31 protein-coding genes, 1 tRNA gene and 1 pseudogene are annotated in these 45,814 nt (G+C 70.9%); 15 read left to right on the top strand and 18 right to left on the bottom strand.

The window, feature by feature from the left end; all coding sequences use genetic code 11:
• From ACWCRA_RS33150 to ACWCRA_RS33160, 3 genes are all read right to left on the bottom strand, one after another.
• Nucleotides 1-556, bottom strand: a 556-nt coding sequence (locus ACWCRA_RS33150; RefSeq protein ID WP_451069319.1) for a hypothetical protein, incomplete at its 3' end; no start/stop codon positions are given.
• Nucleotides 553-978 (bottom strand): hypothetical protein, encoded by a 426-nt coding sequence (locus tag ACWCRA_RS33155; protein WP_451069309.1) that lies wholly within the window; start codon nucleotides 976-978, stop codon nucleotides 553-555. The genes ACWCRA_RS33150 and ACWCRA_RS33155, both read right to left, overlap by 4 nt.
• A 139-nt stretch (nucleotides 979-1,117) precedes the next feature.
• Nucleotides 1,118-2,302 carry a spore photoproduct lyase family protein gene (locus tag ACWCRA_RS33160; RefSeq protein WP_451069310.1) on the bottom strand — a complete coding sequence of 395 codons (1,185 nt, stop codon included), beginning with the start codon at nucleotides 2,300-2,302 and terminating at the stop codon, nucleotides 1,118-1,120.
• Between the two features lie 526 nt (nucleotides 2,303-2,828).
• Between ACWCRA_RS33160 and ACWCRA_RS33165 the strand changes: the two genes are divergently transcribed.
• A complete protein-coding gene (locus tag ACWCRA_RS33165; RefSeq protein ID WP_451069311.1) occupies nucleotides 2,829-4,406 on the top strand; it encodes a cryptochrome/photolyase family protein in 1,578 nt (525 codons plus the stop codon).
• Between the two features lie 74 nt (nucleotides 4,407-4,480).
• On the opposite strand, the gene ACWCRA_RS33170 is transcribed toward ACWCRA_RS33165, so the two are convergent.
• Complete coding sequence (locus tag ACWCRA_RS33170) at nucleotides 4,481-5,323, bottom strand: endonuclease/exonuclease/phosphatase family protein (RefSeq protein ID WP_351549658.1); 843 nt, start codon at nucleotides 5,321-5,323, stop codon at nucleotides 4,481-4,483.
• A gap of 395 nt (nucleotides 5,324-5,718) precedes the next feature.
• On the opposite strand from ACWCRA_RS33170, the gene ACWCRA_RS33175 reads away from it, so the two are divergent.
• Together ACWCRA_RS33175 and ACWCRA_RS33180 are read left to right on the top strand one after the other, a co-directional pair.
• The gene (locus ACWCRA_RS33175) at nucleotides 5,719-7,311 is read left to right on the top strand and encodes an MFS transporter (RefSeq protein WP_451069312.1); all 1,593 of its coding nucleotides are present in this window, start codon (nucleotides 5,719-5,721) and stop codon (nucleotides 7,309-7,311) included.
• 217 nt (nucleotides 7,312-7,528) lie between these two features.
• Complete coding sequence (locus ACWCRA_RS33180) at nucleotides 7,529-10,780, top strand: BTAD domain-containing putative transcriptional regulator (protein ID WP_451069313.1); 3,252 nt, start codon at nucleotides 7,529-7,531, stop codon at nucleotides 10,778-10,780.
• 423 nt (nucleotides 10,781-11,203) lie between these two features.
• Here ACWCRA_RS33180 and ACWCRA_RS33185 read toward each other — a convergent pair whose 3' ends face one another.
• Together ACWCRA_RS33185 and ACWCRA_RS33190 are read right to left on the bottom strand one after the other, a co-directional pair.
• Nucleotides 11,204-11,767 (bottom strand): hypothetical protein, encoded by a 564-nt coding sequence (locus ACWCRA_RS33185; RefSeq protein WP_451069314.1) that lies wholly within the window; start codon nucleotides 11,765-11,767, stop codon nucleotides 11,204-11,206.
• Nucleotides 11,768-11,780: 13 nt separating this feature from the next.
• A pseudogene (locus ACWCRA_RS33190) lies at nucleotides 11,781-13,451 on the bottom strand (RHS repeat-associated core domain-containing protein); the annotation flags it as partial.
• 559 nt (nucleotides 13,452-14,010) lie between these two features.
• Here ACWCRA_RS33190 and ACWCRA_RS33195 point away from each other — a divergent pair.
• A complete protein-coding gene (locus tag ACWCRA_RS33195) occupies nucleotides 14,011-15,237 on the top strand; it encodes a DNA sulfur modification protein DndB (protein WP_451069315.1) in 1,227 nt (408 codons plus the stop codon).
• Nucleotides 15,238-16,214: 977 nt separating this feature from the next.
• On the opposite strand, the gene ACWCRA_RS33200 is transcribed toward ACWCRA_RS33195, so the two are convergent.
• The 5 genes from ACWCRA_RS33200 to ACWCRA_RS33220 form a co-directional block, all read right to left on the bottom strand.
• Complete coding sequence (locus ACWCRA_RS33200; protein ID WP_351549666.1) at nucleotides 16,215-16,970, bottom strand: hypothetical protein; 756 nt, start codon at nucleotides 16,968-16,970, stop codon at nucleotides 16,215-16,217.
• 12 nt (nucleotides 16,971-16,982) lie between these two features.
• The gene (locus ACWCRA_RS33205) at nucleotides 16,983-21,731 is read right to left on the bottom strand and encodes a putative T7SS-secreted protein (RefSeq protein WP_451069316.1); all 4,749 of its coding nucleotides are present in this window, start codon (nucleotides 21,729-21,731) and stop codon (nucleotides 16,983-16,985) included.
• A gap of 3 nt (nucleotides 21,732-21,734) precedes the next feature.
• Nucleotides 21,735-22,385, bottom strand: a complete 651-nt coding sequence (locus ACWCRA_RS33210; RefSeq protein ID WP_351549672.1) for a hypothetical protein — start codon at nucleotides 22,383-22,385, stop codon at nucleotides 21,735-21,737.
• Complete coding sequence (locus tag ACWCRA_RS33215; protein ID WP_392028081.1) at nucleotides 22,385-22,771, bottom strand: hypothetical protein; 387 nt, start codon at nucleotides 22,769-22,771, stop codon at nucleotides 22,385-22,387. The genes ACWCRA_RS33210 and ACWCRA_RS33215 overlap by 1 nt, the downstream gene beginning before the upstream one ends.
• A 242-nt stretch (nucleotides 22,772-23,013) precedes the next feature.
• Nucleotides 23,014-23,087: transfer RNA gene (locus ACWCRA_RS33220), tRNA-Gly, on the bottom strand.
• 495 nt (nucleotides 23,088-23,582) lie between these two features.
• On the opposite strand from ACWCRA_RS33220, the gene dcd reads away from it, so the two are divergent.
• The 3 genes from dcd (at nucleotide 23,583) to ACWCRA_RS33235 (ending at nucleotide 26,334) form a co-directional block, all read left to right on the top strand.
• Nucleotides 23,583-24,158 carry a dCTP deaminase gene (gene dcd / locus ACWCRA_RS33225; RefSeq protein WP_351549678.1) on the top strand — a complete coding sequence of 192 codons (576 nt, stop codon included), beginning with the start codon at nucleotides 23,583-23,585 and terminating at the stop codon, nucleotides 24,156-24,158.
• 2 nt (nucleotides 24,159-24,160) lie between these two features.
• Nucleotides 24,161-24,658, top strand: a complete 498-nt coding sequence (locus ACWCRA_RS33230; protein WP_451069317.1) for a phosphoribosyltransferase — start codon at nucleotides 24,161-24,163, stop codon at nucleotides 24,656-24,658.
• Nucleotides 24,659-24,798: 140 nt separating this feature from the next.
• Entirely contained in the window at nucleotides 24,799-26,334 is a 1,536-nt protein-coding gene (locus tag ACWCRA_RS33235) for an FG-GAP repeat protein (RefSeq protein ID WP_351549683.1), read from the top strand.
• A gap of 78 nt (nucleotides 26,335-26,412) precedes the next feature.
• Here ACWCRA_RS33235 and ACWCRA_RS33240 read toward each other — a convergent pair whose 3' ends face one another.
• The 3 genes from ACWCRA_RS33240 to ACWCRA_RS33250 all read right to left on the bottom strand — a co-directional run bounded on the left by ACWCRA_RS33240 (nucleotide 26,413) and on the right by ACWCRA_RS33250 (nucleotide 30,675).
• Nucleotides 26,413-27,351 carry a Yip1 family protein gene (locus ACWCRA_RS33240; RefSeq protein WP_351549686.1) on the bottom strand — a complete coding sequence of 313 codons (939 nt, stop codon included), beginning with the start codon at nucleotides 27,349-27,351 and terminating at the stop codon, nucleotides 26,413-26,415.
• Between the two features lie 199 nt (nucleotides 27,352-27,550).
• A complete protein-coding gene (locus tag ACWCRA_RS33245; RefSeq protein WP_351549689.1) occupies nucleotides 27,551-29,833 on the bottom strand; it encodes a (Fe-S)-binding protein in 2,283 nt (760 codons plus the stop codon).
• 128 nt (nucleotides 29,834-29,961) lie between these two features.
• Nucleotides 29,962-30,675, bottom strand: coding sequence for a sugar transferase (locus ACWCRA_RS33250; protein ID WP_451069318.1), 714 nt, complete (start codon nucleotides 30,673-30,675; stop codon nucleotides 29,962-29,964).
• Nucleotides 30,676-30,971: 296 nt separating this feature from the next.
• On the opposite strand from ACWCRA_RS33250, the gene dnaK reads away from it, so the two are divergent.
• From dnaK to ACWCRA_RS33270, 4 genes are read left to right on the top strand one after another with little or no spacing between them, the layout of a single operon-like run.
• Nucleotides 30,972-32,831: a molecular chaperone DnaK gene (gene dnaK / locus ACWCRA_RS33255; protein WP_351549695.1), complete on the top strand. Its 1,860-nt coding sequence runs from the start codon at nucleotides 30,972-30,974 to the stop codon at nucleotides 32,829-32,831.
• The gene (gene grpE / locus ACWCRA_RS33260; protein ID WP_351549698.1) at nucleotides 32,828-33,481 is read left to right on the top strand and encodes a nucleotide exchange factor GrpE; all 654 of its coding nucleotides are present in this window, start codon (nucleotides 32,828-32,830) and stop codon (nucleotides 33,479-33,481) included. The genes dnaK and grpE overlap by 4 nt, the downstream gene beginning before the upstream one ends.
• A 39-nt stretch (nucleotides 33,482-33,520) precedes the next feature.
• On the top strand, nucleotides 33,521-34,717 hold the full coding sequence (gene dnaJ / locus ACWCRA_RS33265; protein WP_351549701.1) for a molecular chaperone DnaJ: 1,197 nt from the start codon (nucleotides 33,521-33,523) through the stop codon (nucleotides 34,715-34,717).
• Between the two features lies 1 nt (nucleotide 34,718).
• The gene (locus ACWCRA_RS33270) at nucleotides 34,719-35,171 is read left to right on the top strand and encodes a heat shock protein transcriptional repressor HspR (protein WP_351549704.1); all 453 of its coding nucleotides are present in this window, start codon (nucleotides 34,719-34,721) and stop codon (nucleotides 35,169-35,171) included.
• A 386-nt stretch (nucleotides 35,172-35,557) separates the two neighbouring features.
• On the opposite strand, the gene ACWCRA_RS33275 is transcribed toward ACWCRA_RS33270, so the two are convergent.
• The gene (locus ACWCRA_RS33275) at nucleotides 35,558-36,541 is read right to left on the bottom strand and encodes a helix-turn-helix transcriptional regulator (protein WP_351549707.1); all 984 of its coding nucleotides are present in this window, start codon (nucleotides 36,539-36,541) and stop codon (nucleotides 35,558-35,560) included.
• A 395-nt stretch (nucleotides 36,542-36,936) separates the two neighbouring features.
• Here ACWCRA_RS33275 and ACWCRA_RS33280 point away from each other — a divergent pair, with 395 nt between their 5' ends.
• A complete protein-coding gene (locus ACWCRA_RS33280; RefSeq protein ID WP_351549710.1) occupies nucleotides 36,937-37,257 on the top strand; it encodes a (2Fe-2S)-binding protein in 321 nt (106 codons plus the stop codon).
• 170 nt (nucleotides 37,258-37,427) lie between these two features.
• Here ACWCRA_RS33280 and ACWCRA_RS33285 read toward each other — a convergent pair whose 3' ends face one another.
• The gene (locus ACWCRA_RS33285; protein ID WP_351549713.1) at nucleotides 37,428-37,853 is read right to left on the bottom strand and encodes a pyridoxamine 5'-phosphate oxidase family protein; all 426 of its coding nucleotides are present in this window, start codon (nucleotides 37,851-37,853) and stop codon (nucleotides 37,428-37,430) included.
• Nucleotides 37,854-38,175: 322 nt separating this feature from the next.
• Between ACWCRA_RS33285 and clpB the strand changes: the two genes are divergently transcribed.
• Together clpB and ACWCRA_RS33295 are read left to right on the top strand one after the other, a co-directional pair.
• Nucleotides 38,176-40,773: an ATP-dependent chaperone ClpB gene (gene clpB, locus ACWCRA_RS33290; protein WP_351549716.1), complete on the top strand. Its 2,598-nt coding sequence runs from the start codon at nucleotides 38,176-38,178 to the stop codon at nucleotides 40,771-40,773.
• A 118-nt stretch (nucleotides 40,774-40,891) separates the two neighbouring features.
• Nucleotides 40,892-41,428, top strand: a complete 537-nt coding sequence (locus tag ACWCRA_RS33295; protein WP_351549719.1) for a type III secretion system chaperone family protein — start codon at nucleotides 40,892-40,894, stop codon at nucleotides 41,426-41,428.
• Nucleotides 41,429-41,462: 34 nt separating this feature from the next.
• On the opposite strand, the gene ACWCRA_RS33300 is transcribed toward ACWCRA_RS33295, so the two are convergent.
• Both ACWCRA_RS33300 and ACWCRA_RS33305 read right to left on the bottom strand, forming a co-directional pair.
• Entirely contained in the window at nucleotides 41,463-42,680 is a 1,218-nt protein-coding gene (locus tag ACWCRA_RS33300) for a hypothetical protein (protein ID WP_351549722.1), read from the bottom strand.
• 152 nt (nucleotides 42,681-42,832) lie between these two features.
• Nucleotides 42,833-44,074, bottom strand: a complete 1,242-nt coding sequence (locus ACWCRA_RS33305; RefSeq protein ID WP_351549724.1) for a pyridoxal phosphate-dependent aminotransferase — start codon at nucleotides 44,072-44,074, stop codon at nucleotides 42,833-42,835.
• Nucleotides 44,075-44,955: 881 nt separating this feature from the next.
• On the opposite strand from ACWCRA_RS33305, the gene ACWCRA_RS33310 reads away from it, so the two are divergent.
• Nucleotides 44,956-45,504 carry a DUF2617 family protein gene (locus ACWCRA_RS33310; protein WP_351549729.1) on the top strand — a complete coding sequence of 183 codons (549 nt, stop codon included), beginning with the start codon at nucleotides 44,956-44,958 and terminating at the stop codon, nucleotides 45,502-45,504.
• Nucleotides 45,505-45,814 lie beyond the last annotated feature (310 nt).

Consider the following 45,814-nt stretch of genomic DNA (forward strand, 5'->3'; position numbering starts at 1 on the left):
CCACCCCGGCGAGATCGTTGAGCGCACTCGCGCGCTGCCCGCCGATGCCCTCGGTCACCAGGGCCCGCCCGGTGTCCTTCCACACCCGCCCCGCCTCGTCCGCAGCCCGCTCGAACGACTCCGGGCTGTAGTCCGGGTCCAGATGGTCCGGCCGCAGGACCTCGCCCCACCCCTGCCCGACGATCTCGTCCTCCGACGCGTGCGGATTGCCGACGGCGGCGTTCACCGCGACTTTCATCGTCCCCTCGACGTACCGGTCCTCCTCCCAGACGAGACCCGCCGCCAGCCCCAGCTTCGCCGCGATCGTGTTCGCGTCCTGGACCAGCGCCCGCACGCCCCACTCCCACCGCTCGCAGAAGTCCTCGAAGTCCGTCGACAGCCCGTGGTGACCGGTCTCCATCCCCGTCATCGACAGATCCGACAGCCCCTTGCCCATCAGCGACCCGGTACCGGTGCCGATCTCCCCCAGCTCCGCCACCGCCGACCGCAGCCCGGCGGTGATCCGCCGGACACTCTCGGGCGAGACCCCGAGATCCTCCGCCCCACCACCCATCAGCTCCCGCCCTCCCCGCCCACAACCGCCCCGTCCGGAACGATCCCCGACACCGGCGGAAAGAACATCGCCCCGTCCCCGTCGGCGACATTCACCGCCACCCCCGCCGGCACCCCCAGCGCCGGAACCACCTCATCCAGCAGCCGCGCCCCCCGCACCTCCGCGAACTCCCACGACCGCCCCGCCTCACCCCGCGCCGCCGCGAACCGCGCCAGCGCCTCCTCGTCCGTGAACCCGCACACCCACCGCACCCCGCCGAAGGACGCGGACCACAGCCCTCCCCGGTCCACCGGCACCAACACCAGCGAGCGCCGCAACTCACCCACCACCGCGCGGGGGTCCCCCACCCCCGCCCGCCGCTCGGCGATCCGCTCCGCCAACTCCGTACCCGTACCCGTCTCCGTACCCGTCTCCGTACCCGTCACGGAACCCCCTCCGGCTCTCGAACCCACCAGCACCGTAGGCCCCCGCCCGCGCCCCCCGCCAGGAAATCCGGCGGCGCGCGGGGGTCGCACAGGGGTCGGAATCGCTCCGGCCCGGGGAAACGCGAGCCGTGCGCCGCGCTCAGAACGCGTATCGCACGCGCAGCCACGGCGCGTGGGCCGCGATCAGCTTCCGCAGCCGGACGAGGGCCTCGTGCTTGACCTCGCGGGTGTAGCGGACGTTGAGGGCCCCGTTCTCCGAGCGCTTGGGCTCCTGGGCGGCCGGCTGCCACAGCAGCTCCTCGGCCCGTGGGTGCCAGCCGAGGTTGACCTCGTGGAGCGCCTTGTTGTGGGTGAGCATGATGATCTCGGCGGCGGCCTGCGCCTTCACCCGGCCGGGGAGGACGTCGTCGAGCTGGACGAGCAGCCCGGCCCAGTCGCGCTGCCAGCCGGGGCGCAGCACCACCGGCGAGAGGTTGAAGTGGACCTCGTACCCCGCGTCGAGGAAGTCGGCCGCGGCGGCGATGCGCTCCGCCACCGGGCTGGTGCGGATGTCCAGCAGACGGGAGTCGGCCGCGGGCATGACCGAGAAGCGCACCCGGGTGCGGCCCCGGGGGTCCAGCGCGAGCAGGTCGGGGTTGACGAACTTGGTGGCGAAGGAGGCCTTGGCGGTGGGCAGACCGCGGAACGCCGCGACGAGGTCGGCCGTGTTGTCGCAGACGAGGGCGTCGACGGAGCAGTCGCCGTTCTCCCCGATGTCGTACACCCAGGAGTGCGGATCGCACTGGTTCGGCTCCCGTTTCGGTCCCCGCGCCCGGACATGCCGCCGCACCTGGGCGACGATCGCCTCGATGTTGGTGAAGAGCGTGATCGGGTTGGCGTAGCCCTTGCGGCGCGGAACGTAGCAGTAGGCGCAGGCCATGGCGCAGCCGTTGGAGGCGCCGGGGGCGATCCAGTCGGCCGACCTGCCGTTGGGGCGGGTCGTGAGTGTCTGCCGTACGCCCAGGACCAGGGTCTCGGTCTTGACCCGGGTCCAGCGGGCGATGTTGCCGTCATTGCCGTGCAGGGACGGGATGCGCCAGTGCCCGGCCACCTCGGTGACGGGCACCCCCGGCAGCCTCGCCAGGATCTCGGCGCCGCGCGGGGAGGCGAGCGCGGCGGGCTCGGCGTACACCTCCCGGATGTCCAGCATCCGCCGCGCCTGGGGGCTGTCCCGGAATCCGCGTCCGCCGTGGTCCGGCGGGGCGGCGGGCAGGGTCTGGTCCCAGCCGAAGAGCGCCTGCTGCTCGGGCCCCTCCGGGGCGGACCCGGCCGCACGATGGTTCACGGCACCGCTCCTGTTCCGTTCGCGATCGGGGTGTCCGCCGCCGGCCGGGAGGCCCTCGGTGACGGCCCCCGGTCCGATCCGACCCTACGTGGAGGGGGCGGGGGGCGGGGCGGCCGTCCCGGGCGGGCGCGTCGGAGGGCGGGGGCAGCGCCATGGGCGGGACGACCGGCCGGCGGGCCGTTCCGGCGGAGTGTCGGCGCGGGGAAGCGGCGGGGGAGTGCCAGCATGGGCGGGTAACCGAGGCCCCGGTGGCCACCGGTCCACTGTCCACCAGTCCGGTCCGGTCCGGTCCACTGTCCACCAGTCCACCGCCCACCGGTCCGGTCCACCGCCGGGCGGCCCTCTCCCGGGAGCGGCCCGCGCGCCGCGCCGGGCGCACCGCGCCGGGCGCGGGGCGACCGGGTGCGGGGCGGTCACCGGGTACGAGGGGCCCCGAGCGCGGCAATGACCTGGTACGAGGGGCCCCGAGCGCGGCAATGACCTGGTACGAGGCCGCCGGGTGCGCGGCGCGGAGAGGCGGAACCCCATGGCAGCTCCACGCCCCCACTGGCTCTTCGGGGACCAGCTCGGACCGCATTTCACCGATCCGCGCCACGGCGGCCCCGACTCCCGCGCCCCGCTGATCATGATCGAGGCGCGCTCGGTGCTGCGCCGGCGCCGTTTCCACCGCGCCAAGGCCCATCTGGTGCTCTCCGCGATGCGCCACCGCGCGGACGAACTCGGCGACCGGGTCACCTATGTCCGGGCCGAGACCTACGCCGAGGGCCTGGAGCGGGCGGGGGCGCGCGGCGCGCTGACGGTCTGCCACCCCACCTCGCGCCGGGCGCGGGACTTCGCCGGCGCGCGGCAGGGCGTGGAGATCCTGCCGGCGAAGGGCTTCCTGGTGAGCCACGACGACTTCGCCGAGTGGGCCGCCCACGGCGATGGCCCCGGCTCCGGCTCCGGCCCCGGCTCCGGACCCGGGGGCGCCCACGGCAGTCCCCCGGGCGCCGGACACGCCATGCGGCTGGAGCGCTTCTACCGCTGGGTGCGCGAGCGCCACGACCTGCTCATGGACGGCGACGAGCCCCTCGGCGGCCGATGGAACCTCGACCACGACAACCGCGAGCCCCCGCCGCGCGGACAGGACACTCTCGGCGTCCCCGGCCCCTGGGAGCCGCGCGAGGACGCCATCGACGAGGAGGTCCGCCACGACCTCGACCGCTGGGAGCGCGACGGCGATGTCTCCTTCGTCGGCCGCGACGGCCCCAGACGCTTCGCCGCCACCCGGCGCGAGGCACTCGCCGCGCTGCGCCACTTCGTCACCCACCGGCTGCCGGACTTCGGGCGGTACGAGGACGCCGTGCTCGCGGCCGACCCGGTGATGAGCCACAGCCTGCTCTCCGCGCCCCTGAACCTCGGCCTGCTCGACCCCGCCGAGTGCGTGGGGCGCGCCGAGAGCGCCCACCGGGCGGGCGACGCGCCCCTGAACAGCGTGGAGGGCTTCGTCCGGCAGATCGCCGGCTGGCGCGAGTACGTCTGGCATCTGTACTGGTACTTCGGTGAGGAGTACCGCCACCGCAACGCACTGCGCCACACCGCGCCGCTGCCGCGCTGGTTCCTCGACCTGGACGCCGACGCGGTCACCGCCCGGTGCCTGTCGACGGTGCTCGCCCAGGTGCGGGACACCGGCTGGACCCACCACATCCCCCGCCTGATGGTGCTCGGCAGCCGCGCCCTCCAGGACGGCTGGGACCCGGCGGCCGTCACCGACTGGTTCCACCGCTGCTTCGTCGACGGCTACGACTGGGTCATGCTCCCCAATGTGGTGGGCATGTCCCAGTACGCCGACGGCGGTCTCATGACCACCAAGCCCTACACCTCCGGCGGCGCCTACCTCAACCGGATGAGCGACCTGTGCGGGCCGTGCGCCCACCACCCCGCCCATCGCACCGGCGACCGCGCCTGCCCCTACACCACCGGCTACTGGGCCTTCCTCCACCGCCACCGCGCCCGGCTCGCCGCCAACCACCGCACGGCGCGCGCGGTGAGCGGTCTCGACCGGCTCAAGGACCTGCCGGAACTCCTCGACACGGCCGCGCGGCGCGGCGACGCGCCGCCCTGACCTCGTCCGTACCGCCCCCGGGGGAGCCGCCCTGACCTCGTCCGTACCGCCCCCGGGGGAAGGGGCGGCGCGTCTCATGTCTGCGGGACCAGGTCGGCGCGGAGCAGATGGTGGTCCGAGTAGTCGGTGGGATGCACACCCTGCTCGCGCGGGGTGATGCCGCGCAGGAAGATGTAGTCGAACTTGCGGACCCAGTCGGTGGTCGGCTCGCAGGTGCCGGTGACCGAGGGCAGGCACTCGGTGTCGGTCTCCTTGGCCAGTTCCCATATCCGGCTGAGTTCGGGGGCCTCCGGGACGGCGTTGAAGTCCCCGAGGACGATCGCGCGTTCGTGCCGGGCGACATCCGCGCCGAGTACGCGGGTCTGGTCCGCCCGGACCTCCTCCTGGCGCCGGTGGGCGAGGTGGGTGTTGAAGACCCGGGCCGGCCGGCCCGCCACCGTGGTGGTGACGGCCATGTACCCGCGGTCCTCGGAACCGCCGTTCGGATACTCCACACTGACGCGGTCGGTCATCGGCGCCGCCGAGAGCACGGCCTGCCCGAAGGCCCCGGGGCTCCACGGCAGCCCGCCGCAGCGGCCCCGGTGCCGGAGCACCGCCCCGTACTCGACGTGGTAGTCCAGCCCGTAACGGCTCTCCAGATAGTCCCGGATCATCTCGACGTCCCGCACACAGGTCTCCTGCAAGCCGATGACCTGCGGCGCGTGCAGGGCGATCTCCGCCGCGCGGTCCGCGTTGCTCTCCTTGCAGGGGTTGCAGATGTTCCACGTCATGACCCGGTTCGGCACGACCTCCCGGACGGACTCGGGGGACGGTGACCCGGCGAGGTGGGCATCGCTCGGCGCGCTGGGGCCGATGAGCACCATGCAGGCCACGGTCAGAGCGCCCGCGAGCAGTCTTGTGGCCCTTCCGAGCACCATCGCCTCCCCAGAGTGAACACAGATCGCAACCGCCGTCTTCACGCACGAGGTTATGGGACAGCGCCCCCGGCACCCCCCGCGGTGCGCCGAATCCCCCTGCGGCCGGACGGAATCGCCGGTACGGAGAACGGACCACGGACGGCTGAGAACCGAGTGAGAGAAGAGTGAGAGCGGAGTGAGAGAGCACCGCGAGGGGCGCCGCGCACCGTGGGAGACGTGTGCACCCCGCACCAGCGGTGCGAGGCCCGCGCCGGGCGGCCGGCCGTACCCGCCGGGGCCCGGTCCCCGGTCCGGCGCCTCGGCGGGTACGCCTTCCGGCGCCTCGACGGGGGACGCCTTCCGGCGCCCCGGCGGGCACACCCGCGCACCCGCATCACCCACCAGGGAGGAACCCCATGTCATCGCACGCCCCCGAAGCCCCTGTCCCCGAGGCCCCCGTCCCCAAGGCCGGAACCCGGGAGTGGCTGGGCCTCGCGGTGCTGGCCCTGCCCACCCTGCTGATCTCTCTCGATCAGAGCGTGCTCTATCTGGCCCTGCCCCACCTCGCCGAGGCGCTGGAGCCGACCGGCGCGCAGACGCTGTGGATCATGGATATCTACGGCTTCCTGATCGCCGGATTCCTCATCACCATGGGCACGCTGGGCGACCGGATCGGCCGCCGCAAGCTGCTGATGATCGGTGCGGTGGCCGTCGGCGTCACCTCGGTGGCCGCCGCCTGCGCCACCAGCGCCGAGGCCCTGATCGTCACCCGCGCCCTGCTCGGCATCGCGGCGGCCACGCTGATGCCGTCCACCCTCGCCCTCATCGGCGACCTGTTCCGGGACCCGTACCAGCGGGGCCGTGCCATCGCGGTGTGGGCCGGCTGCTTCATGGGAGGCACCGCGCTGGGCCCGGTCGTCGGCGGCGTGATGCTGGAGTACTTCTGGTGGGGCTCGGTCTTCCTGCTCGGCGTGCCCGTCACGGTGCTGCTGCTGATCGCCGCGCCCGTACTGCTGCCGGAGCACAAGAACCCCCGCGCCGGCGGGATCGACCTGCTCAGCGTGGTGCTGTCGCTGGTGTCGATCCTGTCGGTCATCCACGGGCTGAAGGAGCTGGCGCGCCACGGCCTCGCGCCGGTGCCGGTCGCCGCGATCGCCGTCGGCGCGGCCGTCGGCGCGGTGTTCGTGTCGCGGCAGGGCAGGCTGGCCGATCCGCTGCTGGATCTGAGGCTCTTCAGGGTCGGCGCGTTCACCGCCGCGCTGCTGATCCTGATGGTCTCGATGCTCGGCACCGGCGGGGGCTATCTCTTCGTCACCGGCTTCGTCCAGATGGTCGAGGGGTACTCGCCGATGGAGGCGGGTCTGTGGATGGTGCCCGCGGCCGTCGCGTCGATCGCCGCCGCGCAGGTGGCGCCGGTCCTCGCGGGACGGTACGCGCTCAGCACCGTCATCGGCGCGAGTCTGCTCACCGGCGCCACCGGCTATCTGCTGCTCGTCCTCGTCGGCCCGGTCGGCGGGATGCCGCTGCTGATGACCGGGTTCGTGATCACATTCATCGCCGTGGGCACCTTCGGGGCGCTCGGCACCAACCTGGTCGTCGGCTCCGTACCGCCGGAGCGGGGCGGCTCGGCGGCGGCGCTCTCCTCCATCAGCGGTGACCTGGGCACCGCGCTCGGCATCGCCACGCTCGGCAGCCTGGGCACGGCCGTCTACCGGGACGCGATCGAGGTGCCCGACGGCATCCCGGCGTCCGCCGCCGACTCCGCCGGGGGAAGCATGGAGGGCGCGATCACGGCGGCCCGGGAGCTGCCAGCCGGGGCGTCCGACGCTCTGCTGACCGCCGCGGGGGAGGCGTACACCAGCGGGCTGAACGCGGTCGGCGCGACCTGCGCCGTGATCACCGTGATCAGCGCGGCCATCGCGTTCACGCTGCTGCGCGGGCGCCGGGGGGCGACCCCGAGCGGGGACGATCCGCGGGAGAGGGCCGGGGAACCGCTCTCGACGTCCTGACACTCCGGGGGCGGGCCCTGCCTCTCCCCCCGCTCCCGGGTCGGGGCCTCCCGGGTCGGGGCCTCCCGGGTCGGGGCCTCCCGGGCCGGGGCTTCCCGGATCGGAACCTCCGGATCGGAACCTCCGATCGGGATCGTTCGATCGGGATCGTTCGATCGGGATCGTTCGGATCGGCACATCCCGGCCAGGACCCGCCGCGCCGGGTTAGCGTGATCGCATGCACTTCGGGGTTCTCGGTTCGCTGGCGGTGTGGACGGCGGACGGCCGGACGGTCCGGCTCCCGGGGCTCAAAGTCCGTGCTCTGCTGGCCTGTCTCCTGGCGCACCGGGGACGGCCGGTCTCCGCGGACCGGCTGATCGACGACCTGTGGGGGACCGGGCCGCCCGGCAACCCGCTCGGTGTGCTGCACAGCAAGGTGTGGCAGTTGCGGCGGACGCTGGAGCGCGCCGAGCCGGGCGGCCGGGACCTCGTGGTCTCCCTCGCGCCGGGCTACGCGCTGCGGACCGGTCCGGACGCCGTGGACGCCGACCGCTTCCACGCCCTGGTGACGCGCGCGCGGGCGGCCGGCGGCCCCCGGCCGCGCGCCGCTCTCCTCGCGGACGCGCTGGCCCTCTGGCGCGGCCCCGCCTTCGCCGACTTCGCCGATGAGGAGTTCACCCGCGCCGCACGGGACCGGCTGGAGGAGCGGCGGCTGACGGCGCTGGAGGAGCAGGCCGAGGCGCGGCTCGACCTCGGTGAACACGCCCTGGTGGCCGACGAACTGGGCGACCTGGTCGCCCTGCACCCCCTCCGCGAGCGGCTGCGCGCCGCCCAGGTGCGGGCGCTCTATCTCGCCGGCCGGCAGAGCGCCGCGCTCAGCAGCTACGCCGATCTGCGCGGACGGCTGGCCGATTCCCTGGGCCTGGACCCCGGCCCCGAACTGGCCGCCCTGCACCAGGCGATCCTCACCCAGGACGCGGCACTGACCGCCGCCCCCTCCCCCGGCACGGCCGCCGCCCGCCCGCCGACGAACGTACCGACCTCCCTCACCGGACTGATCGGCAGGACGGAGGCGATCGGCGAACTGCGCGAGCTGCTGGCGGCGAACCGACTGGTGACGCTCATCGGCTCGGGCGGGGTCGGCAAGACGCAACTGGCGCTGGCGGCCGCCTCGCTGGTCACCGACGAGTTCCCGGGCGGCGTACGGCTCGTGGAGTTCGGCGCGCTCGACCCGTCACCGGACGGGGTGCGCACGACGCGCGAGCTGTACGAGGTGCTCGGCGCGGTTCTCCACGTACGGGACGACACGGCTTCGGGCCCGGGGTCCGGGGGCGCGCCGCCCTCGCCGGCCGAGCGGGTCGCCCAGGCGCTGGGCGAGCGGCCGGCCCTGCTGGTGTTCGACAACTGCGAGCATGTGGCCGCTCCGGTGGCCGAGCTGACCGAGCGGTTGCTCAGGGCCGTCCCCGCGCTGAGGATTCTGGCCACCAGCCAGGTCCCGCTGGGCGTCACCGGCGAGTACCTCCAGGAGGTGCCGCCGCTGCGGCGGCCCGGACCCGCGGCGGAGCTGAGCCCCGCGACCGTGCGCCGCTACAGCGCGGTGGAGCTGTTCGTGACGCGGGCGACCGCGGCGGCACCGCGCTTCGTGCTCGACGCGGCCAATGTCGGGGCGGTCGTGTCGATCTGCCGGCGGCTCGACGGGATTCCGCTCGCGCTGGAGATGGCGGCGACCCGGGTGCGGGTGCTGGGGGTGGCGGAGCTGGCGGCGCGGCTGGACGACCGCTTCCCTCTGCTGGCCTCCGGGGTGCGCGGCGCCCCGGCGCGCCAGCGGACCCTGCGGGCGGTCATCGACTGGAGCTGGGAGCTGCTCGGCGACCGGGAGCGGACGGTGCTGCGCCGTCTCGCGGTGCACGCCGACGGCTGCACCCTCGACGCCGCCGAGGAGGTCTGCGCCGGGGACGACCTGGACCGCACGGAGGTGCTCGACCTGGTCGCCCGGCTGGTGGACTGGTCCCTGGTGGTCATGACGGACGGCCCGGACGGGCCCCGGTACCAGCTCCTCGAATCGGTCACCGCCTACTGCGTCGAACGCCTCACCGACAGCGGCGAGTCCGACGGCGTCCGGCGCGCGCACCGCGACTACTACACGGCTCTGGCCGAACGGGCCGAGCCCCATCTGCGGGGTCACGGCCAGCGGCGGTGGCTGCACCGCCTGGACGCGGAGACCGCGAATCTGCGTACCGCGCTCGACTGCGCGGTGCGGTGCGGCGACGCCGATCGCGCGCTGCGTCTGACGAACGCGCTGAGCTGGTACTGGTATCTGCGCGGCCGGAGCAACGAGGCCAGGCGGTCCCTGACCGTGGCGCTGTCGCTCGGCGGCGCACCGCCGGCCGCGGTGGCCAGGGCCACGGCCCTGCTGGGCGGTTTCCGGCTGGTGCTCGGCGGGGTCGCCGACCCGGTGGCCGAGTACCGCGCCGCGCTGCTGCCGTACGAGGAGGTGGACGACCCGGGAGGGCGGGCCAGGGCCCAGTGGTTCCTCGGGTCGAGCCTCTACGGGATCGGTGATGTGGCGCCGAGCGAGGAGCTGGTCCAGCGGGCGCTGACGGCTTTCCGGTCGCTCGGTGACCGCTGGGGCACGGCTGCGGCCCTGGGCAGCCGGACGTACCACGCGAATCTGCGCGGAGACCTCGCCGCGCTGCGCCGGGACGGCGAACGGAGCCTGGAGCTCTTCCGTGAACTGGGCGACCAGTGGGGGCAGCTCCAGGCATCGGTGCCGCTCGGGACGCTGGCCGAGATCACCGGCGACTACCGGCGGGCCGGGCGCCTGTACCGGGAGGGGCTGCGCATGGCCGAGGACCTGGGGCTGTGGCCCCAGGTCTCCTTCCACCTCTCCGGCCTCGGCCGGGTCGCGCTGCTGACCGGGGACCTGCCCCGGGCCCGGGACCTCCACGAGCGCGCCGCCCGGCTCGCGGCGGGCCAGTCGGACAGCTTCGGCGAGCAGTACGCCGAGACCGGCCTCGCCCTCGGCGCCCGCCGGGCCGGTGACCCGGACGCGGCCGAACGCCATCTGCTCCGGGTGCTCGACCTGCACCGCCGCATGGGCTACGAGCCGGCCAGACCCTCGCTGATCCTGGTCGAACTGGGCTTCCTGGCGGAGGCCCGGGGCGACGCCCCGGCCGCGCTGACACTCCAGCGGAACGCCCACACGGCGGCCCGCGCCACCGGCGACCCCCGGGCGATAGCCCTGACCCTGGAGGGCCTGGCCGGAGCCCACTCCCTCTCCCCCCACCCCACCCAAGCGGCCCGCCTCCTGGGCGCGGCCACCACAACCCGCCACTCGGTCCACGCCCCCCTGCGCGGCGGCGAACGCTTCGACGTGGACCGCATCGCCACCCGCCTCATATCCGCCCTGGGCGAGGCCCGCTATGCCGCGGAGTTCGCCATGGGCGGGGCGACGGCCCCGGAGGAGTACTTGGCGGAGCCGCCTTCCTGATCCCCCGCGGAACGGGCACGCGACCCCTGAAGCGGTCCGGACAACACGAGAGCCCCGGGCCATCGGCCTGGGGCTTTTATGTGGAGCGGGTGACGAGAACCGAACTCGCGCTCTGAGCCCGGGAATCTGGAGCGTCACCGGATTGGGTGGGCTGCCGACCCGGGTGAAGAGCCGGTAGCTGTCCTTGGCGGGCCCGGCTGTCCTGACCGTGGCCCCCTCTGTTATCCGCCCGATCCGGTGCGCTTGTGGCGCAGGGCCAGGGGCACTGAATCGCGCGCCTGGCCGCCGTGATCCTCGTGAGCGTGGGGCCTGCGCGGTTGTCCTGTCACCGGCCGTCGTCGGTCCGGCGGCGGACGGGTCCCCGGCGCGGCCGGCGATCTTCCGAGCGGCGCCGTCACCAGGCACACCAGCGCCTGTCGCCGCTCAGTGTCGCTTTGGGCCCCGCTCTTCCGCCCACACGGTGCTTTTCTCGATCGCAGGGCCGTTGACCCGGACCGCGCCCGCCGTGTAGGCGACCCAGAGCAGATCCTGGCATCCGAAGAAGGATTCCCCCCAGCTGTCCACCCAGATGTGGACGCGGGACGGTCCGACCTGTGTGGCGTCCCACCACTCCCAGCCCCTGGAGTCCTCGTCGGGGTCGAAGCGGTACAGCCAGTCCTGTAGTTCCCATGGCCGGCCGCCGCCAGTGTGCTCTGCATACCCGTCTCGGCCGGCCTGTGCGAACTGCGGGGACTGCTCCTCATTCCTGGAACTCACAGCGGCGAACCAGTCCGGGACACCGTCGGCCGGTAGGCTTTCCTGATCGAAATCCGCAGTGCTGCCCAGTTGCACGGCGGGTGAGAGTGCCGACCGCAGGCGCCGTTCGTACTCCGCGGCGTTCCCGGACACATCGATGACGAAGAGGGAGAGGACGGGCGGTGCGGTATCGGCACTCGGGCGATCCCGGAGCCGCTGGAGCTCGGCGGTGAGGCTGTCGCTGGTGTGCATCATTGGAGGAGACTCACCCTTCTTGGACCACGCGTCCCGATCCGGGGACGATAGCATCCCGCAACCCGTCGAGCATTTTGTCGGGAATCCCGTACAAATGTGGCCCCTTGGTGGGGTCCGAGATCTCGGGATATTCCTTCAGGAGTGCCTTCCATTCCTGCCGTGTGAATGCGTCGCCATCCGGATGGTCGGCCTTGTTCTGTGGAAGCGCGTTCTCGTGAATGGAATCGCGATATGACTTGGATATTTCATAGGACACAATCTGTCCGCCGTCCGAACGGAATTCGACAGTGTGCTTGATGTCCCCGCTCATATTGAGGTAGAGCTTGCCGTGCCCGGTGATCGTCACCTCCCCGTTGTCGCCGATATGGACGCGCTGGCTCAGCGGATGGTCCGTCTGTTTGCGATAGACCGTCACCATCTCGTCCGGGCACCCGACAGGCGCCAGTCCGAGAGGGTCGGCCGAGGTGTGAGGGTTGTTGACGTAGGTCGCGGGGTTCGGGGCCGGTACGAGTCCGAGCGGGTCCGGCGTCAGATAGCGGGCCGTCTCCGGGTCGTAGTGGCGGAAGTAGTTGTAGTGCAGACCCGTTTCCGGATCGAAGTACTGACCGGGGAAGCGCAGCGGGGTGTAGGCGGTGGAGGCACGCGACCACGCGGTGGTGCCCCACAACGTGGTGCGAGTACGCCAGGCGATGTCGCCGGACTCGTCGACAAGTTCGGTGGGTGTTCCGACGAGGTCGGTGACGATGGCGAAGAAGCGCCGGTCGACCACGTCCTGGGAGGCATCGGCCGAGGTGATGCGTTCGGTCTGGGCGAGCGGACGCATTCCGGAATGGTCCCAGGTGAGGACCACCGGGTGGGGTAGACCGGTGGAGGTGGTGGTCTGTTCGCAAAGGGTGGTGCCGTCCCAGGTGAAGGTTGTCTGCTCGGCGACGGTGACGCCGTCGTCGGCGAGACGCTGCTTTGCTGTCCGGCGTCCGAGCGGGTCGTAGAGATAGCGCCACCGGGTGCCGTCCGGGGTGACGACGCCGGTGAGGCGGTCCTCGGCATCCCACTCATAGCGCCAGGTGTCGGGTTTGCGTGACAGCCGTGTCTTCTGGCGCAGGACGATGCGGCCGGCGGCGTCGTGCTCGTAACGGACCGCTCCAGCCCGGGTGATGCGGGTCCCGCTGTACGTGCGCGGGCCGGTCGCCTCTTGACCGGGCATGGACGCGGGCCACGAGGCCTCGGTCTGGTTGCCTGCCTCGTCGTAGGTATACGACTCGCGCCAGCCGTCCGCGTGGACCGCGGTGACACGGCCGGCCGGGTCGAGGTCGAAGCGCCGGGGCCCGGAGAGATCGTCATCAATGCCGGTCAGCATCCCGTCGGCTCGATAGCCGTACGTGCGGCGGCTGAGGCTGTGCCCACCGGAGGAAGTCTCCTGGCCGGTGACGCGTCCAGCCGAGTCCCACTCGGTCGTGAACGTCAGCATCTCCCCGAAACGGCGTACCAGTTCACGGCCGGCTGCATCGCGGTCGAAGTTCACCTCATGCCCACCACTGGTCTGCCGGACGAGCCGCCCGGCCGCGTCGTACGTATAGGTGGCGAGCTGCCCGGTGGGGGTCACCCGGCGGGTGCGCCGGCCCAGTGCGTCGTAGGCGTGCGTGGTGACCCGGCCGTCGGCCAGCTCTGTCCTGACCCGGCCACGTGTGGCGATCCGCTGCTGACCATTGTTCACCGCTGCGACTGGCGCGTTGTGGCACGGCAGGTCGGTTCCCGCCATGGGTTGGGGTCCGCGAGCCGTGTGTCCACCTGCAACGCACCTTCGCACTTGCGACAGCGCCACTGTGACGGCCATGTGTAGCCGTGATGAGTTCCGTTCGTCCCTGGAATGCGTCCCGAGTGCAGATGGCGCTACTGCTGGCTTGAACTGGGTGAATCGACCGAAAAGGTCCGTGGTGGACAGGTCGTCCGGCGGTTGCCCACGCAGTTGGATGCGCAAGCGCGACCGTCATGGTCTGAGTCGATCATGGTCTGCTTCTACGGTGATCCCTGTCGATTCCGCGGACGGCCGATGTGGCTCAAAGGGGACCACGGGAGTCTTATTTGCAAGGCTGTTAGTCCCGCCGCAGGTGGGAATCATCGACTGCGGTGTGGGTTATGGAGTATTGCCATGACCTCAGTTGCCCTCGCGATGATGCGTCCGCTAATGTCCAGCGACATGATGGTGCGTCAAAGATGCGCCCGTAGGGGGGACTCTGATCATGCTCACGCCTTCAAAGCCGGTGACCACTGGCCTGCCCACAGAGCTCAGGGAGATCCGCAAGGGGGTTATGGCAAACGGTGTCATCGACTGCGAGAGCCTGCTGGCTATCGTCAACGATGCCCAAGAGGTTGAGGATGCCAGCAAGCGCGCCCAGAAGGCTGGACAGCCGATCAGTGAGTATGCTCGAACGCGCGCCGAGATCCAGCGGCTCCTTGGCACTGCGAGCAGCAAAAAGGCTAAGAACGTCGGCGAGTATGCCGACTACATTGCGGCCGGTCTGCGAGGAGACCTCGATGACCACTGGTCGCTGCCGCAGATCACCTTGTGGTCGCCGCGACCGCTGGTCATCTCTGATGATGGGGCGTCGGCCCTGCCGATCAAAGACGGGCTCTACGTTCTCGACAGCGAGACTCAGGTTACTGCCTGGCACCGGATCAAGAAGCACCCGGCCGCGTACGGCCTGGGGGACTGTGATTTCGGTGCGATCCCTCTGTCATTCGAGATCTTCCACGGCATCAGCGTCATGGCCGCCCGCCAGATCTTCCATGACCGCAACCTGAAGGGCGTTCCGGTCGACAAGTCCTTGGCCATGTCCATGGACGGCCGTGACTTCGGCACCACCGTGACGCGCAAGCTGATGGAGTCGTTGAAGGTGCCGGCCGGTGAGACCACGGTTCCACTGTCCGACCTGATTCTCACCGGTAAGCGCCAGGTGGCGGACAAGGCCGTGGAGTGGATGACGATGTCGGTCCTGCGGACCCTTGTCGCCACGGCGATGCTCGGCAAGGCCGGCATCCACGCCGCGTCGACCGGCATCGAGCACGAGGATATTCCCGCCACCGAGAGCGGCGACCGTCCGGACAAGGCCGTTGTCCAGCGTGAGGTCATGGAGACGGTTGGCGCGTTTCTCCAGGAGAACGCCATGCTCTTCCACAACAAGACTGCCGTTACTGCCCCCGCCGTGGTGGCTGGCCTTGGCGCGACCATGAACCGCACCATGTCCTGGAGCTCTGACCCCATGCCCGAGGGTGTCACCCTTGAGCGCATGTTGGAGGGAATCGAGTGGGAGCGCGAGGCGAAGTACTGGGGTGGTGTCGCGGCCAAGGTAACCGACCGAGGAGCTGTCTCCTGGGCCGGCGGCGCCCGTGACTCCGGCCACAAGGTCTACGACGCGTTGAACCATCCGGAGAGCGACACGGGAAAGCAGATTCGCGGACGGTTCTAGTTTCGTCTCTTGCGACAGGCTTGAAATCTCTCAGCTAGGTCCGCCCGGGTTCGGATCCAGGAATCCGAGTACTGCCAAGCAGGTGGGAATCTGCCCCTGACCAGCAAGTTTGGCAGGGGCCGATTTTGCTGCGGTCTGCGGTTCGAAGCCGTGCCTCCACCAAGGTCCCCTTGTTCTGGCACAGCTCGGTGACCTTGATCCGGCGCAAGGAAGGTCTAGACGCGCCCTCATCTGTGAGAAGGCTGATGAGCTTTCTCACGGTCCACCTGGTGCCTAGGCGGTGTGCGGTACCTGAGAAGGTCTAGACAACATAAAAGCCCCGGGCCATCGGCCTGGGGCTTTTCTGTGGAGCGGGTGACGAGAACCGAACTCGCGCTCTGAGCTTGGGAATCATCCGGCACTTGGCGTGGGCCACCCTGCCGACCTGCGGGTATGCCCCTCTCGGGGCTGGTTCCGCAGAGTGGGTCGACCCGCTGCTGACCGTTGTTCACCCCTGTGACTGGCACGTTGTGGCACGGCTCCCGGGCTCCGGGCCGGATGGGTGGCTCCCATCAGTGGGCCCGCCCGCGCCCCTGTCCGATTGCCAGGCAGCGCTCGCCGCGACGGCGCTGTGCTGCCGTGGAAGGCGCCGTTCAGGCGCGGGCGTCCTGGCCACAAGGGCTCCTCATCGATCGGAACTCCCGCCCCGGCGGGTGGCGAGCCAGCAGAGTCATTCATCGGTGGCGTTGACCGATGCCTGTGCCCACTGCCGCCGCCCGGTGATTTCCTGCTCGTCGAGTCCGCAGGTGGCGCGTTTTCGTGTCGCCGATCCAGTCGGATCCGCCCTGTCGCGCTTGCAAGTCGCTCAGGTCGAAGGAGGCGCGGGCATGGCACCGTCCGAGCTCCTGGAGCCGGCATGGTACAAGCGGTTCGGGGCGGCCTGTACGTCGAGATGTCGGGGCGACCAGCGAGAGAGGTAAACCCAAGGCCCGCCCCACTCACCAGTTCTCGTAGTCCTCGATCAGGCGGGCCACGAGCCGGTGGAGCGCTGCTGCCCTGTTCAAGTCCTCCCGCTGTTCGCGCAGGGCCCGCTCGGTCGACCGGAGTCGGTGCCAGGCGTCTGGTTCCTTGTCCATCACATCGTCGACCAACGGCTGGGTGATCAGTGCGAGGCACTCGGCCAGTCGCAGCCTGGTGGATGGCGTCGGCGGCGCCGGATCGGCGGCGGCGTACCCAGTAGTCAGGTATCGGACAGGGTCGGCCAGGCTCCAGCCGACGACCGCCCCGGCCTGGACCAGGAACACCAGGTCGGGGGCGATACCGATCCGGGCATCCAGCGGAGTGTCGAGGACCGCGAGATCCCGAAGGCAGGCCAGTTCCGTCGCTTCGCGGTCGCAGCACAGCACCGTTGTCTGCGCGAGGGCGAAGTCGAGTGCCTCCTCCGCGCGGAGCCCGCCCCGGACGGCCCGGGGCTCGGTGGACAGGCGGGCCCCGGCCTCTGCCGGGGCGGATACGGCGGGCAGGTGGAGCCCCACGCCGACCAGCTCGCGGCTGCCGTTGTCGAACAGAAGGTCGTCGTTCTCCGACCCCAGCCACTCCTGGCTTCCGAAGGCACCGGGCAGTAGCCGCTCGAATCCTGCCCGGTTGGTGAACTCACCGACGATCAATTGAGGGATGTCGAGGGCGAGGCGCGGGACGGATGTCAGCGGAGTGCCCGTCACCACGGCGCGAAGGGTGTCCAGGGCGATATCCACAGGTGTCCCACCTCATCGGATTTGATCGGCGGGCGCCAACGTGCCGCCTCGGCTGTCCGGAATATTGCCGTTCACAATATCGTCATGGGTCACCGGCAGGCCGGGGTCGTCGGGCGACCCGCCGAATGCCTTCGCACCGCTTTCCCCTCGGGTCCCCGAAGGACCGTACGCGGTGATGACATCGCCCGCGCCGGCACCTGGCCCCTTGGTAATCACGACGTCTTCTCCTTGCCGGAAGGTGAGGTTCCCCCGCTGCCCCTGGGAGTGGTAGACCGCGTCGGGGTTCTTGAGGATCTCCAGAACCCGGTCGTCGCTGAACTGGTGTCGTGTGTCGGCGTGGTAGTTGCCGGACTTCCTCATCTTCCCTTCCTGGGCCCGTTCGATCACCTGGTCGGAAACCTTCCGGGCCCTCTCCTTGGGACACTTCGGCATGAGGCCCAGCGGATCGCACCATGTGAAGGGGTTGTCGACGTAGGCGACGGGATTGGGCCCGGGCGCCAGACCGAGAGGGTCGGGGGAGACGTAGCGGCCGGTTTCCGGATCGTAGTGGCGGAAGAGGTTGTAGTGGAGGCCGGTCTCCGGGTCGTAGTACTGGCCCGGAAAGCGCAGAGGGGTGTAGGCGGTACTCGTCCGGGCCCAGGCAGTGGTACCCCAGATGGTGGTGCGGGTGCGCCAGGCTATGTCGCCCGACTCGTCGACGAGTTCGGTGGGGGCACCGACGAGGTCGGTGGCGATAGCGAAGAATCGCCGGTCGATCTCGTCCTGACGGGTGTCCGCGGTCAGGATGCGTTCGGTCTGGGCGAGAGGGACTCCGGCGCGGTGATCCCAGGTGAGGACAACGGTGTTCGGGAGATCGGGCTCTCGCATGGTCTGTTCACAGAGGGTGAGGCCGTCCCAGGCGAACCTGACCTCTTCGACGACGGTCCCGCCGTCGGTGGACAGGCGCTGCTTGGCGGTGCGACGTCCCAGCGGATCATATCTGTAGCGCCAGCGGGTGCCGTCCGGGGTGATCACCGAAGTGAGACGGCTTTCGGCGTCCCATGTGTAACGCCAGATTTCGGGCTTGCGGGAGAGCCGGGCCCTTCGGCGGAGGGTGACGCGCCCCAGGTCGTCGTACTCGAAATGGCTGCCTCCGGCCCGAATGAGCTTCGTGCCGGTGTAGGACCTGGGTCCGGTGCCGTCGCTGCCCGGATGTGTGGCAGGCCAGACGGCCTCGGTCTGGTTGCCGTTGGCGTCGTAGGCGTAACGCTCTGTCCAGCCTCGCGCATGCACCGCGGTGACCCGGCCGACCGCGTCGAGGTCGAAGGTACGTGAGCCCGACAGCCGGTCGGACAGTTCAGCGAGATGACCGTCCGAGCGGTAGGCGTAACTCCGGCCGTTGAGTGCGCGGCCATCGGCGTTCAGTTCCTCGGCAGAGAGCCGTCCGGCCTCGTCCCAGGCCGAGGCGACGGTGAAGAAGCCGCCGAATACGCGGGCTGTTTCCCGCCCGGCGACATCGTGGGTGAAGCCGACCCGGCAGCCTCCTGCCGTCAGGTGTGCGGGTCGTCCACCGCTGTCGTAGGCGTACGTGGTCACTTGCCCGGTGGGTGTAGTGCGGCGAGTACGGCGCCCCGCAGCGTCGTACGCGTAGTCCATGGCGTATCCGTCCACCAGCTCGGTCTTGACCTGGCCTCGGCGGTCGTACCGGTAGAGGAGTTCGCTGTCCGGGCTCGACGCCTGCAGAAGGCGTCCGGCGTGGTCGTAGCTGTAGACGGTCACTCGCCCGTCGGCATCCTTCTCGATGACTCGACCGAGCCGGTCGCGCTTGAACGAGATGGTCTGGCCGAGGGCGTCGGTGCGGGAGCTGAGCTGTCCGTCGGCGTCGTAGTGGTAAGACACGGTGCGGCCGTCGAAGTCGGTCTCCGAGATCATGCGGCCGGCCGCGTCGTACGCGTAACCCCATGTCATCCCCAGGGGATTGACCACCTGGGTGAGCTGCAGATGGGCGTCGTAGCGGAATGAGTAGCGGGCTCCATCCGGATGGGTGCGGGCCGTCGGCAGGTCGAAGTGGGTGTAGTCGAAGGACGAGACGCCGCCGACCGGATCGGTGTGGGTGAGGCAGTTGCCCTCGCCGTCGTATGTCCACGATTCGGTGGCGCCGCCCGGGGCCACCCTGCGGGCCAGTCGGCCGTCCGCGTCCCACTCGAGACGGGTGGTGCCGCCGACGGGATCAGTGATGAGCACAGGGCGCCCCAGTGCGTCGCGCTTCACATGGGTGGTGCCACCCGTGGGATCCGTCACCTCCGTCGGCATACCGGCTGCGTCACAGCGGATCGTGGTGGTGGCCCCGAGCGCGTCGGTGACCGAGGTCGGCCGCCCCTGTGCGTCGAAGTTCCAACGGGTGGTGTGCCCGGCCGCGTCGGTGGCGGCTGTCAGGTTGCCCTGCTCGTCGAACTCCTGCAGACGGCGCGCGCCGTCCGGTCCTCGCGTTTCCATGTGGCTTCCCGACGGGTCGCGCTTCGTCGTGAGCCGACTGCCGTCGGGGCGGGTGACGGTGAGCAGGTGACCTTGTTCGTCGTACATGAAGTCGGTGACGCGGCCGAGCGGGTCGGTACGGGTGAGGTGTCTGCCGTGGCTGTCGTACGTGTACCGAGTGGTGTGGCCGAGCGGGTCGGTGGTGGCAAGGACCCGGCACCTGGCGTCGATCAGGTGCCGGGTGGTGTGGCCGTCGGCAGTGGTCAGGGTGGTCACGCGGTGGCCTGTGGCGGGGGAGGGGCGACTGTAGGAGAGCGCGAGTGCGACGTGCCCCGCCTCGCCTCCTGCCGCGATCACCCGGTCGTGCTCGTCGTACACATACGCGTACCGGCTCCGGTTGGAGTCGGTCCAGGCCGTGATCCGGCGGGCGTCGTCGTATTCGAGGCTGAGGGCTGACCCGGACGGTTGGGTGATGGCGGAGAGGTTGCCGGACTCGTAGCCGTAGGACCTCAGGGGATGGATCGTTCCCGTGCCGTCCATCAGACTCAGTCCGGTGACTCGGCCCTCGGCCACGGTCAGGACGAGGCGGTGGCCAGCCGAGTGGACGAGGGCCAGGGGCGTGCCGTCGTCAGCGCGGTCCAGGGTAATGGTGTTGTTGTTGCGGTCGGTGATCTGGACGAGCCAGGCGGTGCCGTCGTTCCCGGGCTCAGCCCAGGGAGGGCCGGTGAAGTGCTTGGTCAGCCGGGTCTCGGGGTCGGTGAGCGTGTAGTCGCCGGCGTCGTCGCGGCTCAGGGCGCTCCGTGAGGTCCCTGATTCCGGAAGCGTGCGCAGCCCCGGTACCGGGTGCGGGTAGGTGATCAGCAGCCCGTTGTCGGTGATGTGGATGACACCGGTGGCGTCGATCTGCAGGCGTTCGTCGACGGTGGAGGACCAGGAGGGGCCGAAGAACCGGCCCGCGGTGTAGCCCGACTCCGCCCGGCGGGTGAAGGAGAGCGGCAGCACGCCCGGGAGGACCACATCGGTCTGAGGCAGGAACATGCGGCCGGAGGCGAGATCGACCGGGTCGGTGCCCCCGGTCGTACGTTCACCGTCCGGGCGGTTGTGGGTGCCCTCGGGAGCGGCGCGTTCGAGCTTGCGGGCGTCGTTGGCCAGGTCGGCGGCCTCTTTTGCGACGCGGGCGCCTTTGACGCCGGCTCCGGCACCGCCGGTGGCGGCGGTGAGGAGGAGGTCGGGGACGAGTCGGCCGAAGCCTTCGGCGGGGTCCTTCATGAAGTTGCTGATCATCTGTTTGCCGGCGCCCGCGGGGTCGTTGGCGACCTGGACGAGGCCGGCGGCGGTGTTGTTGAGGGCGAGGGCGTACTCGGCGGGGTGGGTGAGGTTGTAGGGGTCGAGGGGGTTGAGGCTGCGGGCGAAGGTGACCAGCCCGGCCGTGCCCTTGACGATTCCCGCGCCGAAGTGGGTCCTGAGGACCTCGTACTCCGCCAGGCCGTCCGCGGCCTGCGCGGCGTACGAGGGTTTGGGCGGGGCCGCGTCCCGGGCCGCGGCCACCGCCGCGCGCGCCGTGGCCGCCGCGGTATTGCGCTGTTTGCGTGCCTCGGCGAGGAGTTCCTGCGCCTGCTCCATCCGCGCCCTGCCCGGGTCGGAGAACTCGCCCGGCTTCGGCGGCAGCGAGGAGGGGTCCCGCTGGTCTGCGGGCTTCGCGTTGTACTGGTCGGCCGCCTTGTTGTAGGACGCCACACTCGCGTTGTGCGCGTCCAGAGCGTCCGTGGACGCCTTCGTCCCCGCCTTCCACAAGCCGATCGCCGTCTGCGCCTGCCCCTGCGCCCACTCCACCGTCCCCGCGAACGCCTCCAGCGCCCCGGCGGCCTTCTCACACGCGTCAGCGGCCCTGAACCACTTCGGCGGCTCGATCTGCACCGTCGCCCGGAACGCGTCCGCCGCCTGCCCCTTCAACGACGCCGAATCCAGACCCCCCAGCCCCCTGCCGACACTGTCGAACGCCTTCTGGAGATCCTTCAGATGCGAGGCCGTCGACCGCAGCTTCGACGGCGACCCGTGGACCAGCTTGGTCTTGTCCTCGCTCTGCCCTAGGTCGAGTTCGTCGACTTCGGCGCCCATGCGGTTGGCCAGCGAGCGGGACTTGTCCCGGACCCAGTCCGACCCCGACTCCCAGCCGACGTCATCGAGCCGGTCTGCCGTCCAGTCCCCCGCATCCTCGACCCGCTCACCGACCCACTCGGTCCCCTTCTCAACCGCGTCCTCCACCACATCCGGCGTCAGATCACTGACAATGTCCCCGATACCCACGACTCAGCTCCCCCCGCCGCCACCCTGCCCCCGCTGCTCAGCAGCCCGATCCTCCGCGGACGGCCCGAACGTACGGTCAACAGCCCTGTCGAACTGCTCCTGGTCCACGCCGATGAGGTCATTGATCGCGCTGACCCGCTGCCCGCCCAGACCCTCGGTCAGCACCGCCCGCCCGGTGTCCTTCCACGTCTGACCGGCTTCCTCACGGGCCCGTTCGAACGACTCCGCGCTGTAGTCCGGGTCCAGATAGTCGGGTCGGAGGACCTCGCCCCACCCCTGTTCCACGATCTCGTCCTCCGAGGCGTGCGGATTGCCGACGGCGGCGTTCACCGCGACCTTCATCGTCCCCTCGATGTACCGGTCCTCCTCCCAGACCAGCCCTGCCGCCAGCCCCAGCTTCGCCGCGATCGTGTTCGCGTCCTGGACCAGCGCCCGCACCCCCCACTCCCACCGCTCGCAGAAGTCCTCGAAATCCGTCGACAGCCCGTGGTGCCCGGCCTCCATCCCGGTCATCGACAGCTCCGAGAGGCCCTTGCCCATCAGCGAACCGGTTCCGGTACCGATCTCACCCAGTTCCGCGACCGCCGACCGCAGCCCCGAGGTGATCCGCTGCACACTCTCCCGGGAAACGCCCAGATCCTCCGCGCCGCCCATCAGCGCACACCCCCCTGGCCCGCGTCCACGGCCACCGCGTCCGGCACGATCCCCACCACCGGCGGAAACAGCATCGACCCATCCCCATCGGCGATGTTCACCGCCACACCGGCCGGCGCGCCCAACGCGGGAACCACCTCGTCCAGCAACCGCGCGCCACGCATCTCGGCGAACTCCCACGACCGACCGGCCTCACCCCGCGCCGCCGCGAACCGCGCCAGCGCCCCCTCATCAGTGAAGCCGCACACCCACCGCACCCCACCGAACTCGGCCGTCCACAGCCCGCCGTCCGCCACCGGCACCAGCACCAGCGACCGCCGCAACTCCCCCACCAGCGCCCGGGGATCACCCACCCCGGCCCGCCCCTCAGCGATCCGCTCCGCCAACCCCGTACCCACCACGGAACCCCCTCCGGCTCTCGAACCCACCAGCACCGTAGGCCCCCGCCAAGCGAGACCGCCAGGAAACCCGTCGACGGGCGGGTCGCTTCCGCGGGCGCGACGAGACAGGGGCAGTCCGGAGTCCTCTGACACGATCATTTTTGCCATCGGCAGGCAAAGGGCACACTGCCCAAACAATTGGTCTAGACAACGCGAAAGCCCCGGGCCGCTGGCCTGGGGCTTCACTATGGAGCGGGTGACGAGAATCGAACTCGCGCTCTGAGCTTGGGAAGCTCATGTTCTACCATTAAACTACACCCGCGCAGCCATCCCGGTGATCCAGAACCGCAGCGCCGCTCACTCTACCCCATCCCCGCCCCGGCCGGTACAACGCGCGACGCGCCCGGCCCCCGGGCCCCGTCGACGCGGGTCTCGCGGGCGGCAGTTGGGGCGTACGGTGGGGAGGCGGAGTGCCGCTCGCGAGTCCGATTTGTTCATCCCCTAATGTGGGTGTTCGTCCGCATTTGTTGGGGAAGGGACTCGATGGACTTGTTGGAGCGCACCGTCGTCCGCTGTGCCGAAGGGCACGTTTTCGCCACCGCCTCGTTTCCGATGCAGCAGCTCGGGGCCGGACGGATCGGGCCCGCGCGGCTCGTTCGGTGTCCCCGGTGTGCGCGGTTGCGCAGTGTGGTGCCGGTGGAGGCGCGGCGGCGGTAGCGGTGGTGAGGAGTCGGCGGGGGAGTGGCGAACGCTGAGGAAGGGGCGCGCGGAGCCGTCCGGGTCGGGCGGGTCCGCGCGCTCTGCGTATCCTCGGGGGGTGCTTCTCTCAGACAAGGACATCCGGGCCGAGATCGACGCCGGACGCGTACGCATCGATCCCTACGATGAATCCATGGTGCAGCCATCGAGCATCGATGTGCGGCTCGACCGCTACTTCCGGGTGTTCGAGAATCACCGCTATCCCCATATCGACCCGGCCGTCGAGCAGGCCGATCTCACACGGACGGTCGAGCCGGAGGGCGATGAGGCCTTCATTCTCCACCCGGGGGAATTCGTCCTGGCGTCGACCTACGAGGTCATCAGCCTGCCGGACGACCTCGCCTCGCGGCTGGAGGGAAAGAGCTCCCTCGGCCGGCTCGGGCTCGTCACCCACTCGACCGCGGGGTTCATCGACCCCGGGTTCTCCGGTCACGTCACCCTCGAACTGTCGAATCTCGCGACGCTGCCCATCAAGCTCTGGCCCGGGATGAAGATCGGCCAGCTCTGTCTGTTCCGGCTGTCGTCGTCGGCGGAGTTCCCGTACGGCAGTGAGCGGTACGGCTCCCGTTACCAGGGGCAGCGCGGGCCCACGGCCTCCCGCTCGTTCAAGAACTTCCACCGGACGCAGGTGTGAGCATGAGTGGCGTACGGGAGAACCTGACGTACGACAGGTTCGGCGGCGCGATCCGGGAACTGGCGCAGACCATCGCCGACGACGGGTACGAGCCCGACGTCGTCCTGTCGATCGCGCGCGGCGGCGTCTTCGTGGCCGGCGGCCTGGCGTACGCGCTCGACTGCAAGAACATTCATTTGGTGAATGTTGAATTTTATACGGGAGTGAATGAGACTCTCGAAATGCCGGTCATGCTAGCCCCGGTGCCGAATGCGATTGATTTCTCCAATAAGCGAGTCCTGATCGCGGACGATGTCGCCGACACCGGGAAGACGCTGAAGCTGGTCCACGACTTCTGTGTCGACCATGTCGCCGAGGTGCGTTCCGCCGTCATCTACGAGAAGTCCCACTCCCTCGTGAAGTGCGAGTACGTCTGGAAGCGCACCGACGACTGGATCAACTTCCCCTGGTCGGTCGAGCCGCCCGTCGTCCGGCGCGAGGGCCAGATCCTCGACGCCTGAGCGGGTCCGGGAGCAGGCGCCCGGCCGCCCCCGGCCGGGACCCCGGTGCCCCGGGGTCCCGGCCGGGTGGCTGGGATTCCCCGTACAACCATCTCGCCGTCAGGCGGGTCCCAACGGTGTCGGCCGAAGGGGTCGCGACGATGGGAGATCCTTCCGTGGCATCGAGCTGTCGAACGTTTCTGGCCGCCTCCGTGGCGGCGGTTCTCACCGGGGGGCTGATCACGGTCACCGCCGGTACCGCCGTCGCGGCCCCGGCAGCCGCCGGGGTGAAGAGCGATTTCAACGGCGACGGCATCCGTGATGTCGCGGTCGCCTCGCCGGGAGCGCGGGTGGACCGGGTCGACGGAGCCGGCGCGGTCACCGCGTTCTACGGCTCGCCGGCGGGCGTATCCGCCGGCCGGCACACCAACATCAGCCAGAACACGGCGGGTGTCCCGGACGGCGCGGAGCCGCTCGACTTCTTCGGGGCGGCCACCACCGCCGGTGACTTCGACTCCGACGGCTTCTCGGACCTCGCGGTCTCCGCCGTCCGGGAGGATGTGGGCGGCGACGCCGACGCCGGTACGGTGCAGATCCTGTGGGGGTCCCCGCAGGGGCTCTCCGGCGGGTCCACGCTGACCGACCCGGCGCCGGATCGGCACGACCGGTTCGGCGCCTCCCTCGCCGCCGGCGACTTCGACGGCGACGGCACCGACGATCTGGCGGTGGGCACCACCTCGGCCACCCTCCATGTCTTCAGCCGGGGCATCTCCAGGGCCGGGAAGCCGGGAGCGGTGTCCGCGCGCCCCCTGCCCCTGCGCGCTGCGGCCGGTGCCGGGATCTTGAACCTCACCGCCGGTGACGTCAACAAGGACGGCCGCGACGACCTCATGGTGAACGGTCTGAACCCGGTCAAGTCGGCGACCGACGGCAAGTACCACAACGTCAACCACTACGTGCCCGGCTCGGCCTCGGGGCCCAGCGCCGCCGGCGGCAAGCGGATGCCGGGTGGTGACAGCGGGGCGATCGGGGATCTCGACGGCGACGGATACGGCGACATCGTCACCGGGGTGTGGTGGGGCCGGGGCACGCCGGACGGCCCGCCCGGCGGCAAGGTCGTCATCACCCACGGCTCCTCGCGCGGGCCCTCGGCGCGCACCCGGACCATCACGCAGGAGTCCGGCGCCATCCGCGGCGACTCCGAGGGCTGGGACAAGTTCGGCCGGGCGGTGGCGGTCGGGGACATCAATGGCGACGGGCGGCTCGACCTCGCGATCGGCGCCCCCGACGAGAACATGAGGCTCAGCCCCGGGGGAGGCGGCGTCTCCTACTACATGGGCACGGTCACGGTGCTGCGCGGCACCGCGCGGGGCGTCGACACCGAGGCGGGCACGCAGTACTTCCACCACGCCACCCCCGGCGTACCCGGAGCGGCCAACGGCGGTGAGGTGCTCGGCAGCGCGCTGATGCTCCAGGACCTCAACGGCGACAGGGCCGCCGACCTCGTCGCCGGCGCCCCCGGGGACAGCAACGGGGACGGTTCCGCCCTCGTCCTGTACTCCGACGGTGCCGCCATCGGCACCGAGGGGGCGAAGCTCCTCTGGGCCAAGCTGGTCGGTCTCGACCCGGTCGGGTTCCCGAACTTCGGGGCCGCCCTGGACACCTCCCGCACCCGCTACATCTGGCACGACCAGTAGGCCCCGGAACGTCTGTGGGCCCCGCCGTCACGGCGGGGCCCACAGACGTTCCTCCGGGGCGCGACGCGCGCCGGAGGCTCAGATCGTGCCCAGCTTGATGATCGACAGCAGGGCGATCAGCTGGATCGCTGAGGCCCCCAGCGCCTTCGGCCACGGCAGATCGTGCGACTTGCCCACCATCACCGTGAACAGCGCCCCCGCCGCCAGCCAGGTCATCCATCCCAGCACCTGCACCAGGGAGTTCTCGCCGCCCAGGAACATCGCGAAGACCAGCCGCGGCGCGTCCGTGATCGACATGATCAGCATGGACAGGCCGACGGTCGGCTGCCAGGCGCCCGTACCGCCGAGCTGGCGGGCCAGGGTGTGGGTGACCGCACCCATGATCAGGCCGCCGATCACAAAGGCGACACCGGTCGTCAGGACATAGGGGATCGCCGACGAGATCGTGGCGTTGATCGTCTCTTCGCGCGCCTTGTCGAAGCCGAAGATCGCGAGCATGCCGTAGATCAGGGTGACCACCACCGCGGGGCCCCACACCGGGTAGTCCCGCATCTGGAGGAAGGTCGGGCCCGGGCGGGTCACCATGCCGGTCAGCAATTGCTTCCACGGCAGCCGGGGGCCCGCCGGGGCCGCGGGGGCGTGGCCCGCCTGGTAGGTCTCGCCCTGGCCGTAGGGGTCGTCGACCCGGAACGCCTGGGTGTGGCCCGGGCTGTTCGCGTACGGGTCGTGGGGCGCGGCCGGGCCGCCGCCGTAGGGGGGTTGCTGCTGTTGGGCGTACGGGTCGCCGAAGTACTCCGGTTCGCCGTGCTGCGGATGCGGGGCCCCGCGCCGGCCGCCGGGAGACCGGGGCGGCTGAGGGGACTGGGGCCACTGCGGCGGTGGTGGGTGCGGTTGCTGCTGCTGCGCGTGCGGAGGGCGAGGCGCCGCACGGTCACCGCCGTACGGTGGCGGCGCCTGCCGCGGTTGCTGCTGCTGCGTGCGGTTGCTCCGGCCGCGTCCGATCCTGAATCCAGCCACGCCCTCGAACGTACCCGCTCCGGGCCCGCCGAGTACCGGCGGAACGGTCCACAGCGGTCCTTTGCTGCCGACCTGTGACATCCCCTAAGGGGTCCCCGGGGCCCGGGATCGGGGCCCCGGGGGACGCCGGCGGAGGGGACCGCCGTGCGGACCACCCTGCGGACCGCCGTGCCGACCACCCTGCGGACCGCCGTGCCGACTACCGTGCCGGTTCCGGCTCCGGCGCGTCCTCGGGCTCCGCCGGCGGAGCCGGGTCCTGGGGCGGCGTCCGGACCGAGTCCAGGAGCAACTGGGCCACGTCCACGACCTGGAGGCTCTCCTTCGCCGAGCCGTCGTTCTTCTTCCCGTTGACCGAGTCGGTGAGCATCACCAGACAGAACGGGCAGGCCGTGGAGACGATGTCCGGGTTCAGCGACAGCGCCTCGTCCACCCGCTCGGTGTTGACGCGCTTGCCGATCCGCTCCTCCATCCACATCCGGGCGCCGCCCGCGCCGCAGCAGAAGCCGCGCTCCTTGTGGCGGTGCATCTCCTGCTGGCGCAGGCCGGGGACGGCCGACATGATCTCGCGCGGCGGCGTGTAGACCTTGTTGTGGCGGCCCAGGTAGCAGGGGTCGTGGTAGGTGATGAGGCCGTCGACCGGGGTCACCGGGGTCAGCCGGCCCTCGTCGATCAGGTGCTGGAGCAGCTGGGTGTGGTGGATCACCTCGAACTCGCCGCCCAGCTGCGGGTACTCGTTGGCGATGGTGTTGAAGCAGTGCGGGCAGGTGGCGACGATCCGCTTGGCGGTCTTCGGCTTCCTGGTCGACTCGTCCTCGTCGTCCTCGCCGAACGCCATGTTCAGCATCGCCACGTTCTCCTGGCCGAGCTGCTGGAAGAGCGGCTCGTTGCCCAGCCGGCGCGGCGAGTCACCGGTGCACTTCTCCTCGCCGCCCATGATCGCGAACTTCACTCCCGCGATGTGCAGCAGCTCGGCGAAGGCCTTCGTCGTCTTCTTGGCCCGGTCCTCCAGGGCGCCGGCGCAGCCGACCCAGTAGAGGTAGTCGACCTCGGAGAGGTCCTCGATGTCCCTGCCGACGATCGGCACCTCGAAGTCGACCTCCTTGGTCCACTCGACGCGCTGCTTCTTCGCCAGGCCCCAGGGGTTGCCCTTCTTCTCCAGGTTCTTGAGCATGGTCCCCGCCTCGGACGGGAACGCCGACTCGATCATGACCTGGTAGCGGCGCATGTCGACGATGTGGTCGATGTGCTCGATGTCGACCGGGCACTGCTCGACACACGCCCCGCAGGTGGTGCAGGACCAGAGGACGTCCGGGTCGATGACCCCGTTCTCCTCCAGGGTGCCGATCAGCGGGCGCTCGGCCTCGGCCAGCGCGGCGGCGGGCACGTCCTTGAGGGCCTCGGCGGACGCCTTCTCCTCGCCCTCCATGGTCTTTCCGCCGCCGGCCAGCAGATAGGGGGCCTTGGCGTGCGCGTGGTCGCGCAGGGACATGATCAGGAGCTTGGGGGAGAGCGGCTTCCCGGTGTTCCAGGCCGGGCACTGCGACTGGCACCGTCCGCACTCCGTGCAGGTGGAGAAGTCGAGGATGCCCTTCCAGGAGAAGTGCTCGACCTGGGAGGCGCCGAAGACCGCCTCCTCCGCGCCGTCGTCGAAGACCGTCTCGAAGTCGATCTCGGTGCCGCCGGAGGTCATCGGCCGCAGGGCGCCGAGGGCCGGCGCGCCGTCCGCGTTCCGCTTGAACCAGATGTTGGGGAAGCCGAGGAAGCGGTGCCAGGCGACACCCATGTTGGTGTTGAGCGAGACCGTGATCATCCAGATCAGCGAGGTGCCGATCTTCACCATGGCGGTGAAGTAGATCCAGGTCTGGAGGGTGCCGGTGGCCAGTCCGTCGAAGAGCAGGACGAGGGGGTACGAGACGAAGTACGCGGCCTCGTAGCCGTCGACGTGGTGGATCGCGCCCTCCAGTCCGCGCAGGACGAGGATGGCGAGGCCGATGGTGAGGATGATGTACTCGACGAAGTACGCCTGCCAGGCCTTGGAGCCGGCGAAGCGGGACTTGCGGCCCGCCCGGGAGGGCAGGTTCAGCAGCCGGATCGCGATCAGCACCACAATGCCCACCACGGTCATCAGGCCGATGAACTCGGTGTACATCTCGAAGGGGACGAAGCCGCCGATGACCGGCAGCACCCAGTCGGCGCGGAAGAGCTGTCCGTACGCCTGGACCAGCGTCGGCGGGAGGGTGAGGAAGCCGATCGCGACGAACCAGTGCGCGAAGCCCACGATGCCCCACCGGTTCATCCGGGTGTGGCCGAGGAACTCCTTGGCGAGGGTGATCGTCCGGAGGCGTGGGCTGTCGGTGCGGCTGCCCGACGGCACCGGCTGGCCGAGCTTCACGAACCGGTAGATCTGGGCGACGGCTCGGGCGATGAGCGCAACGCCGACCACGGTCAGGACCAGCGACACGATGATCGCGGCGAGTTGCATTTCGGGGCTCCTCGGGCCTGCGAGGTGGGGGATCGTCAACACTACTAAGCGGTAACTTAATCAGTCCGTGCTGACACTACCCACCTTTTTCGCCGCACTGTAGCCACCCGACCGGTGATCTGTGTCGCTCAGGCGACCCTTCCCCGGCCGCGCGGGCCCGGCCGCGGGCCCGGCCGCGCCCGCGGGAGCGCCGCGAGCCCCGGCGCGCGCCCCCGGAGCACCGCCCCGGGGGTGCGCGCCAGAAGCAGCAGATCCAGGCCCAGCCAGCACTCCTGCGCGTAGTGCAGATCGAGCACCGCCATCTCCTCCCACGGCAGCTCCGAGCGCCCGCCGGTCTGCCACGGGCCGGTGATCCCGGGGCGTACGGCCGCTCTGGCGCGGGCCCCGTCCGCGGCGGCGGCGGTCGCGGGGGCGAGCGGGCGCGGGCCCACCAGGGACATCTCGCCCCGTACGACATTGATGAGCTGCGGCAGGTGTTCGAGGAAGTGGCGGTGGAGCAGCCGGCCCGTGCGGGTGGCCGGGGCGGCGCGGAATCTGAGCATGGTGAAGGGCCGCCCGCCGAGGCCCGCGCGCCGGGCGGGGGCGAGGACCGGGCCCCGGGAGCCGGTGGCGACGGCCACCGCGAGCGCTGCCAGCAGCGGGGCCAGCAGGAGCAGCAGAGCCGAAGCGCCGGCCAGGTCCAGCGCGCGCTTGGCCCGGGAGAGGCCCGGGTGGTCCGGGCGGCCGTGCCGGCTCCGGCGACCCGGGCGATCCTGCCGGCTCCGGCGGCTCCGGGGGCCCGGGGAGCGGGGGCGGCCGGGGTGGCCCGGGGAGCCGGTTGTCCGCGAGGAGGGTTCCGCCATGAGCCGCCGCCGCCCTTGACCCGTGACTGCCACAAGCACCCCAAGGGGTACTTTAAGGAGCATTGCGGGCACACTCTTCCAGATGGGGCGGGGCGAGGGCGGCTCCGCCACGCGCGCCCCGGTGGCGCCCGGCGCGACCCGGCCGGACGGGGGCGGGGGTGCCGCCCCCGGCGGCAGGGGTGCGGATAAGGCTGGGATAAAAGTTGAGCGGGGGCGACTCAGGTCTGTTGACTCCGGGAGGCCGGTCGTGCATCCTTGAGCCAGATCCACTCAAGTAGTCAGCTGGAGGAATTGACATGGCACGTGCGGTCGGCATCGACCTGGGCACGACCAACTCGGTCGTCAGCGTTCTGGAGGGCGGCGAGCCCACCGTCATCACCAACGCCGAGGGCGCCCGGACCACGCCGTCCGTCGTCGCCTTCGCGAAGAACGGCGAGGTGCTGGTCGGCGAGGTGGCCAAGCGCCAGGCGGTCACCAACGTCGACAGGACCATCCGGTCGGTCAAGCGCCACATGGGCACCGACTGGAAGATCGAGATCGACGGGAAGAACTTCAACCCGCAGCAGATGAGCGCCTTCATCCTGCAGAAGCTCAAGCGGGACGCGGAGGCGTACCTCGGCGAGAAGGTCGCCGACGCGGTCATCACCGTCCCGGCGTACTTCAACGACTCCGAGCGCCAGGCCACCAAGGAGGCCGGTGAGATCGCGGGCCTCAACGTCCTGCGCATCGTCAACGAGCCGACCGCCGCGGCCCTCGCCTACGGCCTGGACAAGGACGACCAGACGATCCTGGTCTTCGACCTCGGCGGCGGCACCTTCGACGTCTCGCTGCTGGAGATCGGCGACGGCGTCGTCGAGGTGAAGGCGACCAACGGCGACAACCACCTCGGTGGTGACGACTGGGACCAGCGTGTCGTCGACTACCTGGTGAAGCAGTTCGCCAACGGCCACGGCGTGGACCTCGCCAAGGACAAGATGGCTCTCCAGCGTCTCCGCGAGGCCGCGGAGAAGGCGAAGATCGAGCTGTCCTCCTCCACCGAGACCTCGATCAACCTGCCCTACATCACCGCGTCCGCCGAGGGCCCGCTGCACCTGGACGAGAAGCTCACCCGGGCGCAGTTCCAGCAGCTCACCTCGGACCTGCTGGACCGCTGCAAGACCCCCTTCCACAACGTCATCAAGGACGCGGGCATCGCCCTCTCCGAGATCGACCACGTGGTGCTCGTCGGTGGTTCCACCCGGATGCCCGCCGTCGCCGAGCTCGTCAAGGAGCTGACCGGCGGCAAGGAGGCCAACAAGGGCGTGAACCCGGACGAGGTCGTCGCCATCGGCGCCTCGCTCCAGGCCGGTGTCCTCAAGGGCGAGGTCAAGGACGTCCTGCTCCTCGATGTCACCCCGCTGTCCCTCGGTATCGAGACCAAGGGCGGCATCATGACCAAGCTCATCGAGCGCAACACCACGATCCCGACCAAGCGCTCGGAGATCTTCACCACGGCCGAGGACAACCAGCCGTCCGTGCAGATCCAGGTCTACCAGGGCGAGCGCGAGATCGCGGCGTACAACAAGAAGCTCGGGATGTTCGAGCTGACCGGTCTGCCGCCGGCCCCGCGCGGGGTCCCGCAGATCGAGGTCTCCTTCGACATCGACGCCAACGGCATCATGCACGTGACCGCGAAGGACCTGGGCACGGGCAAGGAGCAGAAGATGACCGTCACCGGCGGCTCCTCGCTGCCGAAGGACGAGGTCGACCGGATGCGCCAGGAGGCCGAGCAGTACGCGGACGAGGACCACCGCCGCCGCGAGGCCGCCGAGACCCGCAACCAGGGCGAGCAGCTCGTCTACCAGACCGAGAAGTTCCTCAAGGACAACGAGGACAAGGTCCCGGGCGATGTGAAGACCGAGGTGGAGACCGCCATCGGTGAGCTGAAGGAGAAGCTCAAGGGCGAGGACATCGCGGAGATCCGCACCGCCACCGAGAAGGTCGCGGCCGTCTCGCAGAAGCTGGGCCAGGCGATGTACGCCGACGCCCAGGCCCAGCAGCCCGCCGGTGACGCCCCGGGCGACGCCGGCGCCGGCCAGCAGGCCAAGGCCGATGACGATGTCGTGGACGCCGAGATCGTCGACGACGAGAAGGACACCAAGGGCGGTGCGGCGTGACCGAGGAGACTCCGGGCTTCGACGAGAAGCCCGACGTCCCCTCCGGCGCCACCTCTGACGATGCCGCCGCCGAGGCCGCCGAGCCCTCCGACGAGGAGAGCAAGGCGGCCCCGGCCGGGGACGAAGCGAAGATCACCGGCCTGACGGCCCAGCTGGACCAGGCCCGCACGGCGCTCGGCGAGCGCACCGGCGACCTCCAGCGGCTCCAGGCCGAGTACCAGAACTACCGCCGCCGGGTGGAGCGGGACAGGGTCACGGTCAAGGAGATCGCCACGGCGAACCTCCTGGCCGAGCTGCTGCCCGTGCTGGACGACATCGGCCGCGCCCGGGAGCACGGGGAGGTGGTCGGCGGCTTCAAGTCCGTCGCCGAGTCCCTGGAGACCGCGGCGGCCAAGATGGGCCTCCAGCAGTTCGGCAAGGAGGGCGAGCCCTTCGACCCGACGATCCACGAGGCGCTGATGCACAGTTACGCCCCGGATGTCACCGAGACCACATGCGTCGCGGTGCTCCAGCCGGGGTATCGCATCGGCGAGCGGACCATCAGGCCCGCCCGGGTCGCGGTGGCCGAGCCCCAGCCGGGGGCGGCGCCCGCGTCCGGCAAGGACGACGCGGCGAACGACGAGGAGAGCGGTGGCCCGGAAGAGGGCTGACGCGCGACGGACAGGAACCGTCCGGAAGGAGGGACGTCGATGAGCACGAAGGACTTCGTCGAGAAGGACTACTACAAGGTTCTCGGCGTCCCCAAGGACGCCACCGAGGCCGAGATCAAGAAGGCGTACCGGAAACTCGCCCGCGAGTACCACCCGGACGCCAACAAGGGCGACACCAAGGCCGAGGAGCGCTTCAAGTCGATCTCCGAGGCGAACGACATCCTCGGTGACCCCAAGCGGCGCAAGGAGTACGACGACGCCCGCGCCCTCTTCGGCAACGGCGGCTTCCGGGCCGGCCCCGGGGGCGCTCCCGGGGGCGGCTCCTTCAACTTCGACCTGGGCGACCTCTTCGGAGGCGCCCAGGGCGGGGCCCAGGGCGGTCCCGGGGCCGGCGGCTTCGGCGGCGGTCTCGGCGATGTGTTCGGCGGACTGTTCAACCGCGGCGCCGGTACGGCCGGCCCGCGCACCCAGGCCCGGCGCGGCCAGGACATCGAGTCCGAGGTGACGCTCAGCTTCACCGAGGCGGTCGACGGGGCCACGGTCCCGCTGCGGATGTCCAGTTCGGCGGCGTGCAAGGCCTGCGCGGGCACCGGAGACAAGAACGGCACCCCCAGGGTGTGCCCGACCTGTGTCGGCACCGGACAGGTCTCGCGCGGCGGCAGCGGCTCCTTCTCGCTCACCGACCCGTGTGTGGACTGCAAGGGCCGGGGCCTGATCGCCCAGGACCCCTGCGAGGTCTGCAAGGGCAGCGGGCGCGCCCGTTCCTCGCGCACCATGCAGGTCAGGATTCCGCCGGGCGTCTCCGACGGCCAGCGCATCCGGCTCCGCGGCAAGGGCGCCCCCGGCGAGCGGGGCGGCCAGGCCGGTGATCTGTATGTGGTGGTCCATGTCGGCGACCACCCGGTCTTCGGCCGCAAGGGCGACAACCTCACCGTCACCGTGCCGGTCTCCTACCCGGAGGCGGTGCTCGGCGGCGAGGTGAAGGTGCCCACCCTGGGCGGCCCCCCGGTCACCCTGAAGCTGCCCGCCGGCACACCGGGCGGCCGGACCATGCGCGCCCGCGGCAAGGGAGCGGTCCGCAAGGACGGCACCCGGGGTGACCTGCTGGTCACCGTCGAGGTCGCGGTTCCCGAGGAGCTGAGCGACAAGGCGAAGGAAGCGCTGGAGGCCTACCGCGAAGCCACCGCGGAGGAGGACCCGCGGGCCGAGCTGTTCCAGGCCGCGAAGGGAGCATGACATGGACGGAAGGCGCCGCAATCCCTACGAGCTGACCGAAGAGTCGCCGGTGTATGTCATTTCGGTGGCGGCTCAGCTCTCCGGTCTGCATCCGCAAACGTTGCGGCAGTACGACCGGCTGGGTCTGGTCTCGCCCGGCCGCACCCCCGGCCGGGGGCGGCGCTACTCCGCCCGGGACATCGAGCTGCTGCGCACCGTCCAGCAGTTGTCCCAGGACGAGGGCATCAACCTCGCCGGGATCAAGCGCATCATCGAGCTGGAGAACCAGGTCGCCGCGCTCCAGGCGCGGGTGGCCGAGCTGTCGTCCGCCGTGGAGAACGCGGCGGTGGCGATCCAGCAGCGCGAGGCCCAGGTGCACGCCTCCTACCGGCGCGATCTTGTGCCGTACCAGGATGTGCAGCAGGCGAGCGCGCTGGTGGTGTGGCGCCCCAAGCGGCCCGGGTCCGGGGACTGACCGGCCGGCCCGGGGGCCGGCGGCCCGCGCGGGTCCCGGCCGCCCCGGAGACCGGCCGCCGGTCCCGGCCGGGGTCCCGGCGGTTCTGCCCGGCGTCCGCGCCGGTCCCGGTGCCCGGCCTCCGGTCTCCCTGGCCGGAAGGTTTCGCAGGGTCCGAGCGGCTCCGCGGCGGATGAACCGCCCTGGGGGCCGCTCGGCCGCGTACCGCCCCCGTCCGGCCTCCCGGCGGCGCCCCGGGGCGGACAGGCCGTCAGGCGGCCCGTAAGGGGCTCCCACGGCCCCCGCCATCGACATCGCCCCCGGTGCGTCCGCACCGGGGGCGATGGTTTTTGGCCTTTCCGCCCCGCCCGGCCCCTCGGGGCCGGGCGGGCGCACCGCACGGGGCGTCAGGAGTCGTGCTCCAGGAGCTTCGACTGCGCGATCAGATACCCCAGCTGGGTGCGGCTGCCGCTGCCCAGCGACGACCCCAGCTTGGCGATATGGGCCCGGCAGGTCCGGACATTCATCCCGAGCCGACGGGCGATGGCCTCATCCACATGCCCCTCCACCAGCAGTTTCGCGATGGATCGCTGCACCCCGGTGATGCCGTCCAGGTCCGGTCCGTAGCTCACCGGCTCCTCCCAGGGCAGTCCGTGCAGCCAGAACTGCTCGAAGACCCCGACGAGATACTCCACGATCCCCTTGTGCCGCAGCTCCAGCGCCGAGAGCCGGTCGCTGCTCGCCGGGATGAAGGCGACCCTGCGGTCCACGATGATCAGCCGGTCGATTATCTCCTCCAGCGTCCGCACCTCCACCCCGGAGGGCCCGACCTGCTCCATATAGGCGAGCGTCGCCGGGTGGTGCCTGGCGGTGTGCTGGTAGAGCGTCCGCATCCGCACACCCCGCTCGATCAGCGGTTCCACCCTGCGCAGCGCCTTCTCCAGGATGTGCGGCTGCCGGCCGCTGCCCGGCTGGACGGTGAGCAGTTCCTCGGTGCAGTCGGCGGTGACCTGGTCGAGGGTCGAGTTGATGCGGTTGAGGCCCTCCAGGACGGTTACGCCCTGGGGAGCGGTGGAATTCTGAGCGGTGAACGCCATGAATGGCTCAAGAGCGTCGGTCAGAGCCACCGTTCGGCGTCGGCGCTCTTGGATCTCCCGCTCAATGGGGTGTATCAGCTGTGTCAGCGCGGTGGTCGGCGGCACCGGACGGAGCCACTGCGCGTCGTCGGGGTCCGGGTGCAGCAGGGCGAGATCGAAGAGGCAGGGTGTGGGTTCCGCTTCCGACCGGGCGATTCGACCGGTACGAAGAGCGGTGATGTACAGACTTTTCCCAGCCTCGCACAACTCGCCGTCTGCATGAGGGTGTCCGAATTCGCCCTCGTTCGACGTCATATGCACCCCCTCAGGCTCCTGCATTACAGGAACATGATGCCTGCCGTCGCTGGTGCAAGCGTTCGGAGTGAGACATCGTCTTATGCGCGGGGGAGGAGGAATGATCAAAAGAGGTGGAGATCACCCATGTCTAGGACGCTACGTGCTCTTTGTGCTCTTGCCATAGCGGCTGCCGCGCTCGGCGTGGGAGCCTCCGGTGAGCCCTCCTGGGGTAGCTCTCCTGCCGACAAGGTGGCGGGGACCCAGGGTGAGCCTTCATGGGGATTCAACGGAGAGCCTTCGTGGGGTTCCGCCCCCACGGAGACGATCGCCGCCGGACTGGGTGAGCCCTCCTGGGGCGACGCGCCGACCGGCGAACCCTCCTGGGGAGTCCCTCCGACCAGCAGCACCGAAGCATGACCGTTCCACCGGACGACCGGGTCTTCCGGCGTGAGATGGCGACGGCCTACCGCTCGGGGTGGCATTTCATCGACCTCGTCACGGCAATCCCCCACCGTGGCGACTCGTTGATGGTCACTCTGTTCGGCGAGCCCATCGTCGTCGCCCGTGAAGAGGACGAGGACGTCCGTGCCTATCGGTGCCTTCGCCGGCCCCGTGGCGCTCCGCAGCCCGTACGGTGCGCGATCCGCTACGGAATGATTTTCGTGAACCTCGACCAGCGTGACCACCAGCTGGCCGAGCCCGACACCACCACCGCCACCCCCCGCAGTGCTTGAGCGATTCCCCCGTCGTACCAAATCGCTCAGGCGCTTCCCCCACACAGCGGCGTCATCGCGGACCTGAAACGCGATGGCGCCGCTGTGCTTTTCCCGGCGCGGCCAGGCCAGGCCGGTACGGGACCGGGGCCGCTCACGGGACCGGGGCCGCTTCACGGAACCCGGGCCGCTCAGGCGCGTGAGATGCCGGCCCCCCGGCCGAGCGCCCGCTCCACCGTGATCTCGACGACCACCCGGTCCGGGTTGGGCGCGGGCATCCGCTCGTACCGCTCCGCATAGCGGCGCACCGCGTCCGCCACCCGCTCCTCGTCGGTGTGCACCCGGGCGCGGCCCTCCAGCGTCGCCCAGCGCCCCCGGTCCACCTGGCAGACCGCTACCCGCGCCCCGCCCTCCCGCTCCGCGCGGAGGATGTGGGCGACCTTCCGGCTGCCCTTGTTGGTGATCACCCGCGCGAGTCCGGTCCCCGGGTCGAAGGTCACCCCCACCGGGACCACATGCGGGCTGCCGTCACCCCTCAGGGTGGTCAGGGTGCAGAGGTGGTACTCCCGCCAGAAGGCGAGGTACTCGGGGCTGAGAGTGCTGACATCGAGAGCCATGGCGTCAGCGTAATTGCAGCTGCCAAGGGGTGAACGGCCCGCCCGCCGCCCGGTCCGCCACCCGGATGGCGCACCATGGTTGAGTGGAATAGACTCAACTTTGTGCAGGTTAAAAGCGTCAGTGTTCAGGGGAAGGAGAGGGACGCACCCCGACCGTGCCCTGACCACCGGCCTACGCCCTGACCATCGGCCCGCGCCCCGACCACCGGCCCGCGCCCGACCCGCGCCCCGACGGGCCCCGGCCTCGGGCGGAGCCCGCCGAGGCCCGCCGGGCCGCCGCCCCCACCGACCACCGCCCCCCAAGAAGGAGGAGAGCCCGCACGTGGACGCCGAGCTGACCAACAAGAGCCGGGACGCCATCAACGCCGCCACCAGCCTGGCGGTGTCCGGCGGACATCCCGATCTGACCCCCGCTCATCTGCTGGTCGCGCTGCTCGCCGGCCAGGAGAACGAGAATCTCGTCGACCTGCTGGCGGCCGTCGAGGCCGACCAGGCCGCCGTGCGCGCCGGAGCGGAGCGGCTGCTCGCCGCCCAGCCCAGCGTCACCGGCTCCACGGTCGCGCCGCCGCAGCCCAACCGGGAGTTCCTCGCGGTGATCACCGAGGCGTCCCGGCAGGCGAAGAAGCTGAACGACGAGTACGTCTCCACCGAGCATCTGCTGATCGGTCTCGCCGCCAAGGGCGGACAGGCCGGCGAGGTGCTCACTCAGCAGGGCGCGTCGGCCGGACGGCTGCTGGACGCGTTCGAGACCGTCCGTGGAGGCAGGCGCGTGACCACCCCCGACCCCGAGGGCCAGTACAAGGCCCTGGAGAAGTTCGGCACGGACTTCACCGCCGCGGCCCGCGAGGGCAAGCTCGACCCGGTCATCGGCCGGGACCAGGAGATCCGCCGGGTCGTCCAGGTGCTCTCCCGCCGCACCAAGAACAACCCGGTGCTCATCGGCGAGCCCGGCGTCGGCAAGACCGCCGTGGTCGAGGGCCTGGCCCAGCGGATCGTCAAGGGCGATGTGCCCGAGTCGCTGAAGAACAAGCGGCTGGTCTCGCTCGACCTCGGGGCGATGGTCGCGGGCGCCAAGTACCGGGGCGAGTTCGAGGAGCGGCTCAAGACCGTGCTCTCCGAGATCAAGGGGAGCGACGGCCAGATCATCACCTTCATCGACGAGCTGCACACCGTCGTCGGCGCGGGCGCGGGCGGCGACTCCGCGATGGACGCGGGCAATATGCTCAAGCCGATGCTGGCCCGGGGCGAGCTGCGGATGGTCGGCGCGACCACCCTGGACGAGTACCGCGAGCGGATCGAGAAGGACCCGGCGCTGGAGCGCCGCTTCCAGCAGGTGCTGGTCGCGGAGCCGACCGTCGAGGACACCATCGCGATCCTGCGCGGGCTCAAGGGCCGGTACGAGGCCCACCACAAGGTCCAGATCGCCGACTCGGCGCTGGTGGCGGCGGCCACCCTCTCCGACCGGTACATCACCTCCCGCTTCCTGCCCGACAAGGCCATCGACCTGGTGGACGAGGCCGCCTCCCGGCTCCGGATGGAGATCGACTCCTCCCCGCTGGAGATCGACGAGCTCCAGCGGGCCGTGGACCGGCTGCGGATGGAGGAGCTGGCGCTCAAGAACGAGTCCGACCCGGCCTCCGTCCAGCGGCTGGAGAAGCTCCGCCGCGACCTCGCCGACAAGGAGGAGGAGCTGCGCGGCCTCACCGCCCGCTGGGAGAAGGAGAAGCAGGGCCTCAACCGCGTCGGCGAGCTGAAGGAGCGCCTCGACGAGCTGCGCGGCCAGGCCGAACGGGCGCAGCGCGACGGCGACTTCGACTCGGCGTCCAAGCTGCTGTACGGGGAGATCCCGGCACGGGAGCGGGAGCTGGCCGAGGCGTCCGAGGCCGAGGCGGAGGTGCGGACGGACACCATGGTCAAGGAGGAGGTCGGCCCGGACGACATCGCCGATGTGGTCGGCTCCTGGACCGGGATTCCGGCCGGCCGGCTGCTGGAGGGCGAGACCCGGAAGCTGCTGCGGATGGAGGAGGAGCTGGGCCGCCGGCTGATCGGCCAGAGCGAGGCCGTGGCGGCCGTCTCGGACGCGGTCCGGCGCACCCGCGCGGGCATCGCGGACCCCGACCGGCCCACCGGATCGTTTCTCTTCCTCGGCCCGACCGGTGTCGGCAAGACGGAGCTGGCCAAGGCCCTCGCCGACTTTCTCTTCGACGACGAGCGGGCGATGGTCCGCATCGACATGTCGGAGTACAGCGAGAAGCACAGCGTCGCCCGGCTGGTGGGCGCCCCGCCCGGCTATGTGGGGTACGAGGAGGGCGGCCAGCTCACCGAGGCGGTGCGCAGGCGCCCGTACAGCGTGGTGCTGCTGGACGAGGTGGAGAAGGCGCACCCCGAGGTCTTCGACATCCTGCTCCAGGTGCTGGACGACGGGCGGCTCACCGACGGACAGGGCCGCACGGTCGACTTCCGCAACACGATCCTGATCCTCACCTCCAACCTCGGCAGCCAGTTCCTGGTGGACCCGGCGGTCGGCGCGGAGGAGCGGAAGGAGCGGGTCCTGGAGGTCGTCCGGGCCTCGTTCAAGCCGGAGTTCCTCAACCGGCTGGACGATCTGGTGGTCTTCTCGGCGCTGACCGTGGACGAGCTGGAGCACATCGCGGGGCTCCAGCTCGACCGGCTGGCCCAGCGGCTCGCCGAGCGCCGGCTCACCCTGGAGGTCACTCCGGAGGCGCTCCAGTGGCTGGCCCGGGAGGGCCACGACCCGGCGTACGGGGCCCGCCCGCTGCGGCGGCTCGTGCAGACGGCGATCGGGGACCGGCTCGCCCGGGAGATCCTCGCCGGGGAGGTCACGGACGGTGACATCGTCCGGGTGGACCGTTTCGAGGACGGTCTGATCGTGGGCCCGGCCGCCGGGAAAACGCCGTAGTCCGGGCGGTGGGCGCGGGCCTGTGACGGCGGGCCCGCGCTCCCTCGGGGGTAGGGGGTGCCGGACCCGGCCCGTGATGGGGGAGGATGGCGGCTATCCGTACGAAGGGAAATCCACGGTGACCATCGATCCGTCCTCGATTCCGAATTTCGGGGGCCAGCCCCAGCCCCAGGCCGAAGGACCGGCGGGCCCCGTCGTTCCCGACCAGGACCTGGTCAAGCAGCTCCTGGACCAGATGGAGCTGAAGTACGTCATTGACGACGAGGGCGACCTCGCCGCCCCGTGGGAGGAATTCCGCACGTACTTCATGTTCCGCGGCGAGGCGGACCAGCAGGTCTTCTCCGTCCGGACGTTCTACGACCGGCCGCTGCCGGTCGAGGAGCGGTCCAAGGTCCTCGATGTCATCGACGACTGGAACCGCCGCACCCTGTGGCCCAAGGTCTACACCCACCTCCACGAGGACGAGGAGGGCGGGGCCACCATCCGTCTCATCGGTGAGGCGCAGATGCTCATCGGCGCGGGCGTCAGCCTGGAGCACTTCGTGTCCTCCACCGTCAGCTGGGTGCGGGCCGCCATCGAGTTCGACAAGTGGCTCATCGAGCAGCTGGGCCTGGAGCCCGCGTCGGACGACGAGAAGCCCGGCGACGACGCCTGATCCGTCCGCTCACCCGGTCTCCGGCCGCGCCCGTTCAGAGCGCGATGGGGGACAGCGTCAGCAGATAGGTCCCATAGGCGAAGGAGAGCCCGGCCAGGGCGGCGGTCACCACGGCCGCCACCCTGGGCCGGGCTCTTGTCAGCGCCCGCGCGGGAACGATCAGCAGCGGGAACGCGGGCAGCAGAAAGCGCGGCTTGGACTCGAAGAAGCCCGAGCCGCCGATGGTGATCAGCACCAGCACCCCGGTGTAGACCAGCAGTGCCACCGGCGGGCGGTCCAGCGCCAGCAGCGCGAACAGCACCACCGAGACGGCGACGATCAGCAGCGCCAGCACCAGGGGCAGCAGCGCGGGCCGCAGCACGATGTCCCGGACCACCCGCAGCGCCCCCACCCCGAAGTCGAACTTCGAGGTCCACCCGCGCTGCACGTCGAAGTAGCCGCCGAGCGGGCTGCCGGTGCGGAACCCCACGTACAGCACATAGCCGCACCAGCCGAGCGGGGCGAGCGCCGCCCCCGCCCAGATCCGCCGTCCGCCGCCCCGGCCCCTGGCCCGTACCAGGGTGTACGCGGCCACCGCGAGCACCGCCGCCGCCACCGCGACCCCATTGGGCCGGGCCAGCCCCGCGGGCACCGCCAGGGCGCCCGCCCAGAGCCAGCGCCCGGTCAGCACCGCGTACAGCGACCAGGCGGCGAAGGCGGTCAACAGCGGTTCGGTGTACGCCATGGTGAGGACGACCGAGTGCGGCAGCAGGCCCCAGAGGACCACCAGCGCGCTCGCGACCCGCTGCCCGTGGAGCTTCTCGCCGATGGCGTAGATGCCCCAGGCCGCCGCGCCCGCCGCCGTCCAGGAGATCAGCAGCCCGGCGGTGCCGCTGGTCACCGGGAGGACGGAGGTCACCGCGCGGATCAGCGCGGGGTAGAGCGGGAAGAACGCCAGATCGCTCTGGACCGCGCCGTCGGGCCAGGTCAGGGTGCGTCCGTAGCCGTGCTCGGCGATCAGCATGTACCAGTCGGAGTCCCAGGACCTGGCGAGGGTGCGCCGGGCCGGGCGGTCGATGTGCCAGGCCCAGCCGGTCATCACCAGCAGCCCGGCCAGCCGGGCCGCGGCGAACAGCCCGAGCGCGGGGGCCGCCCGCCGCAGCGCGGCGCGCCGGCGGGACGCGGGCCGTGAGACCGCCGTGGTGCCGCCGCCCGCTGTTCCGTCTGTTTCGTCGAAAGTCTCGGCGGACAGGGAGCACCTCCGGGCGCGCACAGGGTTCGGTCAGACCGACCATGAGCGGCCCGGGCGGCTCGCGCGAGCGCTGAGCATCCGACAGGGCCGGTTTCGCGCCCGTTCCCACCCGGTCGGCTGAAAGGGGGCGTGTCGCCCGTGACAGCGCGCCCCCGGGCCCCCGCCGCCGGCGGTCAGCCGCGCCCGCCGGACGTGCTCCCGCCCCCGGCGGGCGTCAGGGTCCGCAGCCGGGAGACCGCTTCCCGCAGCACCCGCTCCTGTTTCGGGAAGGCGAACCGGACGAAGGGCGCGCCCTGTTCGCGGTGGTCGTAGAAGACCGCGTTGGGGATCGCCACCACCCCGCACCGGGCGGGCAGGGAGCGGCAGAAGGCGAATCCGTCGCTCTCGCCCAGCGGCCGGATGTCGGTGGTGACGAAGTAGGTGCCGGCGGGGCGGTAGACGGTGAACCCGGCGTCCGCGAGCCCCGCGCTCAGCAGATCCCGCTTGGCCCGCAGCTCCTCGCGGAGCCCGTCGAAGTAGCTGTCCGGCAGCCGGAGCGCCTCGGCCACCGCGTACTGGAACGGGCCCGCGGAGACATAGGTCAGATACTGCTTGGCCGAGCGCACCGCCGCCACCAGCTCCGGCGCGCCCGTCAGCCAGCCGACCTTCCAGCCGGTGAACGCGAAGGTCTTGCCGGCGCTGGAGATGGTCACCGTCCGGTCCCGCATCCCGGGGAAGCCGGCGATCGGCAGATGCTCGCCGTCGAAGACCAGGTGCTCGTAGACCTCGTCCGAGACGACCAGCAGATCCCGTTCGACGGCCAGCTCGGCGACGGCCGCCAGCTCCGCGCGGCCGAGCACGGTCCCGGTGGGGTTGTGCGGGGTGTTCAGCAGGATCATCCGGGTGCGGCCGGTGACCGCGTCCCGCAGTTCGTCCGGGTCGAGCCGGTAGACGCCGTCCTCGGGGCGCAGGGTCACCGGGACCCGCCGGCCGCCCGCCATCGCGATGGCGGCGGCGTACGAGTCGTAGTACGGCTCCAGCGCGATCACCTCGTCGCCCGGCTCCACCAGGGCGAGCAGCGCGGCGGCGATGGCCTCGGTGGCGCCCGCGGTGACCAGGACCTCCGTGTCGGGGTCCACGGTCAGGCCGTGGAAGCGGAGCTGGTGTTCGGCGACCGCGGCGCGCAGCTCCGGGATGCCGGGCCCGGGCGGGTACTGGTTGCCCCGGCCGTCGCGCAGCGCCCGTACCGCCGCCTCCCTGATCTCCTCGGGGCCGTCGGTGTCGGGGAAGCCCTGGCCCAGATTGATGGAGCCGGTCGCGGCGGCCAGCGCCGACATCTCCGCGAAGATCGTGGTGCCGAACTCGGCCAGCCGGCGGTTGAGCAGCGGTCGGGTGCCGGGCACGGGGCCGGGCGGGGGCACATCCTTGGTCGCCATGGCGCCATCCTCGGTGGAAGCTCTGGAGTTCCTCAAGTCTGCTTTGGGCGTGTGGCGGCACGGGCATCGCACTTCCACAGAGCAGTCAGGCGAGAAGCGGTCACGCGATGGCGCGGGGGGCTCGCTTCGGGGGAAGAAAGTCGGTGGGGGCTATGGGAGCTTTCGTCGCTATTCTGTTCGTGATGATTCTGGCGCTGGCGATCGCCCAGGTGAGGCGGGGGGCCGGGGCCGGGAAGGTGCGGAGCGGCAAGGGCGCGCGGAACCACCGCACCTCCCGCAGGCGGGGGGACGCGGGTGGCGGTGGCGCCGACGGCAGTTGGTGGTCGGGGGACAGCGGGGCCTCGGGGAGCCATGGCTCCCCGGGTTCCTCGGGCAACTGCTCGCCGTCGTCCGGCGGCTCGTCCTGCGGCTCGTCCTCGTCGAGCTGTGGCGGCGGGGGCGGGGGGTGCGGAGGCGGAGGCTGCTGACACGGGGCAGCGGGTCCGCGACCGGAAAGAGGCATCCGGCGAGAACTCTCTCGCCGGATGCCTCTTTTCCGCTGTTCCGGCGGTTCCATCCGTTACACCCTTTCCATCCGGTCCATCCGTTCCATCGGTTCTGTACGCGGGAAACCCCGTGCGGGCGGGTTTATGCAGGGTGTTTTGTTGAACAGTTGAACCGTAAGGCCCCCTAGGGGATGGAAACCCCTTCAAGTTGGGTAAAAACACTGCGAGCACCGCGTACTTCATGATTCAGTCGTTGACGGAACCTGTTGGAACCACCCAGCCCTCGGGCCGGCTTTCCGGCCCCGAGCAGGCGGTCCTCCCACCTTGATGTACTCCCGCTCAGGGGCGCCTCAGGTTCACGTATCCACCGCCGAAGCGTGTTTGCGGAGCCGACCCATGCTCACGACCCTCAGTACCGCCTACACCGACACCCGTGCCGACGACCTCGCCTGGGCACTCGGACGGGAGCCGCTTCCCGCCCTGGCCGTCCTCGATCTGGAGCTCTCCGGAGCCAAGCTCCAGCTCAGACTGCTCGGCGCCTCCCACCAAGTGCTCCTGGAGGAGGAGCAGGGCGCCTGCTCCGAGACCGTCGCCTGTATGTCCGGCAGCAGCACGCCCCTCCCGCTGGGCGTGGCCAAGAGAGTCGGCGACTGGGAGTACGAATTCGCCGCCCGCGTCGAGACGCTCTCCGAGGGCTCGTTCGCGGGGCGCGCGCAGGAACTCCTCGCGCTGGTCACCGACCATCCCAACTCCCTGGCCGGGACCTTCCCCGGCTCCCCGCACGCCTTCACCGCCATGATGGCGCAGCGGCAGGAGGGCCAGGTGCGCTGGCGCACCTGGCACGCGTATCCGCAGGAAGGGCGGCTGGTCGTCACCCGGACCCGGGTCGGCGCGGTCTCCCGCAGACAGCGCATGCGGCGCACCCTCCAGCCCGCCGGGATCTAGGAAGTCTCTTCCGGACCGGACCGGACCGGACCGGGCCGGGCCGGGCCGGATCGGACCGGACCGGGCCGGGCCGGGCCGGATCGGTGAGCCGGGTCCGGTGCCGTGCGCCGCGAGGCGGAGGGCCGAGCCACCGCGATGGGGGTGCCTCCCGTGCCCGCCGGGGCGCGCGAGCCCGGGGGGTCCCAGTGGAGGGCCCCAGTGGAGGACCCCGGCGGGCGGCGCCGGGGCGGGGCGGTGGCGTGCGGCCCGCCCCGGCGCCGGGGGGGGGGGGGGGCCCCCGGCCGCCCCGCCGCGGCGCGCACCCCCCCGG

This window comes from Streptomyces sp. NPDC001889, assembly GCF_053594535.1.

What these genes read in the sequence shown, in the direction of transcription:
- ACWCRA_RS33165 (WP_451069311.1), top strand. Translation starts at nt 2,829, where the DNA reads ATGGCAGCTCCACGCCCCCACTGGCTCTTCGGGGACCAGCTCGGACCG.
- ACWCRA_RS33170 (WP_351549658.1), bottom strand. Translation starts at nt 5,323, where the DNA reads ATGGTGCTCGGAAGGGCCACAAGACTGCTCGCGGGCGCTCTGACCGTG.
- ACWCRA_RS33175 (WP_451069312.1), top strand. Translation starts at nt 5,719, where the DNA reads ATGTCATCGCACGCCCCCGAAGCCCCTGTCCCCGAGGCCCCCGTCCCC.
- ACWCRA_RS33180 (WP_451069313.1), top strand. Translation starts at nt 7,529, where the DNA reads ATGCACTTCGGGGTTCTCGGTTCGCTGGCGGTGTGGACGGCGGACGGC.
- ACWCRA_RS33185 (WP_451069314.1), bottom strand. Translation starts at nt 11,767, where the DNA reads ATGCACACCAGCGACAGCCTCACCGCCGAGCTCCAGCGGCTCCGGGAT.
- ACWCRA_RS33195 (WP_451069315.1), top strand. Translation starts at nt 14,011, where the DNA reads ATGCTCACGCCTTCAAAGCCGGTGACCACTGGCCTGCCCACAGAGCTC.
- ACWCRA_RS33210 (WP_351549672.1), bottom strand. Translation starts at nt 22,385, where the DNA reads ATGGGCGGCGCGGAGGATCTGGGCGTTTCCCGGGAGAGTGTGCAGCGG.
- ACWCRA_RS33230 (WP_451069317.1), top strand. Translation starts at nt 24,161, where the DNA reads ATGAGTGGCGTACGGGAGAACCTGACGTACGACAGGTTCGGCGGCGCG.
- ACWCRA_RS33235 (WP_351549683.1), top strand. Translation starts at nt 24,799, where the DNA reads ATGGGAGATCCTTCCGTGGCATCGAGCTGTCGAACGTTTCTGGCCGCC.
- ACWCRA_RS33245 (WP_351549689.1), bottom strand. Translation starts at nt 29,833, where the DNA reads ATGCAACTCGCCGCGATCATCGTGTCGCTGGTCCTGACCGTGGTCGGC.
- ACWCRA_RS33250 (WP_451069318.1), bottom strand. Translation starts at nt 30,675, where the DNA reads ATGGCGGAACCCTCCTCGCGGACAACCGGCTCCCCGGGCCACCCCGGC.
- dnaK (WP_351549695.1), top strand. Translation starts at nt 30,972, where the DNA reads ATGGCACGTGCGGTCGGCATCGACCTGGGCACGACCAACTCGGTCGTC.
- dnaJ (WP_351549701.1), top strand. Translation starts at nt 33,521, where the DNA reads ATGAGCACGAAGGACTTCGTCGAGAAGGACTACTACAAGGTTCTCGGC.
- ACWCRA_RS33270 (WP_351549704.1), top strand. Translation starts at nt 34,719, where the DNA reads ATGGACGGAAGGCGCCGCAATCCCTACGAGCTGACCGAAGAGTCGCCG.
- ACWCRA_RS33275 (WP_351549707.1), bottom strand. Translation starts at nt 36,541, where the DNA reads ATGACGTCGAACGAGGGCGAATTCGGACACCCTCATGCAGACGGCGAG.
- ACWCRA_RS33280 (WP_351549710.1), top strand. Translation starts at nt 36,937, where the DNA reads ATGACCGTTCCACCGGACGACCGGGTCTTCCGGCGTGAGATGGCGACG.
- ACWCRA_RS33285 (WP_351549713.1), bottom strand. Translation starts at nt 37,853, where the DNA reads ATGGCTCTCGATGTCAGCACTCTCAGCCCCGAGTACCTCGCCTTCTGG.
- ACWCRA_RS33305 (WP_351549724.1), bottom strand. Translation starts at nt 44,074, where the DNA reads ATGGCGACCAAGGATGTGCCCCCGCCCGGCCCCGTGCCCGGCACCCGA.
- ACWCRA_RS33310 (WP_351549729.1), top strand. Translation starts at nt 44,956, where the DNA reads ATGCTCACGACCCTCAGTACCGCCTACACCGACACCCGTGCCGACGAC.